General features: G+C 62.3%; 53 protein-coding genes (1 of these 53 running past the window's edge). 24 read left to right on the forward strand and 29 right to left on the reverse strand.

All coding sequences use genetic code 11. The features are described from left to right. The coding region (locus ACOVRJ_RS06995) for a DnaA ATPase domain-containing protein (RefSeq protein ID WP_422043296.1) at positions 1–758 on the reverse strand (758 nt) is incomplete at its 3' end. A gap of 642 nt (positions 759–1,400) precedes the next feature. Between ACOVRJ_RS06995 and rpmH the strand changes: the two genes are divergently transcribed. The 5 genes from rpmH to mnmE all read left to right on the forward strand — a co-directional run bounded on the left by rpmH (position 1,401) and on the right by mnmE (position 5,711). Beyond that, positions 1,401–1,535, forward strand: a complete 135-nt coding sequence (rpmH, locus tag ACOVRJ_RS07000; protein WP_054021782.1) for a 50S ribosomal protein L34 — start codon at positions 1,401–1,403, stop codon at positions 1,533–1,535. A 19-nt stretch (positions 1,536–1,554) separates the two neighbouring features. Beyond that, the gene (locus ACOVRJ_RS07005) at positions 1,555–2,019 is read left to right on the forward strand and encodes a ribonuclease P protein component (protein ID WP_339596624.1); all 465 of its coding nucleotides are present in this window, start codon (positions 1,555–1,557) and stop codon (positions 2,017–2,019) included. Positions 2,020–2,052: 33 nt separating this feature from the next. Beyond that, positions 2,053–2,349 (forward strand): membrane protein insertion efficiency factor YidD, encoded by a 297-nt coding sequence (yidD, locus tag ACOVRJ_RS07010; protein WP_422043297.1) that lies wholly within the window; start codon positions 2,053–2,055, stop codon positions 2,347–2,349. Beyond that, positions 2,346–4,064 (forward strand): membrane protein insertase YidC, encoded by a 1,719-nt coding sequence (yidC, locus tag ACOVRJ_RS07015; protein WP_422043166.1) that lies wholly within the window; start codon positions 2,346–2,348, stop codon positions 4,062–4,064. Before yidD ends, yidC begins: the two co-directional genes overlap by 4 nt. Positions 4,065–4,334: 270 nt before the next feature. Further along, the gene (mnmE, locus tag ACOVRJ_RS07020) at positions 4,335–5,711 is read left to right on the forward strand and encodes a tRNA uridine-5-carboxymethylaminomethyl(34) synthesis GTPase MnmE (protein ID WP_422043167.1); all 1,377 of its coding nucleotides are present in this window, start codon (positions 4,335–4,337) and stop codon (positions 5,709–5,711) included. A gap of 22 nt (positions 5,712–5,733) precedes the next feature. Here the strand turns inward: mnmE and ACOVRJ_RS07025 are convergent, their stop codons facing one another. The 3 genes from ACOVRJ_RS07025 to ACOVRJ_RS07035 form a co-directional block, all read right to left on the reverse strand. Next, positions 5,734–5,967, reverse strand: a complete 234-nt coding sequence (locus ACOVRJ_RS07025) for a TIGR03643 family protein (RefSeq protein WP_263538364.1) — start codon at positions 5,965–5,967, stop codon at positions 5,734–5,736. 22 nt (positions 5,968–5,989) lie between these two features. After that, on the reverse strand, positions 5,990–6,538 hold the full coding sequence (locus tag ACOVRJ_RS07030) for an adenine phosphoribosyltransferase (RefSeq protein ID WP_422043168.1): 549 nt from the start codon (positions 6,536–6,538) through the stop codon (positions 5,990–5,992). A 119-nt stretch (positions 6,539–6,657) separates the two neighbouring features. Continuing rightward, positions 6,658–8,196: a diguanylate cyclase domain-containing protein gene (locus ACOVRJ_RS07035; RefSeq protein ID WP_422043169.1), complete on the reverse strand. Its 1,539-nt coding sequence runs from the start codon at positions 8,194–8,196 to the stop codon at positions 6,658–6,660. Positions 8,197–8,395: 199 nt separating this feature from the next. Here ACOVRJ_RS07035 and gshA point away from each other — a divergent pair, with 199 nt between their 5' ends. Further along, on the forward strand, positions 8,396–9,949 hold the full coding sequence (gene gshA / locus ACOVRJ_RS07040) for a glutamate--cysteine ligase (protein ID WP_422043170.1): 1,554 nt from the start codon (positions 8,396–8,398) through the stop codon (positions 9,947–9,949). Here gshA and ACOVRJ_RS07045 read toward each other — a convergent pair whose 3' ends face one another. Genes ACOVRJ_RS07045 through ACOVRJ_RS07055 form a run of 3 tightly spaced genes read right to left on the reverse strand, consistent with a single transcriptional unit; the run spans position 9,950 to position 11,298 of the window. Next, a complete protein-coding gene (locus ACOVRJ_RS07045; protein WP_422043171.1) occupies positions 9,950–10,513 on the reverse strand; it encodes a DUF2939 domain-containing protein in 564 nt (187 codons plus the stop codon). A gap of 26 nt (positions 10,514–10,539) precedes the next feature. Then, on the reverse strand, positions 10,540–10,890 hold the full coding sequence (locus ACOVRJ_RS07050) for a DUF3147 family protein (RefSeq protein WP_422043172.1): 351 nt from the start codon (positions 10,888–10,890) through the stop codon (positions 10,540–10,542). A 15-nt stretch (positions 10,891–10,905) separates the two neighbouring features. Beyond that, entirely contained in the window at positions 10,906–11,298 is a 393-nt protein-coding gene (locus ACOVRJ_RS07055; protein WP_422043173.1) for a GNAT family N-acetyltransferase, read from the reverse strand. Between the two features lie 475 nt (positions 11,299–11,773). Between ACOVRJ_RS07055 and ACOVRJ_RS07060 the strand changes: the two genes are divergently transcribed. Together ACOVRJ_RS07060 and ACOVRJ_RS07065 are read left to right on the forward strand one after the other, a co-directional pair. Beyond that, positions 11,774–12,397: a DUF2242 domain-containing protein gene (locus ACOVRJ_RS07060; protein WP_422043174.1), complete on the forward strand. Its 624-nt coding sequence runs from the start codon at positions 11,774–11,776 to the stop codon at positions 12,395–12,397. Positions 12,398–12,510: 113 nt separating this feature from the next. Next, complete coding sequence (locus ACOVRJ_RS07065; RefSeq protein ID WP_422043175.1) at positions 12,511–12,771, forward strand: hypothetical protein; 261 nt, start codon at positions 12,511–12,513, stop codon at positions 12,769–12,771. A 13-nt stretch (positions 12,772–12,784) separates the two neighbouring features. On the opposite strand, the gene ACOVRJ_RS07070 is transcribed toward ACOVRJ_RS07065, so the two are convergent. Continuing rightward, positions 12,785–13,582: a CHAP domain-containing protein gene (locus tag ACOVRJ_RS07070; protein WP_422043176.1), complete on the reverse strand. Its 798-nt coding sequence runs from the start codon at positions 13,580–13,582 to the stop codon at positions 12,785–12,787. A gap of 162 nt (positions 13,583–13,744) precedes the next feature. Between ACOVRJ_RS07070 and ACOVRJ_RS07075 the strand changes: the two genes are divergently transcribed. The 11 genes from ACOVRJ_RS07075 to ACOVRJ_RS07125 all read left to right on the forward strand — a co-directional run bounded on the left by ACOVRJ_RS07075 (position 13,745) and on the right by ACOVRJ_RS07125 (position 25,527). Then, positions 13,745–16,000 (forward strand): helicase-related protein, encoded by a 2,256-nt coding sequence (locus tag ACOVRJ_RS07075; protein WP_422043177.1) that lies wholly within the window; start codon positions 13,745–13,747, stop codon positions 15,998–16,000. 222 nt (positions 16,001–16,222) lie between these two features. Further along, on the forward strand, positions 16,223–16,939 hold the full coding sequence (locus tag ACOVRJ_RS07080; protein WP_422043178.1) for a class I SAM-dependent methyltransferase: 717 nt from the start codon (positions 16,223–16,225) through the stop codon (positions 16,937–16,939). 395 nt (positions 16,940–17,334) lie between these two features. Further along, positions 17,335–18,453, forward strand: a complete 1,119-nt coding sequence (locus ACOVRJ_RS07085) for a 6-pyruvoyl trahydropterin synthase family protein (protein ID WP_422043179.1) — start codon at positions 17,335–17,337, stop codon at positions 18,451–18,453. Next, positions 18,450–19,085 carry a 7-carboxy-7-deazaguanine synthase gene (gene queE / locus ACOVRJ_RS07090; RefSeq protein ID WP_422043180.1) on the forward strand — a complete coding sequence of 212 codons (636 nt, stop codon included), beginning with the start codon at positions 18,450–18,452 and terminating at the stop codon, positions 19,083–19,085. Before ACOVRJ_RS07085 ends, queE begins: the two co-directional genes overlap by 4 nt. A gap of 499 nt (positions 19,086–19,584) precedes the next feature. Then, on the forward strand, positions 19,585–21,909 hold the full coding sequence (locus ACOVRJ_RS07095) for an alkaline phosphatase D family protein (RefSeq protein ID WP_422043181.1): 2,325 nt from the start codon (positions 19,585–19,587) through the stop codon (positions 21,907–21,909). Positions 21,910–22,359: 450 nt separating this feature from the next. After that, complete coding sequence (locus ACOVRJ_RS07100) at positions 22,360–22,686, forward strand: nucleotide pyrophosphohydrolase (protein WP_422043182.1); 327 nt, start codon at positions 22,360–22,362, stop codon at positions 22,684–22,686. Then, on the forward strand, positions 22,683–23,357 hold the full coding sequence (locus tag ACOVRJ_RS07105) for a PolC-type DNA polymerase III (protein ID WP_422043183.1): 675 nt from the start codon (positions 22,683–22,685) through the stop codon (positions 23,355–23,357). The genes ACOVRJ_RS07100 and ACOVRJ_RS07105 overlap by 4 nt, the downstream gene beginning before the upstream one ends. 147 nt (positions 23,358–23,504) lie before the next feature. Continuing rightward, a complete protein-coding gene (locus ACOVRJ_RS07110) occupies positions 23,505–24,023 on the forward strand; it encodes a GNAT family N-acetyltransferase (protein WP_263538390.1) in 519 nt (172 codons plus the stop codon). Positions 24,024–24,260: 237 nt separating this feature from the next. After that, complete coding sequence (locus ACOVRJ_RS07115; protein WP_422043184.1) at positions 24,261–24,758, forward strand: hypothetical protein; 498 nt, start codon at positions 24,261–24,263, stop codon at positions 24,756–24,758. Positions 24,759–24,787: 29 nt separating this feature from the next. Next, positions 24,788–25,240, forward strand: a complete 453-nt coding sequence (locus ACOVRJ_RS07120; RefSeq protein WP_422043185.1) for a PIN domain-containing protein — start codon at positions 24,788–24,790, stop codon at positions 25,238–25,240. A gap of 56 nt (positions 25,241–25,296) precedes the next feature. Continuing rightward, a complete protein-coding gene (locus ACOVRJ_RS07125) occupies positions 25,297–25,527 on the forward strand; it encodes a hypothetical protein (protein ID WP_422043186.1) in 231 nt (76 codons plus the stop codon). A 37-nt stretch (positions 25,528–25,564) separates the two neighbouring features. Here the strand turns inward: ACOVRJ_RS07125 and ACOVRJ_RS07130 are convergent, their stop codons facing one another. Together ACOVRJ_RS07130 and ACOVRJ_RS07135 are read right to left on the reverse strand one after the other, a co-directional pair. Further along, positions 25,565–26,329 carry a PEP-CTERM sorting domain-containing protein gene (locus tag ACOVRJ_RS07130; protein ID WP_422043187.1) on the reverse strand — a complete coding sequence of 255 codons (765 nt, stop codon included), beginning with the start codon at positions 26,327–26,329 and terminating at the stop codon, positions 25,565–25,567. 187 nt (positions 26,330–26,516) lie between these two features. After that, on the reverse strand, positions 26,517–27,686 hold the full coding sequence (locus ACOVRJ_RS07135; protein ID WP_422043188.1) for a hypothetical protein: 1,170 nt from the start codon (positions 27,684–27,686) through the stop codon (positions 26,517–26,519). 154 nt (positions 27,687–27,840) lie between these two features. Between ACOVRJ_RS07135 and ACOVRJ_RS07140 the strand changes: the two genes are divergently transcribed. After that, positions 27,841–28,842 (forward strand): helix-turn-helix transcriptional regulator, encoded by a 1,002-nt coding sequence (locus tag ACOVRJ_RS07140; RefSeq protein WP_422043189.1) that lies wholly within the window; start codon positions 27,841–27,843, stop codon positions 28,840–28,842. A 54-nt stretch (positions 28,843–28,896) separates the two neighbouring features. Here ACOVRJ_RS07140 and ACOVRJ_RS07145 read toward each other — a convergent pair whose 3' ends face one another. The 9 genes from ACOVRJ_RS07145 to ACOVRJ_RS07185 form a co-directional block, all read right to left on the reverse strand. After that, the gene (locus tag ACOVRJ_RS07145) at positions 28,897–29,298 is read right to left on the reverse strand and encodes a DUF3597 domain-containing protein (RefSeq protein ID WP_422043190.1); all 402 of its coding nucleotides are present in this window, start codon (positions 29,296–29,298) and stop codon (positions 28,897–28,899) included. Between the two features lie 158 nt (positions 29,299–29,456). Further along, positions 29,457–30,038 (reverse strand): cob(I)yrinic acid a,c-diamide adenosyltransferase, encoded by a 582-nt coding sequence (locus ACOVRJ_RS07150; RefSeq protein WP_422043191.1) that lies wholly within the window; start codon positions 30,036–30,038, stop codon positions 29,457–29,459. Between the two features lie 87 nt (positions 30,039–30,125). Then, the gene (locus ACOVRJ_RS07155) at positions 30,126–30,383 is read right to left on the reverse strand and encodes a hypothetical protein (RefSeq protein WP_422043192.1); all 258 of its coding nucleotides are present in this window, start codon (positions 30,381–30,383) and stop codon (positions 30,126–30,128) included. Between the two features lie 101 nt (positions 30,384–30,484). Then, positions 30,485–31,960 (reverse strand): OmpP1/FadL family transporter, encoded by a 1,476-nt coding sequence (locus ACOVRJ_RS07160; RefSeq protein ID WP_422043193.1) that lies wholly within the window; start codon positions 31,958–31,960, stop codon positions 30,485–30,487. A 357-nt stretch (positions 31,961–32,317) separates the two neighbouring features. Continuing rightward, on the reverse strand, positions 32,318–33,826 hold the full coding sequence (locus ACOVRJ_RS07165; protein WP_422043298.1) for a SpoVR family protein: 1,509 nt from the start codon (positions 33,824–33,826) through the stop codon (positions 32,318–32,320). A gap of 86 nt (positions 33,827–33,912) precedes the next feature. Next, positions 33,913–35,196, reverse strand: coding sequence for a YeaH/YhbH family protein (locus ACOVRJ_RS07170; RefSeq protein ID WP_422043194.1), 1,284 nt, complete (start codon positions 35,194–35,196; stop codon positions 33,913–33,915). 122 nt (positions 35,197–35,318) lie between these two features. Then, positions 35,319–37,241 (reverse strand): PrkA family serine protein kinase, encoded by a 1,923-nt coding sequence (locus ACOVRJ_RS07175; RefSeq protein WP_263538403.1) that lies wholly within the window; start codon positions 37,239–37,241, stop codon positions 35,319–35,321. A gap of 415 nt (positions 37,242–37,656) precedes the next feature. Further along, the gene (locus tag ACOVRJ_RS07180; protein ID WP_422043195.1) at positions 37,657–38,568 is read right to left on the reverse strand and encodes a ParB/RepB/Spo0J family partition protein; all 912 of its coding nucleotides are present in this window, start codon (positions 38,566–38,568) and stop codon (positions 37,657–37,659) included. Between the two features lie 25 nt (positions 38,569–38,593). Next, positions 38,594–39,133: an RBBP9/YdeN family alpha/beta hydrolase gene (locus tag ACOVRJ_RS07185; protein WP_422043196.1), complete on the reverse strand. Its 540-nt coding sequence runs from the start codon at positions 39,131–39,133 to the stop codon at positions 38,594–38,596. Between the two features lie 51 nt (positions 39,134–39,184). Between ACOVRJ_RS07185 and argC the strand changes: the two genes are divergently transcribed. Further along, positions 39,185–40,126, forward strand: a complete 942-nt coding sequence (gene argC, locus ACOVRJ_RS07190; protein ID WP_422043197.1) for an N-acetyl-gamma-glutamyl-phosphate reductase — start codon at positions 39,185–39,187, stop codon at positions 40,124–40,126. 18 nt (positions 40,127–40,144) lie between these two features. Further along, positions 40,145–40,588 (forward strand): GNAT family N-acetyltransferase, encoded by a 444-nt coding sequence (locus ACOVRJ_RS07195; protein WP_422043198.1) that lies wholly within the window; start codon positions 40,145–40,147, stop codon positions 40,586–40,588. Between the two features lie 11 nt (positions 40,589–40,599). On the opposite strand, the gene ACOVRJ_RS07200 is transcribed toward ACOVRJ_RS07195, so the two are convergent. From ACOVRJ_RS07200 to mnmG, 4 genes are all read right to left on the reverse strand, one after another. Continuing rightward, positions 40,600–41,391 carry a GNAT family N-acetyltransferase gene (locus ACOVRJ_RS07200; RefSeq protein WP_422043199.1) on the reverse strand — a complete coding sequence of 264 codons (792 nt, stop codon included), beginning with the start codon at positions 41,389–41,391 and terminating at the stop codon, positions 40,600–40,602. Continuing rightward, entirely contained in the window at positions 41,388–42,158 is a 771-nt protein-coding gene (locus tag ACOVRJ_RS07205; protein ID WP_263538409.1) for a ParA family protein, read from the reverse strand. The genes ACOVRJ_RS07200 and ACOVRJ_RS07205 overlap by 4 nt, the downstream gene beginning before the upstream one ends. A gap of 64 nt (positions 42,159–42,222) precedes the next feature. Then, entirely contained in the window at positions 42,223–42,888 is a 666-nt protein-coding gene (gene rsmG, locus ACOVRJ_RS07210) for a 16S rRNA (guanine(527)-N(7))-methyltransferase RsmG (RefSeq protein ID WP_422043200.1), read from the reverse strand. Positions 42,889–42,930: 42 nt separating this feature from the next. Beyond that, on the reverse strand, positions 42,931–44,925 hold the full coding sequence (gene mnmG / locus ACOVRJ_RS07215; protein WP_422043201.1) for a tRNA uridine-5-carboxymethylaminomethyl(34) synthesis enzyme MnmG: 1,995 nt from the start codon (positions 44,923–44,925) through the stop codon (positions 42,931–42,933). Positions 44,926–45,052: 127 nt separating this feature from the next. Here mnmG and ACOVRJ_RS07220 point away from each other — a divergent pair, with 127 nt between their 5' ends. Continuing rightward, positions 45,053–45,334: a YkgJ family cysteine cluster protein gene (locus ACOVRJ_RS07220; protein WP_422043202.1), complete on the forward strand. Its 282-nt coding sequence runs from the start codon at positions 45,053–45,055 to the stop codon at positions 45,332–45,334. A gap of 31 nt (positions 45,335–45,365) precedes the next feature. Here ACOVRJ_RS07220 and ACOVRJ_RS07225 read toward each other — a convergent pair whose 3' ends face one another. The 6 genes from ACOVRJ_RS07225 to ACOVRJ_RS07250 form a co-directional block, all read right to left on the reverse strand. Continuing rightward, positions 45,366–45,599, reverse strand: coding sequence for a DUF2061 domain-containing protein (locus tag ACOVRJ_RS07225; RefSeq protein ID WP_422043203.1), 234 nt, complete (start codon positions 45,597–45,599; stop codon positions 45,366–45,368). 138 nt (positions 45,600–45,737) lie between these two features. After that, on the reverse strand, positions 45,738–47,561 hold the full coding sequence (locus tag ACOVRJ_RS07230) for a sensor histidine kinase (protein ID WP_422043204.1): 1,824 nt from the start codon (positions 47,559–47,561) through the stop codon (positions 45,738–45,740). Positions 47,562–47,570: 9 nt separating this feature from the next. Then, the gene (locus ACOVRJ_RS07235; RefSeq protein ID WP_422043205.1) at positions 47,571–48,434 is read right to left on the reverse strand and encodes a phosphate/phosphite/phosphonate ABC transporter substrate-binding protein; all 864 of its coding nucleotides are present in this window, start codon (positions 48,432–48,434) and stop codon (positions 47,571–47,573) included. 127 nt (positions 48,435–48,561) lie between these two features. Beyond that, on the reverse strand, positions 48,562–49,749 hold the full coding sequence (locus ACOVRJ_RS07240) for an ABC transporter permease (protein ID WP_422043206.1): 1,188 nt from the start codon (positions 49,747–49,749) through the stop codon (positions 48,562–48,564). Beyond that, complete coding sequence (locus ACOVRJ_RS07245; RefSeq protein WP_422043207.1) at positions 49,746–50,555, reverse strand: ATP-binding cassette domain-containing protein; 810 nt, start codon at positions 50,553–50,555, stop codon at positions 49,746–49,748. Before ACOVRJ_RS07245 ends, ACOVRJ_RS07240 begins: the two co-directional genes overlap by 4 nt. Then, positions 50,552–52,087: an alpha/beta hydrolase gene (locus ACOVRJ_RS07250; protein WP_422043208.1), complete on the reverse strand. Its 1,536-nt coding sequence runs from the start codon at positions 52,085–52,087 to the stop codon at positions 50,552–50,554. The genes ACOVRJ_RS07245 and ACOVRJ_RS07250 overlap by 4 nt, the downstream gene beginning before the upstream one ends. 358 nt (positions 52,088–52,445) lie before the next feature. On the opposite strand from ACOVRJ_RS07250, the gene ACOVRJ_RS07255 reads away from it, so the two are divergent. After that, positions 52,446–56,291, forward strand: part of the annotated coding region (locus ACOVRJ_RS07255) for a DUF5979 domain-containing protein (RefSeq protein ID WP_422043209.1) (this coding region is incomplete at its 3' end). 3,134 nt of the annotated region lie beyond the right edge of the window; 3,846 of its 6,980 annotated nt are in view.

Below are 56,291 nucleotides of genomic sequence, written 5' to 3' on the forward strand. Positions count from 1 at the left end.
TCAAAGGTCTTGCGCTGGTAGTTCTTCACCACGTCGGAGATGAACTGCTCGGCGTGCAGATAGAGCACGCGCGCATCGGGCTTGTCCTTCAGCAGGGCGTTGCCCACGGCGTGGATCAAATGGGTCTTGCCCAGACCAACGCCGCCGTAGATGAACAGCGGGTTGTACATCGCGCCCGGTGCGCCGGCCACGTGCAGGGCGGCGGTGCGCGCCATCTGATTGGCGCGACCGGGGACGAGGTTGTCAAAGGTCAGCGCACTGTTGATGCGGTGGCGGCTGGCGCTCGGCGGCAGGGAGCTGGGGGCAGCGCTCGCCGCGCCCTGGACTTGGATAGCCGCCGCCGAATTTGCGGCAGGTGTGGCACCAGCCGCGACCGGCGCCGAAGCCGCTGGGGCCGCCGCAACCGGCCGCAGGCCGTTGTGCAGCACCTGGCCCACCGGCATCGGCTGGTTGGCCGGGGGCAAGTTAGGCGACGTTCGGCTCAAGGGCTCGCGGGCGGCCAGCGCCAGCTCCAAACGGGCCGGTTTGCCAGACAACTCGGTCAAGATGGCCTCGATGCGGCCGGCGTACTGGTTGCGGATCCAATCCAGCTTGAAGCGATTGGGCACCCGCAGGGCAATGACCAAGACTTCGGCCCCGCCTGCATCGGACACGGTGGCCGGCGGCAAAGGACGAATCCAGGTGTTGAATTGTTGTTCGGGCAGTTCGGCCGCCAACCTCTCGCAGCCGCGCTGCCAAAGGTCCCCGCCCAGGTCCATGGCCGCCGAAGCGGCGCTGTGATCGAGTGCGTGGGGGTTCAGTCCGTCTGCGCCAAGCATGTCTGCGCTCATTGTGGAAAACTTGTTCTAGAGCGGCTGGATTGTACGGACATCCGGCCACCAAACCCTGAGTTATCCACAGATTTTTTAATAGGGTCAAGCCCCTGAAAACACCAATGGCCGATCGCTGAGCATTGACCGATCGCAAAATCTTTGGTGTAATCGCGGGTTTTCCGGACGCTGGATATAGCGGAGTATGGATGTTTGGCCAAGGCCAGCGGGTGAAATACCACCTCGCAGGGTTTGACAGGCACCTGTCCACGCAACACTGGTGAGTCAGCCGCACGGGCTTCGAGCTGTGACTTGTTCACAGGCGAGCGTGCAAATGGCCCGCAGGTGTTTGTGAACGCATAGAACACATAGACGGCACCCCGGCGCGGCACACATCAGTGGCCGTCGACGCCTGAATCGGCTGAGAGCTTTGTCTCCAACCCTTTGCAGGCCCGACGCCCCAGGTGCGAACCGCAAACGCGCCCAACAGCGCAAATCGTTTTGCACCCGGCGACTGATCGCCAACAACCGCTAAAGCGTCACTTCCGACGTCCTTAGACCTTCGCTAGCATTTCCCAAGAGGGCCTCATCATGAAACGCACTTATCAAGCCTCCAAGACCCGTCGCGCCCGTACCCACGGTTTCCTGGTTCGCATGAAGACTCGCGGTGGCCGCGCAGTCATCGCCGCGCGCCGCGCCAAGGGCCGCAAGCGCCTGGCTGTCTAAGCTTAGACACCACAGAATCATGATCGGCCGCATCGTGCGATCGGCCGACTTTGAACGCGTGCTGGCTCGCTCCAGCCGCGTGCGCAGCAGTCATTTTGCGGTGCATCACCTCGCCGCCACACCCAGTGTGGCCAGCAAGCCCGCCAAGGTCTTATCCACCGAAGCAGGCGAGTTATCAACAGGCGATGCACAAGTCACCCACAAGCCTGTGGATGACACGCTACCCGACGCTTGCTGGCTGGGTGCCATCGTGCCCAAACGCCACGCCAAGCGCTCGGTGACTCGCTCGCTGCTGAAGCGCCAGATCCGTGCTGCATTTGCGACACAACCCGACTTGCCTCCCGGCTTGTGGGTGGTGCGTTTGCGCTCGCCTTTTGATCGCAAGCTATTTCCCAGCGCTGCTTCGGACGCGCTGCGCGCTGCTGCGCACGCCGAATTGGCGCAATTGGTCGGCCGGCTGGTGGCGCCTCGCGCCAAGCCCTGACTCCGCCGCCTCGCCATGAACCCCCGCCTGTCAATCGCCCAACGCGTGCTGATTGGCTTGGTGCGCGGCTACCGTTTGCTACTGAGCCCCTGGCTCGGCGCCTCTTGCCGTTTTGAGCCGACCTGTTCGGTTTATTCGATCGAGGCTTTGCAACGCCATGGCGCAGCGGCCGGCAGCTATCTGACCGTGCACAGAATTCTGCGTTGCAACCCGTTTTGCGAAGGCGGCCATGACGGCGTGCCCGACAATGCGCCCGGCTTGTTCACCCGACTTGGGTGCGTGCCGAAAGCAACATCTCCTCGACCCTCCAATCCAGAAGCCTCCTCATGACTGATATACGCCGCACCGTGCTGTGGGTGGTGTTCACCATGTCCCTCGTCCTGCTGTGGGACGGCTGGCAAAAGCACACCGGGCACCCGTCCATGTTCAGCCCTCCGGCACCCAAGCCGGTCGCTCAGGCCGCCTCGGGCACAAACCCAGGTGCGGGCGTTCCGACGGCGAGCGCCTTGCCAGGCGTCGCTGGCACCGCGACACCTGCGCCGGTCGTGGCGACGACCGGCGAGGCCATTCACATCAAGACCGATGTCATGGATGTCACGCTGAGCACCCTGGGTGGCGACGTCACCCTTGTGGAGTTGCCGCATTACCTGACCGGTCCTGAGCCGGGTCTGTTTGACCCCATCCTGCAGGCGGTTGGCATCAAGGAAAAGAAGGCCATTCCGCAAACCCCCGTGCGCGTCTTGGACAACGCCGGCCACAGTTACAAGGCCCAGACGGGTTTGCTGGGCGGTCAGGCCGGCCCGCTGCCCAACCACAACACGCTGATGGTCGTCACCACGGCTGAGCGCGAGTTGAAAGACGGCGCCAATGAGCTGATCGTGCGCCTGGAGTCCCCGGAGCAGGGCGGCGTCAAGTACGTCAAGACCTTCACCTTCAAGCGCGGCGACTATGTCATTGGCGTCAAGCATGAAGTCATCAACGTGGGCGCGGCTGCACTGACGCCGCAGGTCTATGTGCAACTGGTGCGTGACGGTGTTGCCACGCCGGGCGGCACCGCCTTCACCGGCACCTTCACCGGCCCGGCGACCTACACCGAGAAGGCCAAGTTCCAGAAGGTGGACTTTGCCGATATCGAGAAAGACAAGGTCTCCATCGACAAGACCGCCGACAACGGCTGGGTGGCCATGGTTCAGCATTACTTCGCCAGCGCTTGGTTGCACACCGGCACCGCGCCGCGCGAGTTCTTTGCCACCAAGGTGAAGGGGGCAGTTCCCTCCCAATACGCTGTTGGCATGGTCTTCACCCTGCCGGCAGTGGCCCCTGGAGCCAGCGTCACCAAAGAAGACCAGCTCTTCGTGGGTCCGCAAGAAGAAGTCAAACTCGCCGCACTGGCCCCGGGCCTGGAGCTGGTCAAGGACTACGGCATCTTTGCCATCTTGGCCAAGCCGCTGTTCTGGCTGCTGGAGAAGCTGCATGCCATCCTGGGCAACTGGGGCTGGGCCATCATCGCCTTGGTCGTGCTGCTGAAGATCGCCTTCTACTGGCTGAACGCCAGCGCTTACAAGAGCATGGCGAAGATGAAGGCCGTCGGCCCCAAGGTCCAAGCCTTGCGCGAGCGCCTGAAGGACAAACCGCAAGAGATGCAGCAAGAAATGATGCGCATCTACCGCGAAGAGAAGGTCAACCCGATCGGCGGCTGCCTGCCCATCTTCTTGCAGATGCCTTTCTTCATGGGTCTGTACTGGGTCTTGTTGTCCACCGTTGAGATGCGCGGCGCGCCCTGGCTGGGTTGGATTACCGACCTTTCAGCCAAGGATCCTTACTTCATCCTGCCGCTGTTGATGACGGCCTCCAGCCTGTTCCAGGTCTGGCTGAACCCGACACCTCCAGATCCGATGCAAGCCAAGATGATGTGGATCATGCCGCTGGCTTTCAGCTTCATGTTCTTCATCTTCCCCTCGGGCTTGGTGCTGTACTGGCTGGTCAACAACATCTTGTCGATTGCCCAGCAGTGGTTCATCAACAAGAAGCTAGGCGTCCAATAGACGAAAACTGCGCCAGTCGCGTAGTAATTCACAAAGCCCTCAAGCCCCCCGTGCTTGGGGGCTTTTTTCTTGGTCGAAGTAGGACTTAAATCGAGCCATGCGGGGTAGAAGTGATTCGCAGACGGCTCAAAGCAACTGTTTGACCGACTGGCGAGCCGGGCCCGAGTTCCAGGTTCATGCGAGCGCTGGATCCTCGCCTCCCCCGCGCCATTCATGCAGCAGCACTCGACCTGAGTCCTGCCTCGTCCAGCATCGGTGAAAATCCTCGCCATGCTGTCACGCCACCAAGATCCCATTGCCGCCATCGCCACCGCCCCTGGACGCGGGGCCGTTGGCATCGTGCGGGTCTCCTCCCCGCAAGACCTGACCCCCTTGGTCGAAGCAATTTGCGAACGTGCGCTGCGCGCCCGTGAGGCGACTTATCTGCCCTTTCGCGATGCGGCCGGCGTGGCCATCGACCAAGGTCTGGCCCTGCTATTCCCCGCGCCGCATTCCTACACCGGCGAACATGTGCTGGAGCTGCAGGCGCACGGCGGCCCGGTGGTGCTGCAACTGCTGCTGGCGCGCTGCTTGGAGGCCGGCGCCGAGCTGAAGCTTCGTCTGGCCGAGCCGGGTGAGTTCACGCAGCGCGCGTTTCTGAATGGCAAGTTGGATCTGGCCCAGGCCGAGGCCGTCAGCGACCTGATCGATGCCAGCACCGAGGCCGCGGCACGCAGCGCCGGGCGTGCGCTGGCGGGCGCGCTCTCGCATGAGGTGGGCGAACTGCGCGATGCGCTGATCAAGCTGCGCATGTTGGTGGAAGCCACGCTGGACTTTCCCGAGGAGGAAATCGACTTCTTGCAGCAAGCCGATGCGCTTGGTCGGCTGGCCCGTTTGCAAGAACGACTCGAAACCGTGCTGGACCGCACCCAGCAAGGCGCGCTCTTGCGCGAAGGCATCAAGGTGGTCTTGGCCGGGCAACCGAATGTGGGCAAGAGCTCGCTGCTGAACGCCTTGGCCGGCGCCGAGCTGGCCATCGTCACCCCCATCGCCGGCACCACCCGCGACAAGGTCAGCCAGACGATTCAGATCGAAGGCGTGCCGCTGCACATCAGCGATACCGCCGGCCTGCGCGACACCGAGGATGAAGTCGAGCGCATCGGCGTGGCGCGCAGCTGGGAAGCCATTGAGGATGCCGATGTGCTGCTGTTCATGCACGATCTGACGCGCCTGGGCCAGGCCGAGTACGAAGCCGAGGACAAGCTGATTTCGGCGCGCTTGGCGCAAGTGCCGCCCGAGCGCATCGTGCAGGTCTTCAACAAGGCCGATGCGGCCCACACGCACAACTTGCCCGAGGGCGCTTTGCAGATGTCAGCCAAATCTGGCGCGGGCCTGTCTGAGTTGCGCCAGCGCTTGCTGCGACAGGTCGGCTGGCATGCCACGCCAGAAGGCGTTTTCATCGCGCGAGAGCGCCATGTCCAAGCGCTCAAGCGCACCCGCGAGCATTTGTCGCAAGCGATGGCGGTGGCGCATTTGCAACCACCGGCGCTGGACTTGTTGGCGGAAGAGCTGCGCCTGTCTCACGACGCGCTGGGCGAGATCACCGGCGCCTTCTCGGTCGACGATTTGCTCGGCGAGATCTTCAGCAAATTCTGTATCGGCAAGTGAGGCTCGGCCTTGCTCCGAGCGATCAACGCCCGTGCGGGAAGGTCGACTTGGCGGTGGGCTTCTTCACGCCCTTGCCCTGGGCGACCCACATCTTGTAGGCGGCCGGGGTCAGCTCGCGCTTCATCAGCTGCACCAGTTCACCCTCGCCCAAAGCGTGTTGCAAGAACACCTTCCGGAAGGGCGGCGTGTCTTCCCAAGCCGTCTTGATGATGGCTTGGATTTGCTCGGGGCTGAGGCGGGGGATTGTTTTGGCCATGGCTCAATTGTCCGTCAAAGCGTCAATGGCCCTCAAACTCGAGCAAGGTAAACAGCGGCAGGCCGGCCGCCCGCAGCTTGGCGGAGCCGCCCAACTCGGGCAGGTCGACGATGCACGCGCCTTCGATCACCTCGGCGCCCAAGCGCTGCAAGAGCTTGGCGCCGGCCATCATGGTGCCGCCGGTGGCGATCAAATCATCGATCAACACCACCCGGTCGCCGGGTTTGACGGCGTCGGTGTGCATCTCCACCGTGGCGCTGCCGTATTCCAGCTCATAACTCTCTTCCACCGTGGTGAAGGGCAGCTTGCCTTTCTTGCGGATGGGCACAAAGCCCAGGCCCAACTCATAGGCTAGCACCGAGCCGATGATGAAGCCGCGCGCATCCAGCCCGGCAATCGCTGTCGGCCGGGCATCAAAGTAGCGATGCACAAACTGATCGATCAGCACCCGGAACACCCGTGGGTTAGAGAGCAGCGGCGTGATGTCGCGGAACTGCACGCCGGGTGCCGGCCAATCGGGCACGGTGCGGATATGGCTGCGGATGTAGTCGGCGGGGCTGATTGTGGGCATGGAGGAGGGCTCGCTGAAACTGGGGCCGCTGAATCGCGGTAAGACCGCTGCGACGAATAGCAATCATCGTAGCGGCTTGCACCGCAGCCCACCGTGCTGCCGACCCTGGCCCGGCGGCCTCAGGCCGCCAGTTCGCTGCTGACCATGCGGGCACGCCCACCCTGCTTGGCGGCATAAAGGGCAGCATCGGCCCGCTCCAGCAAGCGCAAGCCGGTCGTTTCTGTGTCGGCAACGCAAGCTGCGACGCCAATGCTCAAGCTGATATGCCGGCGCATCGGTGCGGCTTCATGGGGAATGGCCGCTAGACGCACACTGTCCAGGCAACGTTGGGCGACCACTTGTGCCTCGGCCAGATCACACTCGGCCAGCAAGATGACAAACTCTTCACCACCATAACGGCACACCGCGTCGGAGCTGCGGCCGGCGCAGGCGCGCAGCAGTTCTGCCACCCGACGCAAGCAGTCATCACCGGCCACATGGCCGTAGCGGTCATTGAAGAGCTTGAAATGATCGATGTCGACCATGATGCAAGCCAGAGGGTGAGCATGGCGTGCGCTGCGCTGCCACTCTTGTTGCAAGAGCTGATCAAAGGAGCGGCGATTGCCCACGCCGGTCAGACCGTCGGTGACCGATTGGCGGGCCAGCAGGGCGTTGACCTCTTTCAGTTCGGTCTCGTGGCGTTTGCGCTCGCTCAGATCGGTGATGATGCAAACGAAACGATGGGTGGTTTCGGTTTTGACCTCGGCCACACTGAGTTGCAGGGTCAGGTCTTGCCCGTCACGGTGCCTCGCACTCAGCTCCTGCGGCCGGCCCAACAAGGCGACCGGATTCAAGCGTTCACCCGCCCAGAGGCCAAAGAGCAGATCAATATGACTGCCCTGCAACTCGGCCGCGCTGAAGCCGAACAGCGCTTCAGCGGCCGGGTTCAACTCCAAGACATGGCCATCGGCATCCAAAGTCAACACGCCATTCGGCGTGGCGCGAACGAAAGCCATCAAATGCGCTTTGCTGGCCGCCAATCGCTGCTGTTCTCGCACCAGATCACTCACATCCATCCGCACACCAATGGTGCCGCCCGACTGCAGCGGCCGCTCGTAGACCCGAATCCAGCGGTCGCTGGGAAGCTGAAGGTGTTGCAAGATCGGCTCGGCCGAGGCCAAGCTGCGGAGCTGGCGCGCGGCCATACGCTCGGCCAGCCACTCCTCCTCGCGGCCCACGGCGCCGGGCACACACCCCCGACTGATGGATTTGCGCACCAAGTCCTCGAAACGAACCCCGACCTTGATCTCCGCCTGCATATGGGGGTAGATCTGCAGCAACTGGGGGTTGAAAGCCACCAGCCGGTCGGACGCATCAAAGATCTCAACACTGGCCGGCAATGCGGCGATCGCTTCATCCAAGCTGGCACGCACTTGTGCCGCATTGCGTTGGGCACGACGAAGCGCTTGCAAGCCCAGCACAGCGGTGAGCAGCGTCATCAACAAAGCCGCGCATGCCAGGCCTGCAGCCCATCCAGCGACTGCACCGGAAGCGAGCCAAGAGCCGCGAATCACCAACACGAGCAAGGCCAGCATCGAAGCCAAGCTGGCGCCCAGGGCCACGCCCAGCGCTGCAGAGGTGCCGGAGAACCCGGGCAAGGTGGAAGAGGCTTCTTTCATGGCCGCGCAGGCTATCGCAGCGGCTTGCGCGGCGACCATACCCCCCAAAAGAGGGATGGCTCCGCAGGCTAGAAGACCGGCGGGGACCTCCGGCTCGGCAAGGTCGGCGGGCCATTGTTTCAGCCCCGCCCAAGACAGGTTTAGCCTCCGTCTGTTACCGTGCGGCCTTAGAAATTGTTGGTTAATTGGAACAAAACGAATGAGCGAAGAAAACAAGCGCGCCCAAGCAGCCGCCCTCGCCGTCACCCCGGACGATTTGCGAGGCATTCGCCGTGGGATCGAAAAAGAAAGCCTGCGCGCCCGACCGAATGGCATGCTGGCGCTGACGCCGCACCCGGCCGCGCTGGGCTCGGCCCTGACGCACCCGCACATCACCACCGATTACAGCGAGTCGCAGGTCGAGTTGATCACGGGCGTGCACAGCAGCGTCGAAGCCTGCTTGCAAGAGTTGACCGAGGTGCACCAAGGCGTTTACCGGGTGCTGGACCAGCAAAGCTGCGGCCAAGAAGCCGAGCGCCTGTGGGTCGGCTCCATGCCCTGCGGCCTGCCCACCGACGAGACCATTCCGCTGGGGCGTTATGGCAAGTCGAATGTGGGGCGCTCCAAAAGCGTCTATCGCATGGGCTTGGGCCAACGCTATGGCCGGCGCATGCAGACGATTTCGGGCATCCACTACAACTGGTCTTTGCCGGGAGTCAGCAGCGAACAATATTTCTCGCTGATTCGCAACTTCCGCCGCCACTCCTTCGTCCTGCTCTACCTGTTTGGCGCCTCGCCGGCCCTGTGTTCCAGCTTTGTGGAAGGGCGCCGTCATGAGCTGAAGGCGCTGGGCGGCCACACGTTCTACATGCCTTATGGAACCTCGCTGCGCATGGGCCGTTTGGGCTATCAAAGCGATGCCCAGTCTTCGCTGGCGGTCAGCTACAACTGTTTGGACAGTTATGCCGACTCACTGCATGAAGCGCTGACGCGGCCCTATCCGGCCTATGAAGCGATTGGCGTGCGCAACCCCGGTGGCGACTACAACCAGCTCAGCACCAGCTTGCTGCAGATCGAAAACGAGTTCTACGGCACCATCCGCCCCAAGCGCGTGATTCAAGCGGGCGAGCGCCCCTTGCATGCGCTGCGTGAACGCGGCGTTGAGTACGTTGAAGTGCGCTGCATGGACTTGGACCCCTTTGTGCCGGTAGGCATCAATGCGCAGACGATTCGCTTCCTCGACCTGTTCTTGCTGCATTGCTTGTTGACCGACAGCCCGCCGGACACCCCGGCCGAGATCGCCGCGCTGGCCGAAAACCAGCACCTGGTCGCGGCACGCGGCCGCGAGCCCGGCTTGAAGTTGATGCGGGCCGATGGCAGCCAAACCCTGCTGAGCGACTGGGCGGCGGAGCTGCTGGCGCAATGTGCGCCCATGGCCCGCATGCTGGACGAAGCCCAAGGCGGCACGGCCCATGCCGAAGCCCTGGCCGCCGCCAAGCGCACGCTGGCCAATCCGAACAGCACCCCCTCGGCCCGTGTGCTGCGTGCCATGGCCCAGGATTTTGACGACAGCTATATCGACTTCCTGCGCCAGCAGTCCGAGCAGACCCGCAAGACGCTGATGGACCTGCCCTATAGCGAAGCACAAGCCCAGCGCTTCAAGGCCCAGGCCGAGGCCTCCTTGGTCGAGCAGGCGCGCATCGAAGCGGCAGAGACCTTGCCCTTCGATGAGTACCTGAGGCAATACCTGTCCCCCGCGCGCATGCAGGTTTGATCAGGGCAGGCGCAATTCCGTCAAACGCCAGCTGAACAGGCCCTGGCGACTCAAGACCAGGTCAATCGGGTCTTCGTCTTCGCCGGCTTGGCGGACGCTGAACACAAAGCGGTTCAAGCCCTCGTAGCGCATCTGAGTCTCCAGCCGCTTAGACGGCTCCGCATCGGACTTGTCAGCGCCCTGTGGCTTCAACAGCGCTTGAGCCGGCTTTTGCCCGCGCAACAAACGCGCCAGGCTGTCGGGCGTGATCAAGGCATCCACCATGGGCCCCAACAGGGCGCCGGCCACTGCAGCCCCCATCAGCGAGGCCGGCGTCGGTTGGCCCTGCGCATTCTGTCGGGCCAAGGCCAGGCGCTGATGCACCCCGCTTTTTAAGTTGGCCCGCAAGGCCGGAAAGTCGATCCACTCAGCCAGCCGCTCGCCCTCGTGCGCAGCCGCCGCGGCTTGCATGCGCTGCAGGGTCAAGTAAGGGCTCAGGTACAGCGCGAGTACGGCCACCACCAGGCAAGAAGCTCCAGCCACCAGCGCCCAGCGCCGCTTCCATAACATCGACATCGAACTCATCAGCCTTCTCTCCAAGCCTGCGCCTCTCAAAGCAAATGAATGTCAAAGCGGCGCAGCAGCAGGGCAAAGGCCGCAAAACACAGCACCGTGATCAGCACACTGAGGGCCAGACTGAGCCAGATGCCCAAGCGCGGCAACAGCGCCGGGAAGGCCAGAAACATCGGCAGCGTCGGGATCACATACCAAAAGGTGTAGCGCGCATGGTTGGCGATCTTGTCCATGGGCTGCTTCTCAACATACAGCCAGATCAAGGCCAGCAGCGTCACCAAGGGCAAAGCCGCGATCAGGCCGCCCAATTTGTCACTGCGTTTGGCGAACTCCGAAACGGCCACCACCACGCCAGCGGTCAGCAGATACTTGATGATCAACCAAGCCATGGCGAAGACCTTTGGTCAGGCACAGTGCGGACGCTGCAAGGTGTAGAACACTTCCACAGCGTCCTTCATCTCGCCGCGTGTCCAGCCCTTGGCCTGATAGAAGCGATCGGCCCGGGTGTTGGCCTCGGTGCCTAAGGTCACTTGCGCGTGGCCCAGGCTGAACAACCAGTCAACCGCCAATTGAAGCAAGGGGCCACCCGCACCCAGGCCCTCTTTGTCGGGATGCACAAACAAGGCCCAGATCGAAGCATCGGCCTTGGCGGCGTAAGAGAAAGCAATCACCACGCCGTCTTGCTCACACACCCAGCCACGACCCAGCACTTCGAGATAGTCCTCGTACATCTGCACGGTCACCCGCGCCGGGTTGTTGAGCTTGTTTTCTCGCACCGCCAGGCGGATCGTCGACATGGCGGGGATATCGGCGCGAGTCGCCTGACGAAACTGAAGCGGCATGGCCTGGAGCTTTTCTTGAAAAATGGCAGTGCCTGCATTGTGCGGCAGGTGCCGAATCGCCTCAGCTCAGTGAGAAAAGAGCGATGGTCTTCTTGCTCGCATCACGAACCACATCGGCCGTTTGGTCCACCAATTCGCCTGCGCGAATGCATGGTGAACTCCCCTTTTTTGTAGTGGTCGGATGGGTGATCTTTCGTGTCAGTTGCTAGACAAAGCCCAAAGCCGGACAGCCCCCCTCAACCCTCATGTGGTGTGCGCCGAGTTGATACAGCGAGCGGTCGATTCACGCACGGCAGATCGCCCGCCACCGATGAGCGCCGACCCGAGCCCTGGACACTTGCCTCGATAATGCAGCTCCTACAGACTTTTTGATAGCAAGCCTGGGCACTCTGTACCGACGTATGCCCCTGTGGCAGCCGACTCTCTGACCATGATGACCGGAACCGCCAGACTCTTTCCTCTTCTGACCCTGAGTTGCTGCATCGCTGCTGCGCTGATGCTGGGGGCTTGCAGCAGCCTCAAGACTCCGTTTTCGAGCACAGAGAAAGCTGCACCCAAATCCCAGGTCTATCTGAACGAGAACTTCCAGGCCGATGAGACGTTCTCACGCCTGTTTGACGGCGGCGTGGAAGACACCTGCGAAGCCGCGCGGCGCGCCCTGCTGAGCCAGGGCTATCTGATCAGCGACCTGCCAGACAAAAGCCGAGTCAATGGCCGCAAACGCTTCCAACCCGAGGGCGAGGTGCATGTGGAGATCAACTTCAATGTGGTCTGCGTGCCCGATGGTCAAAAAGATCGCCTGACCACGGTCTTCGTTTCAGCACTGCAAGACCGCTACTCGCTGAAGAAAAGCCCGAACTCCACCAGCATCGGGGTCAGCGCGATCGGCTCGATCTCGCTGCCCTTGTCATCTTCGGATGATGCTCTGGTCAAGGTGGCCTCCGAGACCATTCCAGCGGGCGCCTTTTACGACCGCTTCTTTGCCTTGATGCTGCGCTTGGTGAGTGAGCGCGCGTCGGACAAGTCCGGCTCGGCCGCGAACTTGGGCGGGTGACTTTCGACAGCTCCTTGCTCTTGGCCGATAGTCGGGCGACTCTTCACCTTGCACCGCCTGGATCCAACCTGATCACCATTGAGGCGCTCCTGACCCACTGACCGCCCCTCGCCATGACAAGCAAGCTCTCCTTCTCTCGCTCGGTCTCTCTGTCGCTGCTGACTCTTTCACTCGCAGCGCTGCTGCCCACGCTGAGCGGCTGCTCCTTGTTGTACGACGTGGGCCAAGAACATGCCCGGGATCAATGCGAGAAGCTGAGCGTGATGGCCGAACGCAATGCATGCCTGAAAAGCAATCGAGAAAGCTATGAGGACTATGAGAAGCGTCGCCAGCAACTGAAACAAGGCACTGACAGCAGCAAGCCCGCGCCCTGATAGGACAGCCCGCTCAGGCCACACCGCTGTAGTCGATATAGCCCTTGTTGATCTCGCTCACTCGGCGCACCAGTGCATAGACACCGCCGCCTTCGCGGGTCCGGCTCGCATCGGTATTGCCCTCAATGGTGTTCAACAAACCCCCGCTGACCGACACGATCAGGCCGGTGTGCCCCAAGCCCTTGCCATGGTCCATGATGAAGAGCATGCCGGGGCGCAAGAGCCCCGGATTGGCCTGCGCGGCCCCGGCCGCGATCAGCTTGGCGCCGCGAGCTGGCGCATCCTGCCAATGCTTGAGGCAACCGCCGGTCTTCACCATCGGGTTGCGCCGCCCTAGCTGGGTGGAGGCCTGCTGGAAGCACCAGTAGGTAAAGGCGCAGCACCAGGAAAATCCGCCGCCCAGCCCGACGCTGGCCAGGTATTTCTCAACATCCGGCCCGCGATTGGAATTGGTGGGTTGCTCGCGCACCGGACGATCCAGCTCAAAGCGGGCCACTTTGATGACCTCGGCCAACAGCGGGTCGATGGCCGTGGCGGCTTGCGGCACGCTTTGCTGGCCGAACAAGACCGACCAGGTGATGGCGCCGACTTCGCCGTCTTGCTTCAGCGGGCGGCCTTCGGGGTCCACATGGCGAGCCTGGAAGAGCTTGACCACCTGACGCATCTTGGCGCCAAAAGTGCCCTCGCTCTCATCGAGCCGCAGACTTGGCTCGTTAGCCAGGCTCAGAACCCGGTTGAGTTGGGCCTTCAGCGCTTTGACGATGGAGGCATCGGATTCACCGGCCTTGATCGTGTGTCCAGGAAACAGCATGGCAGCAACCTCGCTTCCTTCATGCCCGTGCCGAGTGTGGCGCAAGCTTGGCCGCCAGTGTGCGGACAAGCGCCTTGCGCCGACATCCCTAGGACCGTGATCAAAACCTGTTGGCGCCACCTCCGGCCGCAGCCGCACCGGCGGCTGTGTTCCACTTGCGGCGTGAGTGAAACAAAAAAAGAAACCCCTTTGAACCCGGCCGCCAGCCCCAAAGCCGCGCCGGCCCTGCCCAACCCCCGCCATCTGCAACGTCTGCCCGCCGGGGTTGACGCTGAAATGCTGCTGCGCGTGCGTCAAGCCGCTTACCAGCTACCCCAGGTCAGCACGCCCGAAGACTTTGGCGAGGACGAAGACGCCAAGCGCCAAGAAGAGCGCATGGACAAGCTGGGCTTGATCCTGCTGCAAAAAGCGGTGCCGGGTGCAAGGCCCAGCCGTTGGATTGCGCCGGACTTGATCCGCGTGGCGCTGAGCCATCTGGATGTGATCGGCACTGCGCCGGCCGTGCGCGCCTTGATGCAACAAAGACTCGGTCAGCTGGAGGCCGCTGGCATCAGCCGCTTTGGCCTGCGCTGGGAGCGTTTGTGCAGTCAGGCCTTGAAGCTCTCGCAAGCGGGCTGGACGGTGCCGGTAGCTTTTCGCGTGGAGTTGGAGGCGAGCGCGGTCTGGGACTATTTCAGAGACGGCGACATGACCGCTCTGCAAGCCGCCCTCGGCCCGCAAGCGCCTTATGCCCATGCCGATGAACTGCTGAGTCACCTGGAGAGCTTGCTGGCGCGCAGCGCCTCGGGCCACAGCGAGCATCTGGACTCTTTGCTGCCGCGCTTGCAAGCCGAATGCGCCACGCCGCAAGCCTTGCCGGAACTGAAGGCCGGCTGCACCCGCGCTCAAGACCGCTGGGAGCGTCGCGTCGCCGAATTGAATGCCCTGGCCGGCCTGAACAGCGAGTTGGCTTTCCAAGGCTATCCCGATACCTTTGACACCGCCCGAAATCTGCAGCGCTCGGTGACGCTTTACGTCGGCCCGCCCAACAGCGGCAAGACCCATGCGGCCTTTGAGCGCCTGGCGCAAGCGCATGACGGTGCTTATCTGGCGCCGCTGCGGCTGCTGGCTTTGGAAGGACGCGACCGCTTGGTCGGACGCGGTGTGCCTTGCTCGCTGCTGACCGGCGAGGAGAACGTGCCGGCCGATGATGCGCGCGTGGTCTCCAGCACCATCGAGATGGTCAACACCACCCGGCCTATCGACGTGGCGGTGATCGACGAAGCGCAGATGCTGTTTGATCTGTACCGTGGCTGGGCTTGGACCCAGGCCATCGTGGCGGTGCCGGCCAATGAGTTGATCATCATTTGCTCGGCCTATGCGGTGCCGACGATTGAAAACCTCTTAGGTCTATGCGGTGAGCGCTGCACGGTCAAGCATTTCGAGCGCAAGCAAGAGGTGCAGTTGCTGCCCGCGCCGGTGCCGATTGCCAGCCTGAAGAAGGGCGACGCGGTGGTGGCCTTCAGCCGCCGCGAGGTGTTGATGTTGCGCGACCAGATTGCCGCCGCCGGTCATCCGGTCTCGGTGATTTACGGCGCTTTGCCGCCGGAGGTGCGGCGCCGCGAGGCCGAACGTTTTGCCAATGGGGCCAGCCATATTCTGGTCGCCACCGATGCCATCGGCATGGGCTTGAACCTGCCGATTCGGCGCGTGCTCTTCAGCACCATGAGCAAGTTCGACGGTCAGGGCGACCGGGAGTTGACGGTGTCTGAAGTGCACCAGATTGCCGGTCGGGCAGGACGTTATGGCATGCACGATGAGGGCTTTTGCGGCGTGCTGCGCGAAGCCGAACCCAAGGCCGCGCGTATCCTGAAAGAGCTGCTGCCCAAGACGCCGCGCGCACCGCGCGACTTCAAGGCCGCCGTGGCGCCCAATTGGTGGCATGTCAGCACCATTGCCAACCGCCTCGGGCTGACGCAGTTGCGCGCGGTGCTGGGGGTCTTTATGGATCAGCTGCGTCTGGACGATGCTCACTTCGCGGTGGCCGAACTGGAGCAAATGTTGGAGCTGGCCGATGAACTGGACCGCAGCGCCAAGGGCTTGGGACTGAAGCAGCGCTTTATCTATGCACAAGCGCCGGTGGACACCCGCACCGATGCCCAGGTGCAGCAGTTCCTGGACTGGACGCATCGCCACGCTTTGACCGGCAGCGCCGGCTCGCCCTGGTTCTTGCAAGATGTGGATGAACACAGCCGCCTGGACCGCATGGAGCAGGCGCTGCGGTCCTGCACCTTGTGGCTGTGGCTGGATCTGCGCTTCCCCGGCGTTTACGGCCAGGTGGAGGCGGTGGTGGATTTGCGCAGCCGCTTGAACGACGGCATCGAGCGCCACCTCAAGGGCAAAAAGCCTTTGTGGCAGACACGCGGCGGGCGTCGCTGAGCTGGGCTTTCTCCGCCGCCGCAAGCCAGGCCCTACACTGGGCTGGAGCAAGGCCGTGCGTTGGAGCCCCGCCTTGCCAGCCCGTCTTGCCTCCGAGCATGCCTCTTGTGTTCGCGCCGCCCCGGCGCTGCACCCGACCATTCCCGTGCCGCATTGCGCCGATTGAAGGACCTCGTTGCGGGCTTGCGTGCCCAAAACGCGGGAACCCGCAAGGGAATGGTCATGCCTGGATATCTCTTCAAACAAGAGAGCATCGCCATCGCCGGCGTCGCCGATTTGATGATTCGCTCGCTGCTGGACAAGCAGCAGTTTGCCGACCCGCTGGGCGAGGCGGAGTCCTTGGGCATCTCCTCCGCTGCCTGGCCCTTGTTCGGCCTGCTCTGGCCTTCAGGCTTGCATTTGGCCGAGTTGATGGCCAAGCGGGCCATGGTGGTCGATGAAAGCATTTTGGAGATTGGTTGCGGCCTGGGTCTGGCCAGCTTGGTCAGCCACCGACGCGGCGGCTTGGTCACCGCCAGCGATTGCCATCCCCTGGCCGGCAGTTTCTTGCTGGAGAACCTGCGCTTGAATGATTTGCCGCCGCTGCGTTACTGCCACGGCAATTGGGCTAAGAAGGTGGAAGGCCAGGCGGTGAGCGGCCGTGTGCCGTCGGTACAGGGTCGCTTCGACCTGATCATTGGCAGCGATGTGCTTTATGAGCGCGATGAAGAAGGGCTCTTGGCGGCCTTCATCGCCAAACATGCAATGCCAGCCAGCCAAGTGATGATCATCGACCCAGATCGGGGCAACCGCGCCGCCTTCAGCAAGCGCATGGCCGCCTTGGGCTACAGCCTGCAAGACAGCCCCATCAAGACCTCGGCCAGCGCCGAAGCCCTGGCCTACAAAGGCCGTTTGCTGCATTACACCCGCAGCCACAGCGGGCAGATTCATCGCTGCTGAGGGCCGGAGGAACGCCGCTCCAGCCTGTGTATAAGTTTGTGGATGAATCTTGAATAACCAAGAGCTTGTCCACAGGCCAAGGCAAGAACGGCAAGTTGTTCAGTTTGGTGCTTCCAGTTCAAGGTCTTTGGCACACAAGCTTTCAGAGCCGCCAAGTGCTTGAATTCAGACGGAAAAACTGCCTTGTCCACAAAAACAGCCTGCCCCTATTACAACCACTATCTTTCTAAATCTAAATTCTTAAAAAGGAAGAGAGAGGTGGTTTGGGGCCCTTGTGAACTCAAACCCTGCTTTGCTGGGAGATAGCCGTGCCAATGCCGCTGCTGCGCACGAAGTGGGCGCTTCATGTCACACTCTTGCCCCACGCACCCGCCTGATGCCGGTGTTGGAACCCCTTGAAGACAAGCACCCAACAACCCACGATTTACTCTGCCTCTTGCGGCTTTGAGTCTGCCTGCCAGATCTCGGCCCTGCCTGAAGGCCACCGCAGCCGCGGCCTGCATGGCCACAGCTATTTCGCCACCATCCGCGCCCATTTACCCGAAGGCTGGGCGCCGTTTCCCGGCGCCGAGGTGGAAGAACTGCGCCGTCGTCTGGAAGCCTGCGTGGCGCCGCTGGACCATGCGCTGCTGAACGCCTCCATCGCCGAGCCCACCGACGAAAACATTGCGCGCTGGATCAAGCATCGCCTGGAACAGGAGTTCGGCGTGCCCGGCATTCAGCAGGTGGGCATTCAAAGCACACAGCATTCCGGCGTAGATCTCGACGCTGATGGCATGGCCCATGTGTGGCGGCGTTATCGCTTCCAGGCCGCGCACCGCCTGCCCAATGTGCCGGCCGGCCACAAATGCGGCCGCATGCATGGCCATGGCTTTGAGGTGATTGTTCATGCCAACCAGGATTTGGGTGAGCGCGATCTGAGCGTGGACTACGACCATCTGGACGAGGTCTGGGCGCCTTTCCACATGCAGCTGAACTATCACTGCTTGAATGAGATCGAAGGGCTGAGCAATCCGACCAGCGAGGTGATCTCGGCCTGGTTGTGGGCGCGCATGAAGCCGCAGCTGCCCGAGCTGTCGTGGCTGACCGTTTACGAGACCGGCTCTTGCGGCGCCAATTTCGATGGCCAGCATTACCGCATCTGGAAGGAGCTGACGCTGGACAGCGCGATCCAGCTCAAGCGCGCGCCGAATGAACATCCGCTGCGCGGCATCCATGGTCACACCTACACCTTGCGTCTGCACCTGAGTGCGGAGTTGGATCAGCTGATGGGTTGGACAGTGGACTTCGGCGATGTCAAAACCCAGTTCGATCCGATCTTCAAGGCGATTGACCACCGGCCGCTGTTCGAAATTGCCGATCTGCCGGATGGCGACACGGCCAGTCTTTCGGCCTGGATCTTGGCCAAGGGCCGGGCGGTGCTGCCGCAGTTGGACCGGGTTGATATGTACGAGACGCGTGGCTGCGGATCCATTGTCTGCGCCGATGTGGAAGGGCCGGTGATTCCCGTATGACTTACGCTGTCAAGGAAATGTTCTACACCTTGCAAGGCGAGGGCGCCCAGGCCGGCCGGGCCTCGGTGTTCTGCCGTTTTGCCGGTTGCAATTTGTGGAACGGCCGCGAGGAAGACCGGGCCAACGCGGTCTGCAATTTCTGCGATACCGATTTCATCGGCACCGATGGCGAAGGCGGCGGCAAGTTTGCCGACGCTGAAGCACTGGCTTCAGCGATTGCATCCAAATGGCCGCAAGGCCAGCCCGGCAAGCCCTATGTGGTGTGCACCGGCGGCGAGCCGCTTTTGCAGTTGGACAAGGCTTTGATCGACGCCTTGCATGCGCGAAGTTTTGAGATTGCGGTCGAGACCAATGGCACGCAAGCCGCGCCCGAAGGCCTGGACTGGATTTGCGTCAGCCCCAAGGCCGATGCCGAGATCGTCTTGACCCGTGGCCATGAGTTGAAGCTGGTGTTTCCTCAGCCCTTGGCGCGCCCCGAGCGCTTTGCCGCCATGGACTTCCAGCATTTCTTCTTGCAGCCCATGGACAGCGTGTTGAAGACTCAACACACCCGCGAGGCCGTGGCCTACTGCATGGACCATCCGCAGTGGCGTTTGTCGGTGCAGATGCACAAGGTGATTGGCATCGCTTGACGGCAAGCCAAGCGAGTCAGCTTGGCTCGCCATCGCGTCCTTTTTGCTTAGCGCCAAGCAAGGCCGTCCGGTAGCCTTCACAGTGGCACTGAATTTGACCGACCATGCAAGCTCGCGATCCTTGCCGACGTACGGCACGGTGGTTCACCCTCCATCTCAGATTTCGCCATGCTGTTTTGTGACGCCTTGACGACTGAAAGTGTCTTTTTCATCAGTCGGGTGAGCAGCGACTGAGAGCCTGTCGAAATGACAATCCAGCCCACTTTTCATGCACCTTTGAAAACAAGCCAATAGCGCTGTCCTTTTTCTAGGTTCAGGACTCTAATTGCCGAGGTTTCGTCGGTGACAGGCGACAAGCTCATGGCTTTCACGGGTCGAGTCCTCGTCTTCTGTTTGCACAATCAATCGCTCTTGTTGAGCACTGTTTCATCGGTGTTTGACGGGAAGCTCCGGCAATCGATCGGAGCTCCTATGTGTTTGACAAAAAGGAGACACCCTCATGGATAGACGCAGCTTTTTGCGCAAATCGGTCGTTCAAGCCGGTGCTTTGATCACGGCTTCATCGGCGCTCACCGGCCTCAGCGGTTGCATGGGCAATGACAACGGCTCCGGGATCGAACCCATGCCGCCGACCTTCCCCGGCAGCAGCACCGCTTTGCCCGACACAGCCCCTGCCAAAGGCGCGTTCAAGTTCCCGCAGAGCGTGGCCTCCGGTGACCCGAAAAGCGATGGCGCCCTGCTGTGGACACGGGTGGTGCCGGCCTCGGCCGATGATGTGGTTACGGCGAGCACCGACGCTAACTTCCAAGTCAAGCTGCGCATCAGCAGCACCGACAACTCGGCCTTGCTGGGCGGCAATACCGCCTTGAGTGGCACGGTCGATAGCGAAGTGGATGTGCCGGTTTACGCCTTCTACGACAACACCCTGCGCCACAAGATCAGCGGCCTCAAGCCCGCCACTGTCTACTACTACCAGTTCACTGCGGGCGACAGCCGCTCCAAGGTTGGCCGCTTCAAGACCGCACCGGCAAACGATGCGGATATCGACAAGCTGAAATTCGCTTTCATGACCTGCCAGGATTGGAGCGTCAATCACTGGGCCGGCATGAGCAGCCTGGCCAAGGAAGACCTGGACTTCATCGTCCACCTGGGCGACTACATCTACGAAGCCGTTGGGGCTGCTTATCAGATTGGTACGGTCGAGGCGGCACATCCGACTTTGGTACTGCCCAATGGGGCCGCGCTGGCGGATGGCGGCAAGTACGCCAACACCTTGATGGACTATCGCTTTCTGTACAAGCGTTACCGCAGCGACCCCCGTTTGCAGGCTTTGCATGAACGCTTTGCCTTTGTGGCGGTCTGGGATGACCACGAGTTCTCCGATGACTGCTGGCAAGACCGCCAGACCTACGACGACGGCTCTTATGACGCCGCCAAGGGCGGGGACAATGTGGCGCAACCCAGCCGCCGCCGCTCGGCCAGCCAGGCTTGGTTTGAGTTCATGCCGGCTGAAGTCAGCTTCAGCTTGGATACAAGTTCAGGCATCAACAATATTCGCATCTACCGCGACCTGAAGTTCGGGAAGCTGATGCATTTGGTGATGACCGACCAGCGCCTCTACCGCGCCGATCACCTGATCCCCGAGGCCGCACCTAACCCCTCCACCGGTCAGGCCTTGGGCGAAATCGGGTCACGCTATATGGTCCCCGAAGCGACCTTGGCTGCAGTTGAGAAGCAAAAGATCGACGTCGCGAACTCCTTCGCGCTGGCGGACAAGCTGACCCTGGTCAGCATCTTGGGCACCAGCCAGCGCGCCTGGTGGAAAGACACCATGAAGTCCTCCACTGCCTTGTGGAAGATCTGGGGCAATGAAACCTCGCTGCTGAAGATGAGTGTGAATGGCGCTGCGCTGCCCACCGCACCGGCCGATCTGAAGACTCGCTTCATCTTGAATGCCGACCAATGGGACGGTTACAACGGTGAGCGCAAGGACTTGATGGCGCACCTGAGCAGCAACAAGATCAGCAATGTGGTGGCCATCACCGGCGACTTGCATGCCTTCTTTGCCGGCGAGGTGATGGACGATTACACCGCCGCCACGCCAACCCCGGTGATGGTGGATCTGGTCTCCTCGGGCATCTCCAGCAACTCCTTCTTCAGCTACTTTGTCAGCGCCGCGGCCAATCCAGCGTTTGCGCCGGTCAAGCCCTTGGTGTTGATCGATGAAGTGGCGGCCGAAGGCATTGCGATCCAGATGCTGTCGGCGGCCATCGCCATGGCTTCTGGCGTCACCGATCTCAGCAACACGGCAGCAGTCCAAGCTGCGGTAGTTGCAGCGATTGGTGCGGGAAGAATCCCGGCTGCGGCCGTTCGCCCGACGGCAGGACTCAGCACCACGCCGATCAATACCTTTGACGAAACGCTGATGGGCACCATGGGCGCCACCATTGCCAACACCAATGCCGCCTTGGCTGGGGCCAGCAGATCGGTGCCGGCCATGACCCTGTATGGCTTGATCGCCCAGAACCTGGCCACGGCCTTGGGCATCCCGGTCGCCTCGGTGCCTGCCGCTGAAGTGGTCAAGCGCATGAACCCGTTTGCGAATTCGACCAGCGGTGTCGCACCCGCCATCAACAACCCGTGGATTCGCCATGCTGACACCAATGCGCAGGGCTATGCGGTGGTCACGGTGAGCAAGACCGAGTTGGTTTGCGACTTCAACAAGATTGCACCCTTGAACGCCGGCGTGGCGCCCACAACGCCTATTGCTTCGGTCAAGCGTGTGCGCGTGCCAGTGGGCAAAGCACAAGTCACTGTGGGTTGACGTCATCCAAACCAGCAAGGCGCTTTGAGAGGCCTTGCCAGGGCTGCAATCAGCATCATTGAGAAGGGGAGCCTTGAGCTCCCCTTTTTTTCGTCTGTACAAGGCCTGAAATGCTTGGAGTCCCAGGGTCTGCATAGCCTTGATGCGCTGTCAAGGAACAAGGCTGTGGATAAAAAAAGTACAAGAAGGGGCTTATCCACAGGCCAAGAGCAAAAGCTGGACTTGTTATCGGTTCAGCACTTTGCAAACCCGGGTTCCGCCCACATGGTTTTCTAAGCCTCAAGTCTTTGAACTGAAAAGGAAAAAATGGCTTATCCACAGGAAAGGGTCGCCTCTACTAAGACTACCAATTTTAAAAATTACATTGCTATGAATAAGAAGCCGGATCACTTTTTTTGAAACTGCACACTCGGGCCCGCAGGTGCTTTGGACATGCCACACTTGCGGCCCATGGACATAGCAACTTTGCAAAAGCGGCTGCGTGCGTTCGCCGCTGAGCGCAACTGGCAGCCTTATCAAACGCCCAAAAACCTGGCCATGGCCATGGTGGTGGAAGCTGCCGAGCTGGTCGAAATCTTTCAATGGCTGACCCCCGAAGAATCGCAGCAGCTTCAAAGCGACCCGGCCAAGCATCAGCATTTGGGAGAAGAGATCGCCGACGTGATGCTTTACCTTTTGCAGATTGCTGACCACAGCGGAGTGGACCTGGAAGCTGCTCTCGAGCGAAAGCTGGCCTTGAACGCCATCAAGCATCCGGTTCCCCAAGCGACGCAATGAGCAGCAAACAAACCATTGCCGTGATCGACTTTGAGACCTCGGGCCTAGGACCCACAGCAGGAGGTCGAGCCACCGAGATTGCCGCGGTGCTGGTGCACGATGGGCAAATCGTTGATTCATTTCAAAGCCTGATGAAGACCGGTGTCTGGGTGCCACCCTTCATTCAAGCCCTGACCGGCATCAGCAATGAAATGCTGGCCACAGCGCCGCCCGCACATCAAGTGATGCGCGAATTGGCGAGCTTCACCCGCGGCTTACCGCTGGTGGCGCATAACGCTTCGTTTGATCGAGGCTTTTGGCAGGCGGAAATGAATCTTGCCGCTTGTGAGCCCGATCCGGCGCATGAGTTTGCTTGCACGGTGCTCTTGTCGCGGCGCCTCTACCCGGAAGCACCCAATTGCAAGCTCGGCAGCCTGGCGCAGTTTCATGCTTTGCCAGACACCGGTCGTGCCCACCGAGCCTTGGCCGATGCCAGCACCACAGCGCATCTATTGCTGAGAATTCAAGACGATGTGTCGCGGCGCTTTGAAAACGAGTTGCAAGGCATGGCGGTAAGTCATCGCTTGCTGAACAAGCTGCAACGCAGCAGCAAGACGGCCTTGAAACGTTGCATTCAAGACTTCTGCTTGGCCCAAGAAAGACAAGAAGAGGGTCAAAAAGCAGCCGCTTGAGCCGGTTCAGCGCTCGGGTGGGGCCTGATTGGTGCGATTGGCGCCCGATCCGGCTGAGCAAAATATCGCGCTGTCAAGCGCCGATGCGGCCCGCTTTGACGCGCAAAATACCGCCCTTCCGTTCGTGTCCCCATAGAGTTTCTTTGTATGTCGAGTATTCAGGTTCGCCCCGCCACACTGCGTGATGCCAAAGTCATTGCAGAAATTCATGTCGCGGCTTGGCAAGACGCCTACAAGGGTTTGTTGCCCGACTCCGCGCTGGACGCGCTGTCGGTTCAGAAGCGCCAGGCTTTTTGGCGTGAAGCCATCGATTTGTGCGAGCCCCAGGTTGTGGTGGCTCATCTCGACAATGAAGTGATGGGTTTTGTCGGCTTCGACCGTTCGCGCGACAAAGGCACGCCGTCCAGCACCGGCGAGATCTGGGCCATGTACGCCAACCCGATTCATTGGGACAAGGGCGTGGGTCTGGCCTTGTGGGATGCCGCCCGCGACGGCCTGCAAGAAGAAGGCTGCACCAAGGTCACCTTGTGGACCTATCTGCGCAATGAACGCGCACTGCGTTTCTTTGAGTTGGCCGGCTTCAAGCGCGAGCTGGGCAGCGCCAAGACCACCGAAGTGGCCGGCACCCGTTTGGAAGAGCTGCGTTTGCATCGCTCCCTGGTCTGATCGTTCAGTCCCTCGTATTTGGCCGAGAACAACGGCCGCCAAAGAAACCGTGAGCCCTTGGGCTGCACGGTTTTTTTTCGTCCAGAATAGTTCGTCGTGGCGGGCAAAAAAGTCAGATGATGCAAGACCTGACCCCCTTGGTTCGTTGCCCTTTTCTCTTTCATCATTACTTTCGCCAAAGGCAGCTTGCATTAACGCGCTAAAGTAACGGCCCCTTACTTTCTGAATCTCTCCCAAGTGCTGGCCAAGCTGACTTCCAAGAACCAATTGACGCTGCCTAAAAGCGTGACAGAACCCCTCGGACCCGTGCAGTACTTCGAGGTGCAAACCAAGGCGGGCCAAATCATCCTGACCCCGGTCAAAATTCAACGTGGTGATGCGGTACGCGCCAAACTTGCCGAGCTGGCCATTGACGAAAAAACCATTGAGTCCGCTCTCAGCTGGGCCGAAGCCGAAGAAAAAGCGGTCGTCAAAAAATCGGCGGCAAAACCGGTGCTGAAAAACACGGCGGCGAAAAGGCTTGCGACCCTGAAGACGCCTGCAAAACCATTGAGTGCCAAAACAGCGCTTAAAACAGCCGGCAAGGTCGTAAGAAAAACAGCAGCTGCCGCCGCGGCAAAAACGGTGAGCAAGCAGAGCAGCCGTTCGCCGAGCAAGAACAAGGTGGCTAACAGCGTTCAGAAGAAATCAGCCGTTAGCAGTCCCAAAGCATCAAGTCGCCGCGTCAGCAAATGACAGCCGGCAGTTCAAGCATGAAGAGCGCGGTGCGGAACAAGAAGCAGGCCACGGCATCGACCCTGAAGACGCCCCGCGTCGCTTTGGATACCGACGTGCTTTTGCACGCTCTTTTGGGCAGCCATCGGACGGCTAAGGCATTGCGGCAGGCTTGGCAAGCAGGGCAATGCCGGCCCGTGATTGCAGCCGAAGGCGCGCAGTTGTTGATCAAGGCTTTGGCTTATCCGAGCTTTGCTTTGGATGCTTCGCAGCAGCGCGAGTTGTTGGCGGACTTTTTGCCCTATGCCGAAGTGGTGAAGCTCGAAGCTCCAGCGCGTCAAACTGCGCTTGCTGCCCCAGTTTTAAGGCTGGCCAAGGCGGCTGGCGCCGACATCTTGGTCAGCGAGTGCGCCAAGGTGCACAGTGGTTTCGAGAAGTCCCGCTTGGCTTCTTGCCAGTTGCTCAGTTCGGCGGAATTTTTGGCATCGCTGTCCTTGCCCTGAGCTTGGCTTGAGGCCGGGCTCTGGTAGATTTCGCCTCCGGTGGGATGGCGAGGACGATGATCAATAACAAGGGATTCAATCAGCCCGAGATTTCCAAGGGCATGTGGCGTGTCGTGTTCTACGAGCGCCGCGCCAACCGGGTGCATCTGGACAAGACGGGCCCATGGCTACCGACAAAGCAATTAGCCCAGCAATGGGCCCATTGGTTCGGTGCTTTGGGTTATCACGTCGCCTTGCAAGACCAGTTCGGGGAACTGGAACGCTTCAGCGTCGGCCTGCCTGGTTGAATCAAGTCCAGGGCAGGCCGTTTTTTGCTTTTAAGCCTTACTTGGCAGCGCGGCGACGAGCCACGAAGCCGATGGCGCCCAGACCAGCCAGCAGCATGGCGTAGGTTTGTGGCTCAGGGATTGGTGTGGTCACGGTAAACGAGGACGCCCAGTTGCTGGTGGCGTAGTCAGCCGTATCGGTGCCGGTCCAGTTGGCGACGTCGCTGATCTTGCTCAGCAGCTCGGCCTTGGTACCGGTGGTGCCGCCCTTGTAGTAGCCGTTGTCGAAGTTGCCCAGATTGACCATCGTGCCGGCATTCAGGCTCAGGCCAGTGGGCACATTGGTGGTGTTGGTCGAGTTGGAGACCGTCGGGCTGGCGATGATGCCGTTTGCACTTGCGAAGTGGGTGCCGACCAGGAAGTTTGGAGCGTTGTTGGCGCCTGTAAAGCCGAATATTTGGTCGCCGCCGGTGGCGAGGTTCAAGACACTGCCCGTAGCCGTGCCGGTGCTCCAAGAGACCGTGCCATTGCCGGTGAAACGGACCACCGAGCCGGCAGCCAATGCGCTGGCGCTTTTCCAGGTCAGTGGGCCGCCGCCGGATGCGTCTAGATGCTCGGAGGTGCGGAAGGCACTGCCTTGCCACGACGAGTCGGTGAAGTTGATCGTGGTGTTGGCAGCGATGTCGACCAGGGCGACCCAGGCGAAGTTGTCGGCAGTGTCGGTGTTGTAGGCCACTACGGCGATGTCACCGGCTGTCAAAGCAGCATGTGCCGGAGCGATAGCAGCAGCGGCCAGGGCCAGTGCGAGCAGAGTCTTTTGCATGGGGTACTCCAAAGTTTTGGACGGAAATGAAGTTCAAGACAATCGAAAAACGAGACGCAAGCGTTTGCGTTTCTTGTCACCCCATCGCCAAACTCGGGCATGTCCTCCCCTTGCAAGCGCCGGTGGTGCTGGATGGACTGTGGACTCGGGCCATGACTACGACATGAAATTCCCATGGCTATTCGGCTCATGACCCCGTGAATAGGGGGTTAGCCTTTCGCTGGAGAGGCAGGTTTTGGACGCTAGGCGCACAAAAGCCCTTGCGCTCCAAGGCCCAGCCCTCGGTGGCGCTGGGTTGGCTGTGTTGTTGCACATGCATGCAGCTGATCAGGCGTTTGGCGGCCGCGCGTTGCACCAAGGCTTCGGTTTGAGCGGCGTTCAAATGCAGGGCAAAGCGCAGCCAGCGCTTTTGCAGCAGCGGCTGTTGCCAGGCGTCTTCCAGGGCCCAGCGGATCTGAGGCTCTTGAGTCAGGTCTTGAACGGCCAGTACGCGGGGCGCCAAAGCCATCAGGAAGCGATTGAAATCGCCTTTGGCACCCTCGGTAGGCAAGAGCGCTTCAATGCGCGCCAGACGGGTGCTCCAGCCCGGCGTGGCCAGTTGGCGAGTCACCAGGGCTTGCAGGGCTTGGATGGGGTTGAACAGACGCAGGCGATTCGGCGGCATCACCAGCAAGGGCACGGCGGCGGCTTCTTCATGGCTCAACTCGGTGACGAAGGAAGTGAGCACCGCCACCCGCTGCCATTCGGCCGGCCCCAGGCTGGCAATGCGATGGATGGGCCCGGCTTCGACACTGCGTGCGACCTCCAAGGCCTGTAGCCAGCCATGCTCGGCTTTGGCCAGATTGGCGGCGCGGCTCATCATGACCAGATTGCCGGCCGCGTAGCCGGCATCGTTGCGCACCCGGTCGACGCTGCGTTGTTTGCTGCTGCCGGGATGATCGTCCAGACGCTGGCGGGTGATGGGGCAATGGCTGACCTCGATCTGCTGCAGGTAGTTGGGTGTGACTTGCACATCCTCAAAGCTGCGGCCGCGCGTCCAGGCATGGGTGCGCAGCGCCAACCAAAGCTGGGTGTGGCGGTGGGCACGCAGGGTGCGATGGCCAAAGGTGGCGCAGCCGGCTTGATAGCCCTGGCGCAGCGGTGAGGCGGCAAACAGATGCAGGGCAGGGGGCGTCAGGCCATGGTGGGCATAGTCCCAGCCGAGGGCAAAGCCCAGGCTTTGGCTTGCCGGCAAGGCGGTGGCGGGTTCGGCCGCCATGTTTTGGGCCTCATCCTTGTTGATGCCAAGTTCGAGTTGGGCGGCCAAAAAATTGCTGCTTGGATGGGTGACTGCTGCTGTGCTTGCGATCTGTGCCATGGCTTGCTCCGGTGTTGCGGCCGTTTCTGCTGCCGCTGCTGACTTCAGAGCTTGATCGAAGGATTTCGTTCAAGCTTGTGGCACAGTCTCGATCTCAGCTAGCTCATTGCGTGAGCCAGTAAAAACCAAGCGATAAAAAGTTAGGAAGAACGGCATGGACCGGACCGAGCGCTTCTACAAAATCGAAATGCTGATTCGTTCGCGCGAGTGCGTCAGCTTTGCCACCTTGCTGGAGGCGCTGGAGGTGTCGCCGGCCACCTTGAAGCGCGACTTGCAATACCTGCGAGAGCGCATGGATGCGCCGATCGAATACGACACCATGGCCAATGGCTACCGTTTCGGCCAGCAATGGCGCGGGCGCCAGCATGAACTGCCTGGCGTTTGGTTCAGTGAGAAAGAGTTGCATGCCTTGTTGACCATGCACCAAATGCTGGCCAGCTTGGATGACCAAGGCATCTTGAGTCGGCACCTGACGCCGATGTTTGACAAGCTGACCGGCATGTTGGGGGTGGACGAGGTCGAGGCGCAGGAGCTGACCCGGCGCATCAAGCTGATCAGCACGGCTAAGCGGCGTGTGGCCTCGGAGTATTTCGAAACCGTGGGCAGCGCGGTGGTGAAGCGTCGGCGTTTGCGTTTGCTGTATCGCAGCCGGGGGCGCGGCGAGGGGGCCGCTGCAAAGCGAAGCGCCACAGCCGGTGCGCGCGTGGTGTCACCGCAGCGCCTCGTGCATTACCGAAACACTTGGTACCTGGATGCCTGGTGCCACCAGAGCGAGGGCTTCCGGCGCTTTGCCCTGGATGCAATGGAAGGGGCCGAGTTACTGGACGAGAAGGCCAAGACCGTGCCGACCGCGCAGTTGGAAGCCGAGCTGGACCAGGGTTACGGCATCTTTGCTGGCGCCAGCCCAAAGCAGGCCAACTTGGTGTTCAGCGCCGAGGCGGCGCAATGGGTGTCCAAAGAGGAATGGCACCCGGCTCAGCAGAGCGAGTGGCTGGAGGACGGCCGCTGGCGCTTGAAAGTGCCCTTTGTCGACGCCACCGAGCTGTTGATGGACCTGCTGCGCCATGCGGGGCAGGTGGAAGTGAAAGCGCCCGCAGACTTGCGGGCGGCTTATGCCAAGCGACTGCGTGAGGCGGTCGCTCAGTTGGAGGCTTGAGAAGGGTCCACCGATCCAAGGATCAAGGAACCCAAGGCCTTTTGACGAAGGGAATCAGGCAATCAGATCGGCCGGCACATTGCCGCCGTTGGCGGCCAGCTTTTGCAGCACGGTCTTGTGCAGCCACATATTCATCTGGGCCGAGTCGCCCATCTTTTCAGCCGGGCAGCCCAGCTCGGTGGCCAGCTCCTTGCGCGAGGCCAGGCTGCTGTCCAGGTCCAGCAGCTTCAGCAGGTCAACGATGGAGACCTTCCAGTTGAGCTTCTCGGCGTGTTTGGCAGCCAAGCCTTCCAATTGCGACACCACATCGACCACCGAGATGGCGACCGGTGCAGGCGCTGCGACTTCGGCTGGAGCCGCTGAGGCGGATGCGGCTTCCAGGACCGGTGCTTCCACCGGGGCGGCGGGCTTGGGGCCGAAGCCGAGCTTGCTGAGGATATTGCTGAACATTCCCATTTTTAATCTCTCCCTGAGTTGGAATGGTGGCCGCCCGCAGCCTTGATACCGGGGGCGAATGAAGAAGCCCAGTCTGTCTAGACTTGGCGTCAGCATTGTGACCGTCTGGCTCTGCGGAAGCACCGCCGAACTAGGGATTCAGGGAATGGGAATATTTTTCAGGTCTCGGCTTGCAGCTTCTGCAGGCGTTCGCTGTGCCAGTAGACATCGTCGCCGCCCAAGCCATCCAGATTGGCGCGGTTCAAGACGCGGGCCAAGACGAACAAGAGGTCGGAGAGCCGGTTCAGGTATTGGCGCGGCGCAGCGTTGATGGTTTCCTGCGCGGCCAGGGTCACCACGGCGCGTTCGGCGCGGCGCGCCACGGTGCGGCAGACATGCGAGATGGCGGCGCTGCGGGTGCCGGCCGGCAGGATGAATTCCTTCAGGCGCGGCAGTTCGGCGTTGAAATGGGCGAGGGCCTCGTCCAGGCGCAGCACTGCATCCATTTTTAGCAACTCATAGCCCGGCATGCACAGCTCGCCGCCCAGGTTGAAGAGTTCATGCTGGATGGTGATCAGCAGCTCGCGCACTTCGTCGGGCAGCGGCTCGGCCAGCAGCACGCCGAGGTTGGAGTTCAGTTCGTCCACATCGCCCATGGCCTGCACGCGCAGATGATCTTTGGGCACGCGGCTGCCGTCACCGAGACCGGTGGTGCCGTCATCGCCGGTGCGGGTGGCTATTTGTGAGAGTCGGTTCGCCATGGGGCTGGATGCGGTTCAGTCTGAGAAGACTCGCATCTTGCCCGAAATCCATCAGCCCCAAATGCCGGCGGGTGAAGCCCGCGCTGCTCAGTGCCTCTTGCCGGAGCGATGAAACTCGGGCTTGGCCTGGGGTGGGCGCTGGTGTTGCTCAGCGTGGTTCAAATCCATCGGCGCATGGCCGTGATTGGGTCCCGCCTTGTCCAGCGGAATGCCGCTTGGAGGATTCAAGGGCTTGCTCATGGCCTCGCGCCCCATGGCACGCAACAGATCCCAACGCAACACGCCGGCAATGGCCAGCAGCAATACAAGCCCTAGGATGATCCAAGTGAGATCCAAACCGAACATGAGCATCTCCTGTTGTGTTGTCGACGGCTCATGCTCGCACCGCGGCGGATCAAAGACAAGCGCCCTAGATCAAACCGCGGTGATCTTCTTGCAAGATTTGTTTAGAACTGGCGGTTGTACTGCACGCCGATCAGCCCCGAGCTCACCTTGTAGTTGCCCTTGATGGTGGCGCAGCTGGAGGTGTTGGCGTCGGAGTTACAAGTGGGCCTACCGCCACTGGTGATGCCGCCATTGTCGAAGTTATTGACCAGGCCGGTGTTCACATGGATGTAGCTGAGTGCGAAGTCCACCGAGCTTTGCTTGTCCAGCTTCCAGTTCATGCCGCCGGAGATCCACTTGCGGTCGCCATCGGGGATTGAAGGCGTGCGATTCGCATCATTGACCGGCGATTGATCGAAGGCCAGGCCGCCACGCAGCTTGATGGCATCGCTCAGTTGGTAGTTCACGCCAAAGGCGGCGCGCGCCGTCTTCACCCAGCGCTGAGGGGTGTTCGAGTCAGCCAGCAGAGGCTGGTCGAAATTGATGCGCAACTCTTGGAAGCGCGAGTGACGGGTCAAGGTGGCATCGGCCATCACGGCCAAACGCGGGTCGAGCTGCTTGAACACCGAGAAGGACAGCGACTCGGGCGTGACCACATCCAGGCTGGCGCCTCCGTTTTGGTATTTGGCCAACAGACCGGCGACCACGCGCTTGTCGGTGCCGCTGGCGGCCAGGGCAGGAATGGCGGCCAGCACTTGGCCAATATAGGCGGCTTGATCTTTGACTTGCCAGTTCGCATCACCCTTGAGCGTGTGCGAAATCTTGGAGCGATAGGCCACGCCGAAACGGGTGTTTTCGTCGTAATTCAAGATCAGGCCGAGGTTGAAGCCGAAGCCCCAGTCCTTGCCGGAGACTTCAACACCGCCCGAGGACTTGGGGTGCGCGGCCAGATTCGGGACCAATGCGGCCGTCAAGGGGCCTTGCAATGCAGGAGGAAGACCCGGAACGATCAAACCGATCACGCCCGAACCGAAGTCGGCGCCCTTGGTCAGATCACCTTGAATGAACTGGGCAGTTACGCCGGCACCGACGCTCAGCGTGCGGTTGACCTTGAAGGCCACCGAGGGGTTCAGAGCGAAGGTCTTCAGCTCGGTGCCGATGGTGTTGTAGCGGCCAGCCCAGTCTTTGTCGTATTCGCTCTTGGAGCCGAAAGGCACGAACAGGCTCATGCCCAGGCTGAGCTGATCGCTCAGCTGGTAGGACATATAGGCATGGGGCACGGCGGTTGGTTTGACGAACTTGCCGCCGTTGCCGCCGCCCGTGGGCGTGCCCAAGACGGTCCTGCTGCCTTGGTCTTGGTATTCGCCGGAAGGCACGACAACATTCAACACACCTGACACCTGCAAACCCTTCAGGCGGCTGGAAGCGGCAGGGTTGTAGAACAGCGCTGAGGCGTCGTCGGCTTCAACGGCATTGGCATTGGCCGTGCCTTGCGAGGCTGCGGACTGCGAACCAAAGTGATAGCCAGAGGCCAGTGCTTGGGTGGCGCACAGGCCGCCGATGAGCGCCAGGCTGAGGGAAGAAAGCTTGTGTTGCATATTGTCTCCGTTGTATGGCGGTTCGACCACCTGAAAGGGGGTTCTTGCGAAGCATGATAGGAGTCGCTACCGAATGACTGTGTTGTGACAATGCCGAATTAGAGGCCGCTCCCCATAGGGAAATACGCGAAGGTGTGCGGTGTCCGGATAGTTGGCTTGTCGGCATTCCTCGCGGCCCACATGTCTGATCCAGGCTTGATGCGCTTGACGCGCGCAGCTTCGGTGCAAGAGCAAGCACAGAGGCGCGTAGGCGAAGAGTGGACCCCTGGTCCCGCAACACTCTGGGCCTGCGCGCCTCCGTGGTTGCAAACAAGGAGTGGTGGCCGGCTCACCAGCAGCCGAGCACCATCTCTGAACTCAGTGAGTCGGTGCAGGCACCGACCAATGCTTGCTGATCTCGCCGCGCTCATTGGCGCTTTCGAGTTCAACGCCAAAGCCCCACAAGCGTGCCACATGCTTTATGACTTCTTGAGCGCTGTCATGCAGAGGGCGGCCCATGTGCTGGGTGTGGCGCAGCGTCAGCGAGCGGTCGCCGCGTAGATTGACGTTCCAGACCTGGATATTGGGCTCACGGGTGCTCAGGTCGTATTGGCGCGACAAGGCCTCGCGCACATGCTGGTAGCCGCTTTCGTCATGAATGGCGGAGATCTCGTACTCGGCCTGCTTTTCGTCGTCGACGATGGAGAAGAGCCGGAACTCGCGCATCAGATGCGGGCTGAGGTACTGGCCGATAAAGCTCTCGTCCTTGAAGTTGCGCATCGCATGGTCGATGGTGGGCAGCCAGTCGCCACCGGCGAGGTCGGGGAACCAGCGCCGGTCTTCCTCGGTCGGCTTTTCGCAGATGCGCTTGATGTCGGTGTACATCGCAAAGCCCAGCGCATAGGGGTTCAGATTCGCCATCGGCTGCTGCGCCACCACATTGGTGTGCGACTTCAGCCATTCGATCATCATGCCGTCGCTCAGATAGCCGTCGTCATACATCTGGTTCAGCAGGCGGTGGTGCCAGAAGGTGGCCCAGCCTTCGTTCATCACCTGGGTCTGGCGCTGCGGATAGAAATACTGGGCGATCTTGCGCACGATGCGCACGATTTCTCGCTGCCAGGGCTCCAAAAGCGGAGCGTTCTTTTCGATGAAGTAAAGGATGTTCTCTTGCGGCTCATCCGGGAAGCGGCGCGCGGCGGCCGCTTCGGCCGCGGCATCAGCCCGCTTGGGCAGGGTGCGCCAGAGCTCATTGATCTGCAGTTGCGCATGGGCCTCGCGGTCTGCCTGGCGGCTGCGCTCTTGGCTCAGCGAGAGCTTGGCGGGGCGGCGATAGCGGTCAACACCATAGCTCATCAAGGCATGGCAGGAGTCCAGTGTTTTCTCAACCTCAGACATGCCGTGGCGCTGCTCGCATTCGGCCACAAAGTTCTTCGCGTAGACCAGATAGTCAATGATGCTGGAAGCATCGGTCCACATGCGGAACAGGTAATTGCCTTTGAAGAAGCTGTTATGCCCATAGCAGGCATGGGCGATCACCAAGGCCTGCATGGCCATGGTGTTTTCCTCCATCAGATAGGCGATGCAGGGGTCGGAGTTGATGACGATTTCATAGGCCAAGCCCATCTGCCCGCGCTTGTAATTGCGCTCGGTGGCGATGAACTCCTTGCCATAGCTCCAGTGCCGGTAATTGACCGGCATGCCGACCGAGGCGTAGGCATCCATCATCTGCTCGGCGGTGATGATCTCTAGCTGATTGGGATAGGTGTCCAGCCCATAGCGCTCGGCGGTGGCGCGGATGATGTCGTGGTACTCATCGATGAGCTCAAAGGTCCAGTCGCTGGGCGAGGCCAGTGGTTGGCTGGGGCGTGCTTTCAAGGGCAGCATTTCGCGCAGCGGCGGCTTGCAGCGCCGCCCGCCGTATTCATCGGTGAGGGGGGCGATGCCGATCTGGCGGCGGTTTTCAATCTGGCTCATGCCCGCGCTCCTTCCTTCTTGAACAGTTCACGGAAGACCGGGTAAATCTGCGAAACCTCGGTGGCCTTGCGCATCGCAAAGTGCCCAACTTCTTCGCTGAGCTTGCTGTACTCCTCCCAGAGGTTTTGCTCGGCATCGGCCACCTGCACATAGGCGAAGTAACGGCACAGCGGCAGGATCTGCTGGGCTAGCAACTCGCGGCAACGGCCGCTGTCGTGGTGCCAGTTGTCGCCATCGCTGGCTTGGGCGCCGTAGATATTCCATTCATTGCGCGGATAGCGGGCGCGAATGATCTCCTCCATCAGCACCAGCGCGCTCGACACCACCGTGCCGCCGGTTTCGGTGGCGTGGAAGAAGTTCTGCTCGTCGACTTCTTGCGCCTGGGTGTGGTGGCGGATGAAGACCACCTCGATCTTGTCGTAATGCCGGGTCAGGAAGAGGTAGAGCAGGATGAAGAAGCGCTTGGCCAGGTCCTTGCGGCTTTCGTCCATTGAGCCCGACACATCCATCAGGCAAAACATGACGGCGCGACTGCTCGGCACCGGCACCCGCACTCGGTTGCGAAAACGCAGGTCGATCGGGTCCAGAAAAGGAATGGCGGCGATGCGGCCACGCAGAAAGGCGATGCGCTCCTCGGTCTCGACGCGCATGCGCTGGACCTCTGGGTCGGCCGGGTTCTCATGCTTGAGCAGCAATTCCAGCCGCTCTTCCAACTCATGCAATTCGCGGCGCTTGCTGGTGCCCAGGGCGATGCGTCGGCCCAGGGCGCCGCGCATCGAGCGCACCACATGCAGATTGGTCGGTGTGCCGTCGGAAACAAAGCCGGCGCGGTGGCTCTTCCACTCGGGCGTTTCGGCCAACTGGGTGCGCTCCAGGTTCGGCAGGGCTAGGTCTTCAAAGAACACCTGCATGAACTCCTCGCGGCTGAGGTGGAAGACGAAGTCGTCATCACCTTCGCCGGAGTCGCTGGCTTGCCCGCCGCCTTGACCTTGGCCGCCGCCTTTGGGCTTGGCGACGCGGTCGCCCTTGACGTGCTCGGTATTGCCGGGCCGCACCACTTCGCGCACACCGCCCTCACCATGGCCGAAGACCGGTTCACTCAGGTCCTTCTTTGGGATGTGCACATCCTCGCCGCGCTCCATATCGCGGATGCCGCGCCCATCCACCGCCCGGCGTACCGCTTCGCGCACTTGTTCCTTGTGGCGTTGCAGAAATCGCTCGCGGTTGCCAATGGACTTGTTCTTGCCCGAGAGCCTGCGATCGATGATTTGTTGAAGCATGGAAAAAATGCCTTCCCCCGCTCAGCGGTGTGTCAGCAAAGCCCTCACCAGCCAAGCGCTGGCTCAGATGCGGCGACTCCTGGCCCTGGGTGCCTCAGCAGCACCCAGAGGCCAGGCTGGCTTCAAGAGCTCTTTCTGACGCGCAAATACCATTCGCACAAAAGCCGAACTTGCTTGGCCGTGTAGCCCTTGCCGACCATGCGATTGACGAAGTCCTCGTGCTTCTTGGCCTCGTCGGTGCTGGCCTTGGCGTTGAAGCTGATGACCGGCAGCAACTCCTCGGTGTTGGAGAACATCTTCTTCTCGATCACCGTGCGCAGCTTTTCGTAGCTGGTCCAGGCCGGGTTTTTGCCGGCATTGTTGGCGCGGGCGCGCAGCACGAAGTTGACGATCTCGTTGCGGAAGTCCTTCGGGTTGCTGATGCCGGCGGGCTTTTCGATCTTTTCCAACTCGCCGTTCAGGGCCGAGCGGTCGAAGACCTCGCCGGTGTCGGTGTCGCGGTACTCCTGGTCCTGGATCCAGTAATCGGCATAAGTGACGTAGCGGTCAAAGATGTTCTGGCCGTATTCGCTATAGCTCTCCAGATAAGCGGTCTGGATTTCCTTGCCGATGAACTCGGCATAACGCGGTGCCAGCAACTCCTTGATGAAGCCCACATACTTTTGCTCGGTATCGGTGGGGAATTGCTCGCGCTCGATCTGCTGCTCCAGCACATACATCAGGTGTACTGGGTTGGCCGCCACTTCGGAGGAGTCGAAGTTGAAGACCTTGGACAAGATCTTGTAAGCGAAGCGGGTCGAGATGCCGCTCATGCCCTCGTCCACGCCTGCGTAGTCGCGGTACTCCTGGAAGCTCTTGGCCTTGGGGTCGGTGTCCTTCAGGCTCTCGCCGTCGTAGACCTGCATCTTGGAATACAGCGAGGAGTTCTCCGGCTCTTTCAGCCGGGTCAACACCGCGAACTGGCTCATGATTTTGAGCGTGCCGGGGGCGCATTTGGCCTCGGCCAAGGACGAACTGCGGATTAGCTTCTCGTAGATCTTCACTTCTTCGCTAACGCGCAGGCAGTACGGCACCTTGACAATGTAGATGCGGTCCAGGAAGGCCTCGTTGTTCTTGTTGTTGCGGAAGGTCTTCCACTCGCTCTCATTCGAGTGCGCGAGCACGATGCCGTCGAAGGGAATCGCGCCGAAGCCTTCTGTGCCTTTGTAATTGCCTTCCTGTGTGGCCGTCAGCAGTGGGTGCAGCACCTTGATGGGTGCTTTGAACATTTCCACAAACTCCAGCAGACCCTGGTTGGCCAGGCACAGGCCACCCGAGTAGCTGTAGGCATCGGGGTCATCTTGCGCAAAGGTTTCGAGCTTGCGGATGTCGACCTTGCCGACCAGGGAGCTGATGTCCTGGTTGTTCTCGTCGCCCGGCTCGGTCTTGGCCACCCCCACCTGCTTGAGCACGCTGGGGTAGCGCTTCACCACCTTGAAGCGACGGATATCACCACCGAACTCGTCCAGACGCTTGACCGCCCAGGGGCTGAGGATGCGGTTCAGGTAGCGGCGCGGAATGCCGTATTCCTTCTCCAGCAGCGGGCCGTCTTCGGCGGGGTCGAACAAGCCCAGCGGCGACTCATTCACCGGCGAGCCCGCCAAGGCATAGAAGGGCACTTGCTCCATCAACTGCTTGAGGCGCTCGGCGATGGAACTCTTGCCGCCGCCCACCGGCCCGAGCAAGTAAAGGATCTGCTTCTTTTCTTCTAAGCCTTGGGCGGCATGGCGGAAATAGCTAACAACTTGTTCAATCGCCTCTTCGAGCCCGTAGAACTCGGCGAAGGCGGGGTAGATCTTGATGGTTTTGTTGGCGAACAGACGCGACAGGCGCACATCGTTTCGCGTGTCGATCATCTCGGGTTCGCCGATGGCCTGCAGCATTCGCTCGGCCGCGCTTGCGTAGGCAATGGGGTTGTTCTTGCATTCCGCGAGATAGTCTTCAAGAGACATCTCTTCGACGCGGGTGCGTTCATAGCGCTTGGTGAAACTGCTGATCACGTCCATGCTCTGGCCTCCGGTTGGGCCCAGGCGACACACAGACACACAGGGTGGCTATGTGCCGGCTGGGAAGTTCTGATGGCGTCCCGTGCGGGCCACATCGGGCGCGCGAGGGCTGGGGCGTCATCAGAGCTTTCCGAGAGCGGCTCTGTCAGTCCTTGCTCAGAGCTTGAACTCTTGGGCTTCCATTGAACGAATGAAAAGGCCGGAGTTCAGCTTGGTACAAAACTGCTTGCTGAGCAAGTCTGGATGCGATGCTACGCCGATTGCTTGGGGCCTGCTTGGGCCTTGCGAGAACAGCTGCAAAGCCTGTCGCGAAAACAAGGCAATTTTTCGGCAGCGCGGCCGGCGTGGCCGCAGCGGGTGTAGATTAGAAAGTTGGCCAAGCAAGAAGGTGCTTGGCCTTGCGCCCGACGCCGACTTATTGCGGGCCGCGCAGACGGTCGATCAGACCGTTCAGCTCATCGAGCGATCCAAATTGAATCGACAACTCGCCTTGTTCGCCGCGCTTGGTGCGCTTCTTGACTCGCACCTCGACGACCGCGGTCAACAGATCAGATAACTCTTCTTCTAAGCGCAACAGATCGCGGCTTTTGTCGCCTTTGACGCGCAGCAGCGGCGTCTGCCGGCCAGCACCCTGGCGCGACACCAGCTTCTCAGCTTCACGCACGCTGAGCTTCTTGGCCGCGATCTCGGTGGCACAGGTGATTTGGTGGGCGCCGTCCAAGGGCAGCAGGGCGCGGGCGTGGCCCATATCGATATCGCCGGCCATCAGCATGTTCTGCACCGGCTCCACCAGCTGCAGCAGGCGCAGCAGATTGCTGGCGGCGCTGCGCGAGCGGCCCACCGCTTGGGCGGCTTGCTCATGGGTCAGGTGGAACTCGTTCACCAGGCGCTGCAGGCCTTGCGCTTCTTCCAGCGGATTCAGGTCTTCACGCTGAATGTTCTCGATCAGGGCCATGGCGGCCGCGGCCTCGTCGGGCACGGCCTTGACCAGCACCGGCACCTCGCGCAGACCGGCCAGCTTGGCGGCCCGGAAGCGGCGCTCACCGGCAATGATCTCGTATCGCACTTCGCTGAGATCTGATGGCGGCTTGATCGGTCGCACCAAGATGGGCTGCATGATGCCCTGGCCCTTGATGCTCTCGGCCAACTCATAGAGTGAGCCTTCGTCCATGCGGGTGCGCGGCTGGTACTTGCCGGCTTGCATCTGTTCTAGACGCAAGACGCTGGGGCTGCCTTCGCGGGCGGCGGCCGCTTCGGAATCGCTGACTTTGGGGCCGAGCAGTGCTTCAAGGCCGAGGCCGAGGCCTTTGGGTTTTTTTGTGACCATGGCTGCAATTGTCTCTTACCGCCGTCTAGGCTCTTAATTCGGCCAGCCAGGCCAGCGCCTCGGGCCAGTCGCCCAGCTTTGATTCGCTGTTCAGGTGCCCGCGCGGGCCTGCCATCACCAAGCGGCTGCCCCAGTCGGCGGCCATGGCGCTGCCGCGCTCGGGCGTGCAAAAAGCGTCGTCGCTGCTGATCACCGCGATGCTGGGGAAGGGCAGGCGGCTGCGCCGAATCGGCCGCCAGTTGTGCAACTGCGGCGGCATGTCCGCGCGCTCGGTGTCGGGCGGCGCCACCAGCAGCGCACCGGCCACCCGTGTGGTGTGGCGCGAATGCTCGGCCCAGCTGGCGACCAACTGGCAGCCCAGCGAGTGCGCCACCAGCAGGGCGGGGCGCTCGTCGCCGAGCAGCACTTCGTCCAGGCGGGCCATCCAGTCACCGCGGCGCGGCCAGTCCCAGTCGGCCTGCTCGACGCGCTCAAAGCCAAATTGCTGCTCCCACAGGCTCTGCCAATGCGCGGGGTCGGAGTTCAGCCAACCAGGTAAGAGCAGGACTCTGTGTTCTTGATTCATGGGCTTGCCTTATGCTTAGCTGTCTTTGAATTTGATTGTGCTGGAGAGATCATGACTTACGCGGTTTTTGTGGATGGCCAAGAGGGTACGACGGGGCTGCGTATTCACGAATATTTGGCGGCGCGCAGCGATGTGGAAGTGCTGCGCATCGACGCCGACAAGCGCAAGGACCCCGCTGAACGTGCACGTTTGTTGAACGCGGCCGATGTGGCGTTTTTGTGCCTGCCCGATGCGGCTTCACGTGAAGCGGCTGCCATGATCACGAACCCCAACACGTGCTTGATCGACGCCAGCACCGCGCACCGCACCGTGCCGGGTTGGACCTTTGGCTTGCCCGAGTTGGCCAAGGGCCAGCGCGAGCAACTGCGCGCTGCCAAACGCATCGCCAACCCCGGCTGCCATGCCTCGGCCTTTATCTTGGCGCTGCGCCCGCTGGTGGATGCCGGCTTGTTGAGCCCGGACGCTTTGGTTTCGGCCACCTCCATCACCGGCTATTCCGGCGGCGGCAAAAGCATGATTGCGGAGTACGAAGCGGGCGGCAATGCCTTGCTGAATTCGCCCAGGCCCTATGCCTTGGGTCTGGCGCACAAGCACCTGCCCGAGATGATGGCGCACACCGGCTTGAAGAACGCGCCGGTCTTCATGCCCATCGTCGGCAGCTTCTACAAAGGCCTGGCGGTGACCGTGCCGCTGCACCTGAGCCAGCTGCGCGCCGGCGCTCGTGCTGAGGATGTTCATGCCGCGCTGTCTGCCCATTACGCCGGTGAGCGCTTCATCCGCGTGATGCCGCTGCGCGATGCCGACACTTTGGCCGGCGGTTTCTTCGATGTGCAGGGCTGCAATGACACCAACCGGGTCGACCTGTTTGTGTTTGGCTCCGAGACGCAAGTGCTCGTGATGGCCCGCCTGGACAACCTCGGCAAGGGTGCCAGCGGGGCCGCTGTGCAGGCGATGAATGTGCATCTGGGGCTCGATGAGGGTCTGGGTCTCTGATCGCTCTGAAGGGCTTTGGTGAGCTCGGCTGATCAGTCCTTGATTTGGCGGCGTGATGCCGAGGTGCCGCAGGCCGATTTGGATGCGGTACGCGAGGGCGTCTTGCTGTACGGCCGCCAGCAGGCCCAGGGCAGCGATGCACGCGACATCGCTTGCGCTTTGTACGACGGCGAGCGGCTCTTGGCGGGCGCCCAGGGCCGCACCGAGTTCGGGCGGCTTTACATCAACTATCTCTGGGTTGAGCCCGAGCATCGCGCTCAGGGGCTGGGCAGCAAATGCCTGCGCCAACTGGAAGCACAAGCGCTGCAACGTGGATGTGTTGATGCCTTGATCGAAACCCTGTCGGACGAGACGGCGCAGATCTATGAGCACCTGGGCTATGTCTGCATCGCCCATGTGCACGACTATGTGCCGGGCTTTACCCGCCACATCTTGCTGAAGGTCTGGAAACCGCGCGACTGAGGCCAGGGCGCTCAGTCGACCACCGACTCTGGGCTGCGGTAGTGGTAGCGGTAAGCGAAGACAAAGCCCAGCCGAGCATAGACACGCTGGGCCACTGCGTTATCCGAACCCACCTGCAGATAGGCTTGCTTGGCGCCTTCGGCCAGCGCCTCTTGCAGCAACTGCCTGCAGAGCTGAAACGCATGGCCACGACCGCGCTGCTCGGGCGGCGTGAAGATGTCGTAAAGGCCGACGATCGCGTCTTCGCGGGCGAACTGTCCGCAAGCCAGAAGGGCACCTTGCGCATCTCGCAGGGCAAAGCCCCGATAGACCACCGGCGACTTCTTCATGCGCTCGGCATGGACGGCGATGGCCGTCTCAGAAGAGCCGCGCAGGGTGCCGACCAGGGCGGCATAGGCTTCCGCCTCGAGGCGCTCTAAAGGATGTTCTCCCGCGCTGTCCTCAGTGGCTTGGGCTTCGATGCGATTCAGCACCCAGACATCGGCGGCATCAAAAGCCTGCCAACCTTTGGCGGCCAAAAGTTCGTCCAGATTGGCCGGCTGGCTGTAGGGCGTAACGCGGACGATCAGCGGCAATTCGGCGGCCTTGAAGGCGGCCTCGCTGCGCGCCAGCAGTTCGTCCAGAGGCAGGCTGCCTTGGGCCAGTGCATTGATGCAGCGCGAGCGCTTGGCCTTGCCGGGGGAGAGGCGGATCAGCCAGCCGTCCACCGTTCTTTGCTGCGGCGGTGCGCTGGCGTTCAGCCCGGCTTCTTCGGCGCGACGCGCCAGCGCTTCATCGACCAAGCCGACTTGCTCCTGAATCACATCGTGTTGACGCGGCGCACCATTTCACGTGCGAAGTCCACAAAGGCATGCGCGCCTTTGGACGAGGGGTCAAAAACCACGCCGGGCAGGCCGTAGCTGGGGGCCTCGGCCAGGCGCACATTGCGCGGGATGACGGAGTCGAACACCTTGTCGCCGAAGTGGCTCTTCAGCTGATCGCTGACCTGGTTTTGCAAGGTAATGCGGGGGTCGAACATCACCCGCAGCAGGCCGATGATTTGCAGGTCGGGATTCAGGTTGGCATGCACCTGCTTGATGGTGTTGACCAGGTCCGACAAGCCTTCGAGCGCAAAGTACTCGCACTGCATGGGCACGACCACGCCGTGAGCGCAGCACAGGCCGTTCAGCGTCAGCATGGACAGCGAAGGCGGGCAGTCGATCAGCACAAAGTCGTAATCGTCTTTGGCGGCGGCCAGGGCGGTCTTCAAGCGGCGCTCGCGGCGCTCCAGGTCGACCAATTCCACCTCGGCACCGGCCAGTTCGCGGTTGGCACCCAAGACGTCGTAGCCGGCTTTTTCACTGTGTTGCTTGGCCTCGGCCACGCTGCAGGATTCCAGCAACACGTCATAGACGCTCAGCTCCAGTTGGCGCTTGTCGATGCCCGAACCCATGGTGGCATTGCCTTGGGGGTCGAGATCCACAACCAGCACGCGTTGGCCGACCTTGGCCAAGCCGGCGGCGAGGTTGACGGTGGTGGTGGTCTTGCCGACCCCGCCTTTTTGGTTTGCAACGCAGAAAATCTTGGCCATTTGCTCTGGAATAGGTGAACGTCGACAGCTTAAACGCTGAGGGCTTGGCTGGCGTGGTGCCGCCTTAGTTTTTTGGCCGAATCCAGATCAAACAACGCTGGGCGTCCAGGTTCGGAACCTCCAGCTGTTCCACGTGAAACACATCCAGGTCGGCCGGCAGAGCGGTGATTTCGTCGGCTGGGTGTTGGCCCTTCATGGCCAGCCAAATAGCCGTCGATTCGGCGCCCGGTTTCAGGTGCTGGCGGGTGAGGGTGGTGAAGTCCAGCAGCGAGGCAAAGGCACGCGAGGTGATCAGGTTAAAGGGCGCCGTCTTCAGCGCCTCGACCCGCGAATGCTCGCCATGCAGATTGGGCAGGCGCAACTCGGCCGCCACTTGCTTGATGAAGGTGGCCTTCTTGGCAACGGCGTCTACACAGGTGACGTCGATCTCGGGGTTGCAAATGGCGATGACCACGCCGGGCAAGCCGCCGCCGCTGCCCACGTCCATCAAGCGCAGGGGCTTGCCCGCCGCGTGGCGGCGCAAGGCCGGCAACAGGCTCAGGCTGTCGATCAGGTGATGGGTCAGCATGGCCTGCGGGTCGCGCAGCGAGGTCAGGTTGTAGACCTTGTTCCACTTGGCGATCAAGGCCAGATAGGCGAGCAGGGCTTCTTGCTGCTGAGCACTCAAGTCGAGTTGCAAACGGGCGGCGGCGTCCGCCAGCGGCTGACGCAGAGGGGCGAGATCGGTCATCTTGGGCTTCTTCTTTTGGGTGACGCGGTGGCGCTTTTGGATTCAGGCGGCGCTGTCTTGGGTGCTGGTTTGGGCTTGAGTTTGGCCATCGGTGCCAAAGCCCTTGAAGCGATGCTTGCGCAAATGCACCAGCAGCAAAGAGATGGAGGCAGGCGTAACGCCAGAAATACGCGAGGCCTGGCCCAGGGTTTCGGGCTTGTGCTTGCCCAGCTTTTGGCGAGCCTCGAAGGAGAGGGCGCTGACCTGCGAGTAGTCCAGGTCATCCGGCAAGCGCATATTCTCGTAATGCGAGGCGCGGGCCACATCTTCGGTCTGCTTGTTGATGTAGCCGGCGTACTTGACGCTGACTTCGACTTGCTCGATCACAGCTTCGGCCAAAGTCTCGCCCAACTCAGCCTTCAGTGTTTCACGTGAAACACCGGCATTGGGCCGGGCGATGCTGGCCACTTCGGCCAGGGTGTCGTAAACCACGCCGGGCCGACGCAGCAGGTCGATGAAGTTGTATTCGCGTTCCAGCGCTTTGCCGACCAGGCGCTCGGCATCGGCCGCCGGCAGGATGTTGGGGTGCACCCAGGTGGACTTGAGCTTCTCTGTTTCACGTGAAACAGCATCGCGCTTGCGGTTGAAGGCTTCCCAGCGAGCGTCATCCACCAAGCCCAATTCGCGGCCGACTTCGGTCAAGCGCATATCGGCGTTGTCTTCACGCAGCTGCAGGCGGAACTCGGCGCGGCTGGTGAACATGCGGTAGGGCTCGGTCACGCCCTTGGTGATCAGGTCGTCGACCAAGACGCCCAGATAGGCTTGGTCTCGGCCGGGCAACCAGGGGCCTTGGCCGCGCACTTGCAGGGCGGCATTCAAGCCGGCGAACAGTCCTTGGGCAGCGGCTTCTTCATAGCCGGTCGTGCCATTGATCTGGCCAGCGAAGAACAGGCCGCCGATGTCACGGGTCTCGAAGCTGGACTTCAGGCCGCGCGGGTCGAAGTAGTCGTATTCGATGGCATAGCCGGGCCGCATGATGTGGGCGTTCTCCAGGCCCGGAATCGAGCGCACGGCAGCCAGCTGGATGTCGAAGGGCAGGGAGGTGGAGATACCGTTGGGGTAGTACTCGTGGGTGGTCAGGCCCTCAGGTTCCAAGAAGATCTGGTGGCTGTCTTTGTCGGCAAAGCGGTTCACCTTGTCTTCGATGCTGGGGCAGTAGCGCGGTCCCACGCCTTCGATCACGCCGGTGAACATGGGGCTGCGGTCAAAGCCGGAGCGGATGATGGCGTGCGTGGCCTCCGAGGTGTGGGTGATCCAGCAAGGCACTTGGCGCGGGTGTTGCGAGGCCTGGCCCATGAAGCTGAAGACCGGCAGCGGGTCAAGATCGCCGTCTTGCTCCACGCATTTGGAGAAGTCGATCGAGCGGCCATCGATGCGCGGCGGCGTGCCGGTCTTGAGGCGCCCTTGCGGCAGCTTCAGTTCTTTCAGACGGGCCGAGAGGCTGATGGCCGGCGGATCACCGGCGCGGCCGGCGGCGTAATTTTGCAGGCCGACGTGGATGCGGCCGTCGAGAAAGGTGCCGGCGGTCAACACCACGGCGCGGGCACGGAACTGCAAGCCCATCTGGGTGACGGCGCCGACCACGCGCTCTGTCGTGCCATCCGACTCCACCAAGAGATCGTCCACCGCCTGCTGGAACAGCCAGAGATTGGGTTGGTTTTCCAGCCGGTAACGGATGGCGGCCTTGTACAAAACCCGGTCGGCTTGGGCGCGGGTGGCGCGCACGGCCGGGCCCTTGGAGCCATTCAAGATGCGGAACTGAATGCCGGCCTCGTCGGTGGCGGCCGCCATGGCGCCGCCCAGGGCGTCCACTTCTTTGACCAAATGGCCCTTGCCGATGCCGCCGATCGAGGGGTTGCAACTCATCTGCCCCAGGGTCTCGATGTTGTGCGTCAGCAGCAGAGTGGCGCAGCCCATGCGGGCGGCGGCCAGCGCGGCCTCGGTGCCGGCATGTCCACCGCCGACCACGATGACATCAAATTCCTTGGGGTATTGCATGAGCTGATTCGCCTTGAAAACACGGGCCGCAGCGCCTGTGAAAATCCAGCGCGGGCAAACCTTGAATTTTACGCGGGCCTGTGGATAAGTGCGGGCTTTGCTGCAGCTCTCGAAGGACAATTGCGCCATGAAATGCCGTGATCATTGCGCCGCTTGTTGCATCGCCCCCTCCATCAGCTCGCCCATCCCCGGCATGCCGGTGGTGAATGGCATTTCCAAGCCCGCCGGCGTGCGCTGCATTCAGCTCGACGAGCAAGACCGCTGCAAGATTTTTGGCCAGCCGGAGCGCCCGGCGGTCTGCGGCTCTTTACAGCCCTCGGAAGTGATGTGCGGTGAGAACCGCGAGCAGGCGATGCGCTGGCTGGGTTGGATGGAGAAGCAAACCCAGCCCGATGCTTCCTTGGGCTAAGCCCAGGCTGCTGGCGCGCACCCGCTGAGCCTTATATGGGCTGAGAGTGTTGTGGATGAGACTGGAGGCGGCCTCGCAACTGCGCCCAGGCGGCCTGCAGGCGGGGGTGGCCCCAGTATTTGTCGAAGAAGTGATGCATTACCGTGTTGACCAGCGGCTCGACAAAGGTCACCGCGCCGGCAATGGCGACATTGCCGGTCAGCGCATAGGTCACGCCGAAAGAGGTGCAGAGATGAAGAATGCCGAAGCTGGCGGTCTTGGCCATGAGAGTCGTCCGAAGCAAAGAGGGTGGCGAGACAAGGTGAGCAGAAGGGAATGCTACGCAGGCCCCTGCCTCGGGTCTATTTGGGACTTTTGATCATCGCGATAGGCTTTGCTGGAGCGCCGAGGATCGAATCGCCGATCAAAGCCACAAGCAAAAGCGGCTACCCTGGCCGAGTTCACTGGTGATCTCCAGCCGGCCTCCCATCAGCTCCAACAGTTCCTTGACGATGCTGACGCCCAAGCCGGTACCCGGAATGTGGCCCGAGGTGTCGGCGCGGAAGAAGCGTTCACCCATGCGGGCCAGGTGCTCGGGGGACAGGCCGATGCCTTGATCGCGGATCTCGATGCCATAACGGCTGCGGCCTTCGTCCGGCCCATTCGACTCCGCCACCCGAAGCCGGATGCTCACCGGCTCGCCGCCGGGCGAGTATTTATAGGCGTTGGAGAGGGTGTTGAGCAGAATCTGCTGCATCTTTTGCCTATCCACCGAGACCGGCATCGGCCCTGGCGCCGGGCCCACTTCGGGTGCTGCTCGCCCCTCGGGCGGCTTGTAGTCACTCAGCATCTGGTGCAGCAGTTCACCCAGGTCCAGCAGTTCGAAGTGCAGGTCTGCCGCACCGCGCGCCTCGATGCGGGCCAGGTCCAGCAATTCATTGAGGATATTGATCATCAGCTTGCTCTGCCGATGAATGCGGTTCAACAAGTCCAGGCGCTTGGCCTCGCTGAACTCGCGGTTCAGCAGCAACTCCACGAAGCCAAAGATGCTGGCCATGGGCGTGCGCAGTTCATGCGCGGCCAATGAGAGGAATTCGGACTTCATCCGATCGAGCTCATGCTGGCGAGTTTCGTCCCGCACATACAGCACCAGGCTGACCGCCGAGGCCGTCGGCTGCCGTCCGCTGATGAGCAGCACGCGGGGGCGGTCGCCGCGCAGGGTCAGGCTTTGCCCCTCCGGCCCAAAGCTGGCGGCCAAGCCCAAGAACTCGCTGGCGTCGAGGGCGCGCTCGCGCAGCTTGGTGTCCAGGCCCAGATCGTCCAGACCCAGCACCTCGTCCTCGCGCAGATCGGCCAGACGCAGAAAGGCCTGGTTGGTGAACTCGATCTTGCCGTAGCGGTTGAAGGTGAGCAAACCATCGGGGCTGTTGGCAAAGATGGCGCCGAGCTGATCGTTCTGCGCCGCCAGTTGGCGGGACTGGGCCTGGTGCGTTTCCATGCTGTCTTGCAGCATGATCAGGTGCTGCTGCAACAACACCGAGGTTTCATTCAGGGCGCGCTGCAACTGGACGAATTCCAAGGGGCCCTGCAACTCCATGGGAGCGCGCCCCAGGTCGTCACTGAGCTCAACAGCGAAAAGCCGGGCTTCATCCAGGCAGGCCAAGGGCCGGCGCAGAAACAGCATCAGCAGCCCATAACAGAGCATGATGGCAAAGATGGCCACGAAGGCGGTGTTGCGCCAGATCGCCTGCGCTTGTTGTTGCTGCTCGGCCAAATCGTAGTCCACCCGCACCCAGGCCAGTGCCTGCTCGCCCGAGAGCAGCGGGTGCCATGCGATCAGCCGTGAACCGTCTGGGTTTGTTTCTATATGCGGCTTCGCCAGGGCGGGAGCCGGGATCTCGGAAGGGTCGGACTCAAACAAAGCCGCTGGGGCTTGGCCCGGCAGGTGTTGCACCCGCGTCAGAGGCCGACCCTTGGTATCGAGCAGCGTGATCTGGCGCACATTGGCCAATCCGGCGTAGGACAGTGCTTGCGCTTCTAGCGCGTCTAGGCTGTCCGTTAGCACCAAGCTCATGCTGGAGGCACTCAGGCTGGCTGCCAACATCTGCGCCTGAGCTGCGGCCCCATCGCGCCCGCGTGTGGTTTGCTGCCAAGCTGTGAAGCCACTCAGCAGGCCCAGGGCCACCAGCAGCAACAGCGCGAACATCAGTCCGAGCTGATGTTTGAAGCGTTGAGGCCACAAGCGCATGAGCCGACTTCAGTCTTGCTGCGAATCCAGGTACTTTTGAAGCCTGAGTTTGGTGATGGGCCGGTAGTCGCGCTCAAAGTCGGCGCGCATCGGCTCGCGCATCGGAATGTCTTGGAAGAGCGGCTGCATCTTGGCATCGCCGGCCAGTTTCAGCATTGCATTGGCCACCGCCTTGGCCTGCTCGGCCGGCACACGCGGGTGCACGCTGAAGGGGTGAGGGGCCGCTCCCTGCGTCACCATCAGCACCCGCAAACCTTGGCGCACCGCGTCACTTTCCTTGTTCAGCGTGGCCTGCAGGCCACCGCTGGCGGCGGTCTTTCCGATCAGGGTTTGGCGGTAGGCGTTGGAATGGGTCTTGGCGTAGACCGGCTTGAAGTCGATTTTTTCTTGTTCCGTCAACTGGGCGCGTATCAGCAGCGAAGCCCCCAGTGCATTGGGTGCCGGGAAGGCGATCTCCTTGCCTCGCAACTCTTGCACCGATTGGATCGGGTCATCCTGCCTCACCAGCAACAGACCCTGCAGCAGCTTGCGGTCGCGAAGCAGCGGCAGATAGCCTTGCGACTCATGCGCCATCAACTGGTGATAGGGGTTCATATAGGCAAAGTCGGGGCGGCCTGCGGCCAACTCTGCCTCGAAGGCCGGGATGTCCTTGACCAGCTTCAGACTCAGCCGCACGCCAGACTCTTGGCTCACGCGCTCCAGAATCGGCGCCCAGACGCGTTGCAACTCGGCTGCCTGGAACTGAGGCACCACATAGACCTGGTAGCCCGTCGCTTCGGTCTGCGCTCGGCAGAATGGCGCGATCAGCGTCAGCGCGGCCGCCGCCCACCAGGCTTTGGCCCTAGGCCTCCAAAAATGCTCGCTGAGTCCCATGCGTGCTCCTGAATGGGCCCCGGGCTTGGGCGGCGTTCACCGCACAGCAAGCCGGGCGCGGAGTCATTATGAGCATGGGGCGAAAAGGCTGACAACTCGAACAAAGGCCAAGCTTGCTCTGGATGGGCTATTTCGCCACGGCACCGCGCATCGAGCGTGCCACAAACAAGAGGCAGCCCAGGGTTAGACCCACGCCCACCAGCGCACTGGGCAGCAATTGCGCCCAACTCGGCGTCTCGCCCTTCAACACCAGCATCATCAAGGTGTTCTGGGCAAGACCTGGCACCCACAGATACCAGGGCGCATCGCCGCCTGGATTGAGCATGCTGACCATGGGCGCCAAACCGACCACGGTGATCACCAGGGCCGTGCCGGCTTGGGCCTCCTTGAAGGTCTTGGAGCGGATCGCAAAAGCCATCAAGAGCGCGCTCAGACCGGCCGCCAGCGGCAGTTGCAGCAGCAAAAAGGCCAGCACCTCTCGGCCCCCAAACTGGAACATGGCTTGCAGGCTGTCGCTCTGGAGCAGCCACTGCGCCGGGATGAAGCTCAGGCAGGACAGCACCCCCACCAACATGCCCAGCAGGGCCACCGCACCCCATTTGCCCAGCACCAGGGCCAGGTGTTGCACCGGGTTCATCAGCAAGGGCTCCAGCGAGCCGCGCTCGCGTTCGCCGGCGGTGCTGTCGAGCGCCGCCGTGAGGGCGCCGTAAAGCACCGCCATGATGATGAACATCGGGATGATGCTGGTGATGCGGGTGGCGCGGGCCTGGGCACTGGCCAAGTCGCGCTCTTCCACCTGCACCGGCTGCAGCAGTTCGGTCGAGACGCCGCGCAAGGCCAGATTGAGCGTGGCGCGCTCGCGGTTGAAGCCATTCATCAGCCGGCTCAAACTGCCGACGCCGCTGTTGGCGCGCTGGTTGGCGCTGTCGCTGACCAGCGCCACGGTGGGCTGTTGGCCGGCCCGCAGCTTGGGCTCGAAATCCTCTGTGATCACCAGCACCGGCTCCAGCAGCTTGTTGTCGCGCAGGCGTTTTTCGTAGTCTGCGGGTGCGGTCTTGATGGTGAAGGTCTGGCGCAGCAGGTAGTTCTGCAGGGTGGGCGCATGCTCGATGCCGGCCACCATGATCTCGCGCTTCTCGGCGCGCTCTTCCAGCGAGCTGATCAGGCCCGACAAGGCCAAGAGCAGCAGCGGCCCCATCAGCACGGCCGGCACCGTCAGGCGCAGCAGGGTGCGGCGGTCGCGCAAGGCGTCGACCACCTCTTTGCTCAGCACGGTCCAGAAATGCCGCAGCATCGTGGTGTTAGCTTGGCTCATGCGGCCACCTCCAGGGTCTTGTTCTTTGCGGCCGTCTGCGGCCCGAAGGCCAGCTTGACGAAGGCATCTTCGAATCTGTGTTCACCGGCCTGGGCCAGCAGTTCTTCCACCGTGCCCTCGGCCACGCTGCGGCCATGCGCCACGATCACCACGTGTTCGCAGAGCTGCTCCACCTCTTGCATGATGTGGGTCGAGAAGACGATGCATTTGGCCCCGCCGGCGGGTGAGCGCAGATGCCGCAAGGCCTCGCGCAGCGAGCGGGTGGCCAGCACATCGAGGCCGTTGGTGGGCTCGTCCAGCACAATATTGGCCGGGTCATGCACCAGGGCGCGGGCCAGCGCGGTCTTCATCCGCTCGCCTTGGCTGAAGCCTTCGGCGCGGCGGTCGAGGATGGCCTGCATGTCCAGCAAACGCGCCAACTCCTCGGCGCGGGTGTTGGCGGCGTCGGGCTCCATGCCTTGTAGCTTGCCGAAGTAGATGATGTTTTCGCGGGCCGACAAGCGTGGGTAGAGCCCATGCGCATCACCGAGGATGCCCATGCGTGCCAGCGCCTGGCGCGGTTGTTCGGCCACTGCGATGCCGTCCACGCTGATGCGGCCGCTGTCGGGCGGGAACAGGCCCGCCAACATGCGCAGCGTGGTGGTCTTGCCGGCGCCGTTGGGGCCGAGCAGGCCGGTGATGCGGCCGCTGGGCGCTTGCACGGTCACGTTCTGCACGGCGTGCACGATTTGCTTGTTCGGGCGCTTCAGCAGCGAGCCGCCGCTGCGCGAGACAAAGTGTTTGCTGACGTTTTCAATCTGAATCATGTTGATTGCCCCTTGTTGGCAGCGCCGGTCGAGGCCGCGGGCTGCGGCGGCAGGAAGACGGAGGGGCGCGGTATCTTGCTGGCACAGCTGGCGTCTTGCGGCAGGGCCTGCGCATCGTTCTTGGCATCGATGAAGCGGAACAGCACATCGCGCATGCAGGCCAAGCCCACGACGCCGTGGCTGGCTTCGGGCACCACCAGGTGCTGTACTCGCTCGGCGTGCTGAGCCCCAAGGACCTTGGCCACGCGTTCGCCATGTCGGGGTGGCGTCACTGGGTCGGCGCCGCCGCTGAGCACCAGCACGGGCGAGGGGGCCGGTGGCACGGTGTAGAAGCCGGGGGCGATGCTGGCGCGTGGCCAGTTTTTGCAGGCCCGGCCGTAGAACTCGGCCTCCTGCTGGCGATAGTCGACGCCGGCGGGATCTTTGCTGTCGGCCAGTCTCGGCAGGTCTTCGGCGCACACCACCGAGAAATGCATGCCTGCGGCCAGCTTGCCCGCGCGGCCGCCCCCCAGGGCCCCGGACAGGCCCGTCAGCCCCTCAAAGCGGCCTTGGCTGGCGGCCGCGATGGCGGCCGGCAGGGCGGAGGCCAGCGCAGGCGAATACAAAGGTGCGCGCACGCCGCGCAGCAGCATTTCACGGCTGAGCGTGAAGCTCTCCGGCAAGCCGGTCAGCGGGTGCTGCACGCTGATTTTGCGCGGTAGGCTTTGCAAGAGACCGGCCCATTGCTGGCGCAGCTGAGGGAACTGCTGCGCGCAGCTGCGGTCTTGCTCGCAGGCCTTGAAGCTGGCCTCCAGTGCGGCTTGGTTGTCGGTGGAGAAGCTGGACGGCAAAGCCATATCGGGCGGCGCCACACCATCGATGACCGTGCGCCGCACCTGGGCCGGGAACAGGCGCAGGTACTCCAGCGCGGCGCGGGTGCCGTAGGAGCCACCGTTCAGGTTCCAGCGGCTGATGCCGAGCGCTGCGCGCACCGCATCAAAGTCCTGCATGGCCAGGGTGGTGGAGAAAAAGCGCAGATCGCCATAGGGCAGCTTGGAAAGGTCTTGGCGGCAGCGTTCCAGCCGTTGGAACTGGGCGTTGGTATCCAGCGCCTCGGCCAGCGGCAGATACTCGTCGTCCGGGCATTGCAGCGGCGCTGACTTGCCGGTGCCGCGTTGGTCAATGAAGATCAGATCCCGTCGGTTGTTCAGGCGCGCCAAGCGCCCGATCATCATGGGCGCGATATCGATCGCGCTTTGCCCGGGCCCGCCGGCCAGGATCAGCACCGGGTCGGGCTGCTTGTTGCGGGCCATGGCCGGCATCACGACGAAGTGAATGTCGATCTGCGCGCCCTGAGGTTCGGCCGGGTTCAAGGCTCGCTTGATGCTGCCGCATCGCAGCTCGTTGGCCACCCCTTCGATGCGGCAGGGCCGGGTCAGTTCAGCCCCGCCGGCAGGATTCGGTGCTGCCACGGCGCTGAACTGCGCCCCAGCCAAGGCCAAGGTCAAGCCAGTCAGCGTCGCGGTGCTTCGGCTGCGGTGTCGGTCAAGCATTGCTTGCTCCAGTCTTGTTGTGATGGATTGGGCCGGATTATGAGCAGCCCAGTCTGGCAAGCCTCAGCGGCTGCGATGAGTTGCAGAACTGCCGGTTGAGTGGAGGGTGTCCTGAGCGAATGGCAGAGCCTCGGAGCCTCGCGCCACGCCCCCTGTTCAGGCGGAGCGGCTTGAAAAGCCCCCCGAACTGGCGTCCAAAGCGCTGGCTTTTTTCGAGCTTGCTTGCTGGGGGACTTGTCTAGCATCGGAAGGGTCGATCTGTGCGCCTTCGATGCTTGGATGGGCGCTGCAGGTTCCGAGAACAACAAGCCCTCCGGTTCGACCGAGAGGGCACCTATGCCGAATCGAGAGCGCGACGATGACACAGTTGGGGACCATGGAGCGGGGCACTAAGCCTCGCAGGGCTCGGGGCTTTTGGCGCATCTGCGGCGCTTCGACGCTGAAGCTCAGCTGGATGCTGGCCGCATTGCTCTCGGCGGGCGGCGTACAGGCGGCTAACTTGGGCAGCCAGACCAGCGCCTGCGTGGGCTCGGGCTGCCCGGCCAGCTATCCGCCGGTCAATGCCTGCGGTGCCATCGGTTCGAACGGCTATGACGAAGGCTACGCCATCGTCACCGGCGGCAATATGAGCGTGACCGTGGGCTCCGAGGCCGAGGGACGCATCTATGTGGGCGGCAGCTTGAGCCTGAGCCCCGGGCGCTTCTACAACCTGGTGGCCGTGGGGGCCGGCACCTGTGTCGTGCCGCGCAACTCGACGGTGACCGGCCAGCCCGGCCTGGTGGTGGGCGCGAATCTGGACGTCGGCGCGGGCTCGACCTTTGCGTTGGACGGCCTGGGTCTGGTGACCGATGCCAAGGTGGGCGGCGTCAAAACCGGCACCGGCGTGGTGACCACCCAGGGCAATCTCAGTTTTGGCGCCTTGGTGCCGAGCTCGCCGGTGGACTTCACGACCTTGCGCAGCAACAGCGCCTACTGGGCCGGCCTGACGGCCAATGGCAGCACCAGCAATCAATTCGGTACGCTGACCTTCAGGGCCAATGACAGCGCCAATCTGCAGATCTTCACGCTGGCCGTCGGTGTGACCGGCGTGGCGATTGATTTCAGCGCCATCCCGGCCAATGCCACGGTGCTGATCAATGTGACCGCCAGCGGTACGGTCACCATCAACAGCAATAACTTCCTGGAAAACCTGGGCGCCTTCAGCAGCAACCTGACGCGCCGCATCGTCTGGAACTTCGCCAACGCCAGCCAAGTCAATATCACCGGTTCGTCCCAATTCAAGGGCAGCATCATCGTGCCCAATGGCAGCTTGCTGCAGGCGGTGCCCGGCACCAACGGTCGCCTCATCGTGGCCGGCAACCTGGTGCAAAACAGCGGCGGCAGCGAGTTCCACAGCTACGACTTTGTCGGCAACCTCCCCGATCCACCCAGCCCCGCCAGCCTGGTGTTCAGCAAGGTCTACACCGGCGACACCGCGCCCAGCAAGATCAGCAGCCAGCCCAGCATCAGCGTGCGGGCGGTTTGTAGCAGTTCGGGAACCCGGACGGTCAGTTTCACACCACCGGCGACCGGCAGCATCAGCGGCCTCAGCTCGGGCGAGAGCTGCACCCTGTCGGAGACCGCCATCATCGGCGGCACCCTCAGCGGCGGCTATCAGTTTTCGCCCACCAGTTCGGCCAGCTTCAGCGGCAGCAACCCGCGTGTTCTTTTGGCCGGGAGCAATGCGGTCACCGTCAGCAATCCGCTGGTGGCGCCGCCTCCCGCGCAGCTCAGTATCGTCAAGGCCTATTCGGGCAATACCAGCCCCAGCCGCGTGACGACCCAGCCCACCATCGGCGTGCGCGCGGTTTGCTCGACCAGCGGCACCAAGACCACCAGCTTCACCGCCGGCAGCACCGGCACCATCACCGGCCTGATCGTTGGCGAGACCTGCACGGTGACCGAAACCTCGATCACCGGCGGCAGCTTGAGCGGCGGCTATCAGTTCGCACCGCCCAGTTCGGCCACGGTCAGCCTGAGTCCCAGCACACCCTTGACGGCGAACACCGCCGTCACCGTCACCAACCCCTTGGTGCCGCCCACGCCGGCGCAGCTCAATATCGTCAAGGCCTATTCGGGCAACACCAGCCCCAGCCGCGTGACGACCCAGCCCACCATTGGCGTGCGCGCGGTTTGCTCGACCAGCGGCACCAAGACCACCAGCTTTACCGCCGGCAACACCGGCACCATCACCGGCCTGATCGTCGGCGAGACCTGCACGGTGACCGAAACCTCGATCACCGGTGGCAGCTTGAGCGGCGGCTATCAGTTCGCACCGCCCAGTTCGGCCACGGTCAGCCTGAGCCCCAGCACGCCCTTGAGTGCGGTGACCTCGGTCACCTTGACCAACCCCCTGGTGCCGCCGGGCGGCGCGGTCATCACCCTGAGCAAGCGCTACGCCAATGACAGCGTGCCCAGCCGGGTGCTCACGCCGCCGACCATCAGCGTCAGCGCCAATTGCTCGGTCAGTGGGCTGAAGACCACCAGCTTCAGTGCCGGCAGTACCGGTCAGATCACCGGCTTGGTGGCCGGTGAGACCTGCAGCTTGACAGAAACCGCGGTCAGCGGTGGCAGCCTCGCCGGCGGCTACAGCTTTGCCTCACCGGCCTCGGCCTTGATCAGCTTGGCGAGCAACACCCCGCTGACGACGGACACGCCCGTCAGCATCACCAACACCCTGCAGGCGCCCAATCCGGCCCAGCTGCGCATCAGCAAGGTGTTTGCCAATGACACCGTGCCCAGCAAGGTGACGCTCGCGCCCACCATCACGGTGCAGGCGCAATGCTCGATCAGCGGCCTCAAGAGCGTCAGCTTCAGCGCCGGCACCACCGCCACCCTCAGCGGCTTGGTGCAAGGCGAAACCTGCAGCGTCAGCGAAACGGCGCTCAGCGGCGGTGCCTTGGCCGATGGCTACAGCTTCCAGTCGCCCAGCCTGGCGCAGATCAGTCTGGCGCCGGGCACGCCGCTGGCGGCTGACACCCCGGTGGTGATCAGCAATCCGCTGCTGCCACCGGTGCCGGCCAGCTTGGTCCTCACCAAGCTCTATGCCAATGACACCGTGCCCAGCAAGGTGCTGGACGGCCCGATGATCACCGTCAGCGCGAGCTGCTCGGTGAGTGGCTCGAAGAGCCTGAGCTTCAAGGCCGGCAGCAGCGGCGTGATCAGCGGCTTGGTGGCCGGCGAGACCTGCCGCTTGAGCGAAACCGCTCTCAGCGGCGGCAGCCTGGCGGCTGGCTACAGCTTTGCCGCGCCTTCGGCGGCCGTGATCAGCCTGAGCCCGAGTACGCCCTTGTCGGCGACCACCGCGGTGACCTTGACGAACACGCTGGTGCCGCCGGGCGGCGCCAGCTTGAGCCTCAGCAAGGCCTTTGCCAACGACAGCGTGCCCAGCAAGGTCTTGCAGGCGCCCACCATCTTTGTGCAGGCCAACTGCTCCGTCAGCGGCCTCAAGAGCACCAGCTTCACGGCGGGCAGCACCGGCAGCATCAGCGGCCTGATCGTGGGCGAGACCTGCAGCGTCAGCGAAACCGCGCTCAGCGGCGGCAGCCTCGCCGATGGCTACCGTTTTGCGGCCCCGAGCACGGCACAGATCAGCCTGAGCAGCAGCCGGCCCTTGGACCCGACCACCGCGGTCCTCATCACCAATGTGCTCGAGGCCCCCGGCCCGGCGGAGTTGCTGATCAGCAAGCGCTGGACGGGCGACAGCACGCCCAGTCGCATCGTGCTCGCGCCAACGCTGACCGTGCAAGCCCAATGCTCGGTCAGTGGCCAACACAGCATCAGCTTCCCCAGCAACAGCGTCGGCCGCCTGAGCGGCCTGGTGCAGGGCGAAAGCTGCCGGCTCAGCGAAACCGCCATCAGCGGCGGCGAGCTCAGCGGTGGCTACCAGTTCGACGCCCCGGGCAGCGCCCAGATCAGCCTGGCCGCCGATACGCCGCTGGCCGCGACTCAAGAGGTCTTGCTCAGCAATCCCTTGCTGCCGCCGGACGAGGCGGTCTTGCTGCTGCGCAAGCAATGGTTGAATGACAGCCTGCCCAGCCGCGTGCTGACAGCTCCGCAGATCACCATCCAGGCCGATTGCAGCCTCAGTGGCCGTCGCAGCGTCAGCTTCAGTGCCGACGGCGCGGGCCGCATCGCGGGCCTGAAGCTGGGCGAGCGCTGCAGC

This window comes from Roseateles sp. (assembly GCF_049240545.1).
In the GTDB taxonomy this organism is placed as follows: domain Bacteria; phylum Pseudomonadota; class Gammaproteobacteria; order Burkholderiales; family Burkholderiaceae_C; genus Paucibacter_A.

Bases quoted from the DNA above. Each gene is read 5' to 3' on its own strand.
- ACOVRJ_RS07185 (WP_422043196.1), bottom strand. From the start codon at position 39,133: ATGAATCAAGAACACAGAGTCCTGCTCTTACCTGGTTGGCTGAACTCC.
- ACOVRJ_RS07100 (WP_422043182.1), top strand. From the start codon at position 22,360: ATGGACATAGCAACTTTGCAAAAGCGGCTGCGTGCGTTCGCCGCTGAG.
- ACOVRJ_RS07065 (WP_422043175.1), top strand. From the start codon at position 12,511: ATGACAAGCAAGCTCTCCTTCTCTCGCTCGGTCTCTCTGTCGCTGCTG.
- ACOVRJ_RS07155 (WP_422043192.1), bottom strand. From the start codon at position 30,383: ATGTTCGGTTTGGATCTCACTTGGATCATCCTAGGGCTTGTATTGCTG.
- ACOVRJ_RS07055 (WP_422043173.1), bottom strand. From the start codon at position 11,298: ATGTCGACGATCCGCCTGGCGGTGCGAGAAAACAAGCTCAACAACCCG.
- ACOVRJ_RS07230 (WP_422043204.1), bottom strand. From the start codon at position 47,561: ATGCGCTTGTGGCCTCAACGCTTCAAACATCAGCTCGGACTGATGTTC.
- gshA (WP_422043170.1), top strand. From the start codon at position 8,396: ATGAGCGAAGAAAACAAGCGCGCCCAAGCAGCCGCCCTCGCCGTCACC.
- argC (WP_422043197.1), top strand. From the start codon at position 39,185: ATGACTTACGCGGTTTTTGTGGATGGCCAAGAGGGTACGACGGGGCTG.
- ACOVRJ_RS07240 (WP_422043206.1), bottom strand. From the start codon at position 49,749: ATGAGCCAAGCTAACACCACGATGCTGCGGCATTTCTGGACCGTGCTG.
- mnmE (WP_422043167.1), top strand. From the start codon at position 4,335: ATGCTGTCACGCCACCAAGATCCCATTGCCGCCATCGCCACCGCCCCT.
- ACOVRJ_RS07060 (WP_422043174.1), top strand. From the start codon at position 11,774: ATGATGACCGGAACCGCCAGACTCTTTCCTCTTCTGACCCTGAGTTGC.
- ACOVRJ_RS07125 (WP_422043186.1), top strand. From the start codon at position 25,297: ATGATCAATAACAAGGGATTCAATCAGCCCGAGATTTCCAAGGGCATG.
- ACOVRJ_RS07180 (WP_422043195.1), bottom strand. From the start codon at position 38,568: ATGGTCACAAAAAAACCCAAAGGCCTCGGCCTCGGCCTTGAAGCACTG.
- mnmG (WP_422043201.1), bottom strand. From the start codon at position 44,925: ATGCAATACCCCAAGGAATTTGATGTCATCGTGGTCGGCGGTGGACAT.
- ACOVRJ_RS07030 (WP_422043168.1), bottom strand. From the start codon at position 6,538: ATGCCCACAATCAGCCCCGCCGACTACATCCGCAGCCATATCCGCACC.
- ACOVRJ_RS07140 (WP_422043189.1), top strand. From the start codon at position 27,841: ATGGACCGGACCGAGCGCTTCTACAAAATCGAAATGCTGATTCGTTCG.
- ACOVRJ_RS07130 (WP_422043187.1), bottom strand. From the start codon at position 26,329: ATGCAAAAGACTCTGCTCGCACTGGCCCTGGCCGCTGCTGCTATCGCT.
- ACOVRJ_RS07025 (WP_263538364.1), bottom strand. From the start codon at position 5,967: ATGGCCAAAACAATCCCCCGCCTCAGCCCCGAGCAAATCCAAGCCATC.
- ACOVRJ_RS07245 (WP_422043207.1), bottom strand. From the start codon at position 50,555: ATGATTCAGATTGAAAACGTCAGCAAACACTTTGTCTCGCGCAGCGGC.
- ACOVRJ_RS07235 (WP_422043205.1), bottom strand. From the start codon at position 48,434: ATGGGACTCAGCGAGCATTTTTGGAGGCCTAGGGCCAAAGCCTGGTGG.
- ACOVRJ_RS07080 (WP_422043178.1), top strand. From the start codon at position 16,223: ATGCCTGGATATCTCTTCAAACAAGAGAGCATCGCCATCGCCGGCGTC.
- ACOVRJ_RS07035 (WP_422043169.1), bottom strand. From the start codon at position 8,196: ATGAAAGAAGCCTCTTCCACCTTGCCCGGGTTCTCCGGCACCTCTGCA.
- ACOVRJ_RS07110 (WP_263538390.1), top strand. From the start codon at position 23,505: ATGTCGAGTATTCAGGTTCGCCCCGCCACACTGCGTGATGCCAAAGTC.
- ACOVRJ_RS07220 (WP_422043202.1), top strand. From the start codon at position 45,053: ATGAAATGCCGTGATCATTGCGCCGCTTGTTGCATCGCCCCCTCCATC.
- ACOVRJ_RS07005 (WP_339596624.1), top strand. From the start codon at position 1,555: ATGATCGGCCGCATCGTGCGATCGGCCGACTTTGAACGCGTGCTGGCT.
- yidC (WP_422043166.1), top strand. From the start codon at position 2,346: ATGACTGATATACGCCGCACCGTGCTGTGGGTGGTGTTCACCATGTCC.
- ACOVRJ_RS07170 (WP_422043194.1), bottom strand. From the start codon at position 35,196: ATGCTTCAACAAATCATCGATCGCAGGCTCTCGGGCAAGAACAAGTCC.
- ACOVRJ_RS07135 (WP_422043188.1), bottom strand. From the start codon at position 27,686: ATGGCACAGATCGCAAGCACAGCAGCAGTCACCCATCCAAGCAGCAAT.
- ACOVRJ_RS07045 (WP_422043171.1), bottom strand. From the start codon at position 10,513: ATGAGTTCGATGTCGATGTTATGGAAGCGGCGCTGGGCGCTGGTGGCT.
- ACOVRJ_RS07175 (WP_263538403.1), bottom strand. From the start codon at position 37,241: ATGGACGTGATCAGCAGTTTCACCAAGCGCTATGAACGCACCCGCGTC.
- queE (WP_422043180.1), top strand. From the start codon at position 18,450: ATGACTTACGCTGTCAAGGAAATGTTCTACACCTTGCAAGGCGAGGGC.
- ACOVRJ_RS07150 (WP_422043191.1), bottom strand. From the start codon at position 30,038: ATGGCGAACCGACTCTCACAAATAGCCACCCGCACCGGCGATGACGGC.
- rpmH (WP_054021782.1), top strand. From the start codon at position 1,401: ATGAAACGCACTTATCAAGCCTCCAAGACCCGTCGCGCCCGTACCCAC.
- ACOVRJ_RS07145 (WP_422043190.1), bottom strand. From the start codon at position 29,298: ATGGGAATGTTCAGCAATATCCTCAGCAAGCTCGGCTTCGGCCCCAAG.
- ACOVRJ_RS07050 (WP_422043172.1), bottom strand. From the start codon at position 10,890: ATGGCTTGGTTGATCATCAAGTATCTGCTGACCGCTGGCGTGGTGGTG.
- ACOVRJ_RS07160 (WP_422043193.1), bottom strand. From the start codon at position 31,960: ATGCAACACAAGCTTTCTTCCCTCAGCCTGGCGCTCATCGGCGGCCTG.
- ACOVRJ_RS07225 (WP_422043203.1), bottom strand. From the start codon at position 45,599: ATGGCCAAGACCGCCAGCTTCGGCATTCTTCATCTCTGCACCTCTTTC.
- ACOVRJ_RS07070 (WP_422043176.1), bottom strand. From the start codon at position 13,582: ATGCTGTTTCCTGGACACACGATCAAGGCCGGTGAATCCGATGCCTCC.
- ACOVRJ_RS07105 (WP_422043183.1), top strand. From the start codon at position 22,683: ATGAGCAGCAAACAAACCATTGCCGTGATCGACTTTGAGACCTCGGGC.
- ACOVRJ_RS07250 (WP_422043208.1), bottom strand. From the start codon at position 52,087: ATGCTTGACCGACACCGCAGCCGAAGCACCGCGACGCTGACTGGCTTG.
- ACOVRJ_RS07165 (WP_422043298.1), bottom strand. From the start codon at position 33,826: ATGCTGCCCTTGAAAGCACGCCCCAGCCAACCACTGGCCTCGCCCAGC.
- ACOVRJ_RS07205 (WP_263538409.1), bottom strand. From the start codon at position 42,158: ATGGCCAAGATTTTCTGCGTTGCAAACCAAAAAGGCGGGGTCGGCAAG.
- rsmG (WP_422043200.1), bottom strand. From the start codon at position 42,888: ATGACCGATCTCGCCCCTCTGCGTCAGCCGCTGGCGGACGCCGCCGCC.
- ACOVRJ_RS07095 (WP_422043181.1), top strand. From the start codon at position 19,585: ATGGATAGACGCAGCTTTTTGCGCAAATCGGTCGTTCAAGCCGGTGCT.